This window comes from Acanthopleuribacter pedis, assembly GCF_017377855.1.
Lineage (GTDB): Bacteria > Acidobacteriota > Holophagae > Acanthopleuribacterales > Acanthopleuribacteraceae > Acanthopleuribacter > Acanthopleuribacter pedis.
On sequence record NZ_JAFREP010000053.1, the window covers coordinates 1 to 47,666 of the forward strand.

General features: G+C 56.9%; 20 protein-coding genes. 5 read left to right on the forward strand and 15 right to left on the reverse strand.

The features are described from left to right. Positions 1-631 precede the first annotated feature (631 nt). Both J3U88_RS32360 and J3U88_RS32365 read right to left on the reverse strand, forming a co-directional pair. Positions 632-4,738, reverse strand: coding sequence for a glycosyl hydrolase (locus tag J3U88_RS32360; protein WP_207863216.1), 4,107 nt, complete (start codon positions 4,736-4,738; stop codon positions 632-634). Positions 4,739-5,236: 498 nt separating this feature from the next. Next, on the reverse strand, positions 5,237-7,351 hold the full coding sequence (locus tag J3U88_RS32365) for a carbohydrate-binding protein (protein ID WP_207863218.1): 2,115 nt from the start codon (positions 7,349-7,351) through the stop codon (positions 5,237-5,239). A 510-nt stretch (positions 7,352-7,861) separates the two neighbouring features. On the opposite strand from J3U88_RS32365, the gene purM reads away from it, so the two are divergent. Together purM and J3U88_RS32375 are read left to right on the forward strand one after the other, a co-directional pair. Further along, positions 7,862-8,893: a phosphoribosylformylglycinamidine cyclo-ligase gene (gene purM, locus J3U88_RS32370; RefSeq protein WP_207863220.1), complete on the forward strand. Its 1,032-nt coding sequence runs from the start codon at positions 7,862-7,864 to the stop codon at positions 8,891-8,893. Between the two features lie 120 nt (positions 8,894-9,013). Continuing rightward, positions 9,014-10,546 (forward strand): anti-phage dCTP deaminase, encoded by a 1,533-nt coding sequence (locus J3U88_RS32375; RefSeq protein WP_207863222.1) that lies wholly within the window; start codon positions 9,014-9,016, stop codon positions 10,544-10,546. 268 nt (positions 10,547-10,814) lie between these two features. Here the strand turns inward: J3U88_RS32375 and J3U88_RS32380 are convergent, their stop codons facing one another. The 13 genes from J3U88_RS32380 to J3U88_RS32440 all read right to left on the reverse strand — a co-directional run bounded on the left by J3U88_RS32380 (position 10,815) and on the right by J3U88_RS32440 (position 42,195). Then, positions 10,815-13,421 carry a PEP/pyruvate-binding domain-containing protein gene (locus tag J3U88_RS32380; protein WP_207863224.1) on the reverse strand — a complete coding sequence of 869 codons (2,607 nt, stop codon included), beginning with the start codon at positions 13,419-13,421 and terminating at the stop codon, positions 10,815-10,817. Positions 13,422-13,567: 146 nt separating this feature from the next. Further along, positions 13,568-15,643 carry a hypothetical protein gene (locus tag J3U88_RS32385; protein ID WP_207863226.1) on the reverse strand — a complete coding sequence of 692 codons (2,076 nt, stop codon included), beginning with the start codon at positions 15,641-15,643 and terminating at the stop codon, positions 13,568-13,570. Positions 15,644-15,836: 193 nt separating this feature from the next. Continuing rightward, a complete protein-coding gene (locus J3U88_RS32390) occupies positions 15,837-20,123 on the reverse strand; it encodes a hypothetical protein (RefSeq protein ID WP_207863228.1) in 4,287 nt (1,428 codons plus the stop codon). Between the two features lie 81 nt (positions 20,124-20,204). Next, positions 20,205-22,448 carry a KAP family P-loop NTPase fold protein gene (locus tag J3U88_RS32395; RefSeq protein WP_207863230.1) on the reverse strand — a complete coding sequence of 748 codons (2,244 nt, stop codon included), beginning with the start codon at positions 22,446-22,448 and terminating at the stop codon, positions 20,205-20,207. Positions 22,449-22,610: 162 nt separating this feature from the next. Next, entirely contained in the window at positions 22,611-22,880 is a 270-nt protein-coding gene (locus tag J3U88_RS32400) for a hypothetical protein (protein ID WP_207863232.1), read from the reverse strand. A gap of 1,190 nt (positions 22,881-24,070) precedes the next feature. After that, a complete protein-coding gene (gene drmC, locus J3U88_RS32405; protein WP_207863233.1) occupies positions 24,071-24,877 on the reverse strand; it encodes a DISARM system phospholipase D-like protein DrmC in 807 nt (268 codons plus the stop codon). Then, entirely contained in the window at positions 24,874-26,763 is a 1,890-nt protein-coding gene (drmB, locus tag J3U88_RS32410; protein WP_207863235.1) for a DUF1998 domain-containing protein, read from the reverse strand. Before drmB ends, drmC begins: the two co-directional genes overlap by 4 nt. Beyond that, on the reverse strand, positions 26,760-30,182 hold the full coding sequence (gene drmA, locus J3U88_RS32415) for a DISARM system helicase DrmA (protein WP_207863237.1): 3,423 nt from the start codon (positions 30,180-30,182) through the stop codon (positions 26,760-26,762). Before drmA ends, drmB begins: the two co-directional genes overlap by 4 nt. A gap of 49 nt (positions 30,183-30,231) precedes the next feature. Next, positions 30,232-34,182 carry an Eco57I restriction-modification methylase domain-containing protein gene (locus J3U88_RS32420; RefSeq protein ID WP_207863239.1) on the reverse strand — a complete coding sequence of 1,317 codons (3,951 nt, stop codon included), beginning with the start codon at positions 34,180-34,182 and terminating at the stop codon, positions 30,232-30,234. Positions 34,183-34,190: 8 nt separating this feature from the next. Continuing rightward, entirely contained in the window at positions 34,191-37,412 is a 3,222-nt protein-coding gene (gene drmD, locus J3U88_RS32425; protein WP_207863241.1) for a DISARM system SNF2-like helicase DrmD, read from the reverse strand. Between the two features lie 174 nt (positions 37,413-37,586). Continuing rightward, a complete protein-coding gene (locus J3U88_RS32430) occupies positions 37,587-39,341 on the reverse strand; it encodes a DUF6119 family protein (protein ID WP_207863243.1) in 1,755 nt (584 codons plus the stop codon). Between the two features lie 504 nt (positions 39,342-39,845). Further along, positions 39,846-40,478 carry a phosphoribosylglycinamide formyltransferase gene (gene purN / locus J3U88_RS32435; RefSeq protein WP_207863246.1) on the reverse strand — a complete coding sequence of 211 codons (633 nt, stop codon included), beginning with the start codon at positions 40,476-40,478 and terminating at the stop codon, positions 39,846-39,848. Between the two features lie 7 nt (positions 40,479-40,485). After that, positions 40,486-42,195, reverse strand: coding sequence for a sigma 54-interacting transcriptional regulator (locus J3U88_RS32440; RefSeq protein ID WP_207863248.1), 1,710 nt, complete (start codon positions 42,193-42,195; stop codon positions 40,486-40,488). 721 nt (positions 42,196-42,916) lie between these two features. Between J3U88_RS32440 and J3U88_RS32445 the strand changes: the two genes are divergently transcribed. From J3U88_RS32445 to J3U88_RS32455, 3 genes are all read left to right on the forward strand, one after another. Then, entirely contained in the window at positions 42,917-43,483 is a 567-nt protein-coding gene (locus J3U88_RS32445; protein WP_207863251.1) for an RNA polymerase sigma factor, read from the forward strand. Positions 43,484-43,539: 56 nt separating this feature from the next. Then, a complete protein-coding gene (locus J3U88_RS32450; RefSeq protein ID WP_207863253.1) occupies positions 43,540-44,583 on the forward strand; it encodes a FecR family protein in 1,044 nt (347 codons plus the stop codon). Positions 44,584-44,662: 79 nt separating this feature from the next. Further along, complete coding sequence (locus J3U88_RS32455; protein ID WP_207863255.1) at positions 44,663-47,164, forward strand: TonB-dependent receptor; 2,502 nt, start codon at positions 44,663-44,665, stop codon at positions 47,162-47,164. The last annotated feature ends 502 nt before the right edge of the window (positions 47,165-47,666 follow it).

A 47,666-nucleotide genomic window follows, 5' to 3' on the forward strand; every position in this document is an offset into this window, starting at 1 on the left:
GAAAAAATGCCCCCGCTGAACACGGCCGCTTCATCGGCCGCTAGGCCGGGGTATGCCTGGCTCTAACAAAAACGGTGGAACCTGAGATTTCCCCTTGCACTCAAACCCACAACACACTATCTGGGCTGCAACGGCCTGTAAAAATGCTCACCGCACCCAACGGGTGCGCCTCCGCTTTTTCCAAACCATTTCGCTCCAGATCTTTAGCCAAAATCCCTGGCTCTTATCGCGCCTCTTAGGTGAAAAGCTGCAAGGCGACCACATTTGGGTTTTGCATAAGCCTGTCCCCACATCCTGTCCGTCCCCGTATCTTGTCCCCGCCTCGCCGTCCCCGCACCCCGCATCGCCGTGCCCGGGCCTATTCCGGCCTAACGGCCGCCGCGAGAATCCTGTTCCGCGGGGGCATTTTTTCTCCTCAAAAACCTTCTTTTTGTGAAAGGCTTTTGAGGAGAAAAAATGCTGTTAGGACGGCGGTCCATGGAGCGTGAGACCAACGTGCCGCGTACTGTTGCCCGAGGGTTTCGGGTAGCGGAATCAAGGGTTTTCCCGTGATCGAGACGTTTCTCACGGCCGATGGTTCCCCATTCTGGGCGCGATCCTCACGAGAACCGCGCCCGATTGCGTTTTGAGGTTAATCCAACGAGGTTAGGCTGAACCAGTTGAGGTTCCAGCCGCCTTGGGCCGCGTTGATGCCAAAGGCTTGTGCGCCGGCTTCCAGGTTGATGATGGTTTCCACCGTTTGCCAGGATTGCCAGCCGCCCGTACGGGGGATGGTGATGCGTTGGTAGACGATGCTGCCGCCCGCGCGCTCGAATTGGAGCAGGCCGCCGCCGTTGAAGCTCGCCACGCGGAATTGAACGCGGTAGCGGCCCGTCTTGGGAATCATGATCGCGGGGTAGGCCATCCAATCGCCCGCATCAATGTAGCCAACGTTTTCGCCGCCGCCCGTATCGGTGGTTGCTTCGGTTTGGACGCCGTTCATCACCGTGTAGGCCTCGGCTTGGATGGTGATGGGTTCACCACCGTCTGAACCGTCGGAACCGTCGCCGCCATCCGAGCCGTCGGAGCCGTCGCCGCCATCCGAGCCGTCGGAGCCGTCGGAACCGTCGGAACCGTCGCCGCCATCCGAGCCGTCGGAGCCGTCGGAACCGTCGGAACCGTCGCCGCCATCCGAGCCGTCGGAGCCGTCGGAACCGTCGGAACCGTCGCCGCCATCCGAGCCGTCGGAGCCGTCGGAGCCGTCGGAGCCGTCGCCGCTCCCGCTGAAGGTGGTGGTGAACCAATCACTTTCCGTTTGCGGATTGCTGAAGATGACGAACTTATACCGGATGCGGTCGCCGGTTTGCAGCGGGATCGCATCGGTGGGCGTGGTGAAGCTGTAGCCGTCCCCGTCGGCCGTGAGGAACCAACCGCCGCGGTCGATGTCGTTCACAAAAAGCAACACGATACCCGCGTGGCCGTTGCGCATGATGAATCTGGCCTGGTCGGCGGAAACCGCCTCAACACAAAACTCACCCTGGCAACCGGTGACTTCCGGCAGGGTTCGCGCCTCAGCGCTTTGCGACGGCGTCGAGCGGTTGCCCGCCGTGTCCCGTGCCGTCACCTGCACCACATAAACGCGATCCGCGGTTAAACCGGTAAGCGTGGTCTGGTTGGTGTCGACCGTTTCGCGTAAGCCGCCGTCGACCATCACCTCATAACGCACCCCACCGCGATCATCGCTGGATGGGTCCCAGGAAAGGGTAAGCGTGGTTTGGGTTGCGCCCTCCAAGGTCGGCGTGCCCGGTTGCGTTGGCGGGACGGTGTCGGGATCGCCCCCGTCGGAACCATCGGACCCGTCGCCGCCGTCGCTTCCGTCGGACCCGTCGCCGCCGTCGCTACCGCCGGAGCCGTCGGGTTCGCCGTTGACCACCAAGGTGCGTGCCGGTACCGACATCGCCGTGCCGTCGCTAAAGGTCACCAAGCGGGTTGTCTCCGTGGGGTTGTACGCAACATGGTTTCGACCCGTCGCGCCGTCAAACACCATGAAGTGCGGCCAATCGGCTGAAACCGCGCCGTTGGGACTGCCCAGCTCGGCTAAGTTAAACAACCAGTGAAACGTGTGGCTGGTGGTTTCGCCCGCTTCGCCGCGCACTTCCAATGCCGGCAAGGGCGGCGCCGGGCCGTCCCACTCGCGTCGGTACCCGGGATTGGCGTCAAAGGCCGCCGTCGCCGCGCCGGCGTCGAACATCACCTGCATCTGCCAAAAAAGGTCCGACCAAAACAAAGTGCGCTGTTTGAAATAATCCGGCGCGGGCACATGATCCAGCCAAATGCGGTTGTTTGTGGCCATGCGTGCAAAAACCTTGGCCAGCGCGTTCTTGTCGCCGTAGGTCATTTGCCCCAGGTGCAGCGACGCCGGTGTGACCGGCAGAAACTGAATGCCGTGGATGAACTGCGGAACCGCGCCGAACCAAGTCGCGTAATCCGCTTTGCTATGCCACACGATACCCACCGAACTCCGGTCGAAATCACGACGCTCCCACACGCCTTTGTCCGTGTTGAAGAATTCGACCTGCTTGGGGAACACCTGTTCTTCCGCGTCGAACCAATACTGGTGGATCGCTTCCTTCTCCGCCGCATAGAGTGCGAGGCCCAAATCGCGGATGGGTGTTTGGCCTGTTTCCGCCCCCCACATCGCCACCGAGGCCGCGAAGTGGACACTTTCCGACGAGGATTCTTGGTTGCCGCCCGCGTCCATGTTGAGGTGGCCGTTGGCCAAGGAATAACCGTTGTAAACATCGAAGAAACGCAGGTATTGGAAGCGCTGATCCGTGCGGTCCCAGTTGGCGCAGTTTTGGATCAACAGGTTGACCATCGGCGCCCAGCGCTGTGCCCAGGCACGGTCGTAACGGGCGATCATCGCCGCGCCGCCAATCAGGTAACCGTAGTGGAAATGGTGATCGTTGAGTTCCACATCGCTGCCGAAGCTTGCCGGGAAACCGGTCAGGCTGTTCCAGTCCGCGTTGTAGTAGAAGTACTTGCGGCGTTGGCTTGCATCGCCGCCTTGCGAATCCGTGTCGCCCTGCCAATCGCGCGCGTCCAGCCAGTCTTCCAACTGGGTTTTGAGCACGGTCAATAGCCGGTCCCGCGTGGTTGAATCGCCGAGCTGCGCGGCGATGGGCACCAGTTGCGCGATGCGGTTGATCAGTTTGCCGTTGCCGTAGGTATCCATACCGCGGCCCAAATCGGCACGCGTTGAAAGCAACTCCGCGACATCGGCCGCCAAAAACTGGCTAAGCCGTTCGCGGTCGAAGCCACTTAATCGCGTGGGGATGTTGGGGAGTAAACCGGGTTGCTGCAAGCGGTTCGTGAAGCCCGCGGCCGCCAAGGTTTTGATCGAACCGCGCGGCCCTCGGTAGTGGTAACGGCTGTTGAGGTCGGTCATGGTGCGGTACTGGTGGCGGAAGAGCAGCAACAAAGGGGCGTCGCTGAAGTCCACGCCGGTCACGCGGGGTTCGCCGTTGACCTGCCAGGATTGTTCGACCGTCGCGTTTGCTTCGTCGTAGCTGAAGCTGTAACGGGTGTCACAAGGCCAAACGAAGGCGTGACGGCGCAGGTCACGCACCAAAGCATCCAAGGCGGCCGTGTCGGCTGAGTTGTCAAAAAAGTCCTGGAACAAAGGCGCGACCGGCATCGCCGCCGCGCTGCCGATCACGTAACGGGGAATGTCCTTCAGCGCCGTGCCCGCGGCAATGGGACCCGCCGGGCTGTTGATTTCGCGGGTCAGGCGAATCAGGTCGTCGACCTCGTCGGGGAGTGGTGCGACGGAGAAAAAACGCTGATTCGCGGGCAGGCTCAGGCGCAAACCCGCCGGGCTGATGTAACGCAGCGCCGCGTTGTCGTAGGTGAAATCCCAGGTGGCACCCGGCGGCGCGAAAATCGCGTAGTGGGTGCGGCGATCTTCCCGGCTAAAGGCGACCGTGCCGTTTTCGTGGTACCAGAGCCGTGTGCCGGGGGCGACCCGAAAGACCACCTCGCCCAGCCCCTTCTGTTCGAAATAAACGAAGGGGAAGGCTTGGCCCGTGGTGATGCGCACCGCGTCCGTGTTTTCGGGCGTGTTGCGCTGGTTCAGCAGAATCGTGCCGTGGAAATCGCCGTAGTCGTCCAGCAGCGTTTCCGTCGCGTCGAGGCCTTCAAACACCACGTTGAGGTCGCTTTCTCCCTGCTCGTTGCGGGGGTAGTCGTGGCTGTAGGCGACCATGGCCGGGTTGTCGCTGCTAGGGGCCAGGCGACCGGCCGCGTTGCGGTAGGGCGTGAGGGAGGGGATCGGCGTGGTGGCCATGCGCACCCCGTCCTTGGCGAACTGCATCGTCCACGGTGGCAGGCTCATAACGTGTGAATAGGGCACGTGCGCCGTATTGGTGACGCCCGCCGGGGTTAGGTTGGCGACCGTAAATTCCCAGGCCGTCGAGGACCAGGGCTCGTGGGTCGGCGTGGCTTTACCGCTTGCCCGAAAGGCCTCGGACAGGGACGGTGTTTGTTCCCGACGCGGCACAAAAATGCCCCAGGCGTCGGGGTTGGTGACTTGGTCGTAACCCTCGGCCGTCGCCGGCGCCCAACGGTGGCTGGGTTTTTCCGTGGTGTAGCTGCCGGCGGGGCCGACCGGGACCACGCCGGGTTGGGCGTGGGTGAAGGGCGGGGCGAAGAACATCAGCAAGACGAGGGTGATCAAAATCCGGTGGGTGAGCAAAGGCATAATAACTCCTTGGCGTGACGCGGCGTTGTCGCAAAGCCGCGTGGTCGTTGGTCCTTCATCCGCATTCACGACCAGCCCGCATTTCTCACAAGGATTCGTCGCGAGAAGCAAAAAGCCTTGTGAGTACGAAGATGACGACCGAGAGACGGCACAGGGGGCCGACCATTCGGCGTAGCAGCGCTACGGCGAAGGCGGCTCGACCGAGTAAACGATTTAATCGCATGGGTTTCGGCTTCGTAGCAGAATTCCTGGTGAGAAATGTGGGCTAGCCGAGCCTCATCAGCCATGCTTGGAAGCCATGCGGGCTGGGACCAAGCGGTGCCCGTCGGCCGTCAGGGGCCGATGCGTCCGTTCGTTGCAGAGAGCGGGTGGGCGCGCTTGATGTGAGGGCGGGGGATTCCGCGAATTGAGAAGCCGACCGCGACGGGTTGGTCGCGTCGCGGTCGGTCTGAAAAGGTGACGGACGTTAGCTATTCGGCGCGTTCATTCTCGCGGAGGTTACTCCGCGCGTTCGAACACGCGCACATAATCAACTTCCATCCTTTGGGGAAACTGGGTCGACCCATCCGGCGATCCTGGCCACGTACCGCCGACGGCTACGTTGAGAATCATGTGGAAACGGCGGTCGAAGGGGGCGGGGTAGGGGGCCGCCGACGACCACCATTCTGTTTGCGTCGCATAATGTTCGCCGTCCAGGTACCAGCGGATTTCGCCTTCTTCCCATTCCACCGTGTACACGTGGAAGTGCTCCGAAACGTCCTTTGCCGGGGTGATGTTGTTGCCCGTGTGGACGTTTTGCGGCCAAGGCCCGCCGTAGTGCAGCGTGCCGTAGATGCGGTTGCCGCCGCGACCGCCCACGTTCACCGCTTCCATGATGTCGATCTCGCCGCTGGCCGCCCAGCCGCCGTAAACCCAATCCGTGGGCAGCATCCAGATCGCCGGCCACATGCCTTGCCCGCGTGGCAGACGTGCGCGGATCTCGAATTTGCCGTACCGCCAGTCGCCTTTGTTGAGCGTGCGCAGGCGGGCCGAGGTGTACTGACGCGTGCCGTCCGCGCCCGTGTAGGTTTCCGCCAAGGCTTGAATCACCAGCTTGCCGTCTTGGATGTGGGCGTTTTGCGGGCGGTCCGTGTAGTACTGCAGTTCGTTGTTACCGCCGCCGGCGCCGTTCACTTCAAAATCCCACTTGCTCGTGTCGATTTGGGGGCCGTCGAACTCGTCCTGCCACACCAAACGCCAGTCGCCGGAGGGTGGCGGCGGGGTGTCGTCGCCCAGTTCAAACCAGTTGAAGTTCAAGCCGCCGTCCGGCATGGCTACCTGGAGCGTACTTTGACCCGCCGGCAGGCTGACCGTGCCGGTGACCATCGTGTAACCCGTCCAGTCGCCGGTGTTGGGCAAGGTGAACGTGGCCGCGTCGTTGCCGTTGACGCGCAGGACCAGGGTGCGGTTGTCTAGCGCCGTGGCGATGCGCAGGCGGACCTGGTAATCGCGTGCTTCGCTGCTGTATACCTCGTAGGCCAGCCATTCGCCCGCGTCCGTCCAGCCGACGCTGTAGCCGTTGTCGCCGTCGAAGCTCAAGCCGATATCGGTATCGTCCTCGCGGTAATGACCGCCCTCGTTCCCCGGCGTTTGGTCGAAGGCGTCGTGGTAGTCTTCGGCTTCGATTTTGGCCGGCAGGCTGATCGCGTCACCCATCGGCTGGATGTCAAGGTAGTTCAGGTTAAACTCGGCGCCGTCGAACACCACATCCAAGGCTTGTTCGCCCGCCGGCAAGGTGACCTGGATTTCCACGTCTTGCCAGCTTTGCCAGCCGCCCGTGTTGGGGACTGGGGCCGTGTCCGTCAGGCGCCCGCTTTCATTGGCAAGGTGGAACGCGCCGCGCTCCGTGGCCGAGGCAACCCGCGCGATCACGCGGTAATCGCCGGAGCTGGGGACGTCAACATAATAACGCAGCCATTCGCCCGCTTCGATCCAGCCCACGTTGAGCCCGCCGCCCGCGTCGCCCGTAGCTTCCAGGTCGACGTCGTCGTTGCCCGGCGCTGTCCCGATGTTACCCGGGGAGCGGTCGAAGGCGTCGTCGTAGGATTCCGCCTCGATTTTGGCCGGTACCGCGCGGTACTCAATCAACTTAATCACCTTGAGGTAATTCAGGTTAAACGGCCCCTCCTCAAAGTTGATTTCCAATTCGTGGGTGCCCGCGGGGAGTTCCACTTCCTGGCTTAGATCGATCCAGGTCTGCCAGGTGCCGGTGTTGGGCACGTCCTGGCTGTCGCCTAGGGGGTTGCCGTTGAGCAGGTAGCGGAAGCGGCCGTTGGTCGAGGCCGAGGCCACGCGGGCGAGCAGCTGGTAACGGCCCTCACGGCTGATGGCGATTTGGTAGCGCAGGTATTCGCCACCGTCGATCCAGCCGACGTTGAGGCCACCGCCCGCGTCCGTGGTGCGTTCCAGGTCGACGTCGCCCGCGCCGGGCGCCGTGCCGATGTTGCCCGGTGTTTGGTCAAAAGCCGCGTCGTAGTGTTCCGCCTCGATCAGGCCGGGCACGGGGTGTGCCGCCTGGAGTGCGGTAATCGAAAAAAGTGCGGCACAAAAAAGCAAGAAGCATGTGTGAAGCAAAAATTTCCTCATTTCATGAAGCCCCTCATTGGTGAAATAAATCGATGACAGCGCTGTCCGGTTTGGTCAAACCAAACGCGGACGGCGGTTCGGAAGCACCCGTTTTTGCGGCGGTTGGGTCGGCGCATCGTGGAAGCAGACGAGCGCAATAAACAAAGGTGTCGCAGGACGTTTTGGACCGCGGCAGCTATCGAAAAACGGGGTAGGACGGTCCTACCCTAAACGAAGGCCGGGCGACTTGTACAGCCGGCGTCGGTGATTATCTTCTGTCGCGTGAGCAACATTACCGTCGCTAAAAAAACACCCGCGCTGATTGCATTCTGCCGCGTGATTTTACGTTCCCCTTCTAGGGCTTATTGTTGTTGAAGGTTCACCACGACGGCGGATCCTGCTGATCGGCACGTTCGGCGCTCGCTTTTTGACGGCGTTTTTGGGTAGAATGGGGCCGTTTGTGCGCCGCCTTGTTTGGGTGTGCGTTGTCCCAAACCGAATGCCTTCCAGGAGAGCCCCATGAAACCATCGCGTTACGAAGAAGCCGGTGTATCGATTGACGCCCAGGACCAAGCCATCGAGCAAATTCGCGGTCATGTTGGCGCGACCAATACCCCGCGGGTGCTTTCCGATTTGGGGAGTTTCGGCGGCCTGTTCGACATTCGTTTTCCCGAAATGGACCAGCCCGTGATGGTGGCCAGCGCGGACGGCGTCGGCACCAAACTGAAGATTGCTTTTGACGCTGAGGTTCACGACACCGTGGGCCAGTGTTTGGTGAACCACTGCATCGACGACATTTTGGTCCAAGGCGCGCGCCCCTTGTTTTTTATGGATTACGTCGCCACGGGCAAACTCAAGCCGCACGTCGTCGCCGACGTCGTCAAAGGCATGAGCATCGCCTGCAAGGCGTCCGATTGCGCCATCCTCGGCGGCGAAATGGCTGAAATGCCAGGGTTTTACAAAGCCGGCGAATATGATGTGGCGGGATTTATCGTGGGGGTGGTTGACCGCAAAAAGCTACTCGGCGAAGACCGCGTACGTGCCGGCCAAAAGCTGATCGGCTTGGCCGCCACCGGTCTGCACACCAACGGCTACTCCTTGGCCCGCAAAATCATTTTCGAAGAACAAGGCCTCAAGTTAGCCGACGAATTGCCCGGCACCGGTCGCAGCGTGCAGGACAACCTGCTGGCGATCCACCGTTCCTACTACAAACCTTTGGCCGACTTGCTCGACAAGGACCACATCCAGGCCATGGCCCACATCACCGGTGGTGGCTTTTTGGACAATGTCCCGCGTATCCTGCCCAAGGACCTGTCGGCCCATATCGCTGTCGACAGCTACAGCGTGCCGCCGCTGTTCCAGTACTTGGTCGACAAAGGCGGCGTCGACCGCGACGAGGCTTACCGGGTATTTAACATGGGCATCGGCATGATCTTGGTGGTTGAGGCCGAGCGCGCCGCGTCAGTCACGGAACACTGCGCCGCCCAAAACCTCGACCCCGTCGCCCTCGGCGAAATCAAAGCAGGCGACGGCACCGTGGTGTTGACCTAGGCTCGATTCGAAAAAAGCTTTTTTGGTACGCCTTCTTGGGGCGAAAGCTACCAAGCTAAACGATTTCATTATGCTACCGATAACCTATAGAGATTTTAGATAGGCTATTTGGTGGTTCAAATGCGGGTAGATGAAGAAAATGAGGCTGGTGTGTTCACGGATCCGAGAATGAGACGTGAGTTCCCAGCCGGCCCGAAAGAGCTGGTGTTTGGATTTGTAGGCGCTGTTGGGACGGATTTAGATTATGTTGCAAAGACGCTTCAAGAACTGTTGCGCTTGTATTCGTTCAAAAGCGTTGAGATAAAAGTTTCCAGAGATATTATAGCCGGCATGTTGAAAGAGGCTTTGCCTGAAGATGCGTTCTCCAGAACTGAGGCTCTTATGAATGAAGGCAATAACCTGCGGAAGAAAACCGGCGAGAATGCTGTGTTTGCTTTGGCGATTTCTTCTCTGGTTAATAATTTGCGTACAGCGGGAAATACTGGTGAGTTAAGCCCTCTTGACAGAACTGCCTTTGTGGTGCATTCGCTGAAGCATCCCGAAGAAATTGAAAAACTTAGGGAGACTTATTCTGTTGGACTTTATGTTGTCGGGGTATTTGCAGACAGAAAGTCCCGGTTAAAAGCATTGACCTTAAAGGGTATGACACCCGAACAGGCCGAAATTTTAATAGATCGGGATGAAGGGGAGAAGGTAGCCTATGGTCAAAAAACGAGAGATGCCTTCCAACGTTCAGATTTCTTCGTCAGCTTTGATTCTGATATAGCGGCACTACAAAATCAGTTGTTGCGAATCTTGGACGCTATTTTTGGGTATCCTTATCTTTCGCCGACCTTTGATGAGTTTGCAATGTTCATGGCTTTTTCCTCCGCGTTGCGTTCCGCGGACCTGTCGAGGCAGGTAGGGGCGGTTATTACCAAAGATCAAAGTATTATTGCAACAGGCGCTAATGATATCCCGCGTGCCGGCGGGGGACTGTATTGGCCGGAAGTCGACGGCTCTTTTGAAATTACAGATTCTCCCAATGGTCGGGATTACTGCCGTGGCAAAGATTCCAACAAAGAAGAGAAAATTAAAATTGTTGACGATATTGCACAACGTCTCATAGACGAGGGGCTTGTCGCGGCTTCTTGTGGTGAATCGGTTCGCAAGATCCTGGAGAAAAGCCGAATAAAAGACATAACCGAGTACGGTCGGGTTGTCCATGCTGAGATGGAAGCAATTCTTGCCGCTGGTCGTCAAGGGATTTCATTGAAGGGGACGACGCTCTTTTGCACTACCTTTCCCTGTCATAACTGTACCAAACACCTTATTGCCGCCGGTATTGCACGGGTTGTTTATGTTGAACCTTATCCTAAAAGCAAGGCGTTTGAATTTCATGATGATGCGATTTGCGAGGGGGGCAATTCGGTAAGTGAAAAAGTTGTTTTCGAGCCATTTATGGGGATTGGTGCCCGAAACTTTTTTAATCTGTTTTCAATGACAATGGGACGAGGCATTAAACTGGAGCGGAAAAATTCAGAAGGCAGGATTCGCGATTGGGCGCGAGAGGCTGCCGACATTCGTGTTCCCAACTTTTACATTTCTCTATTTGACCGAGAGCTTTCTGACGAGCAATATTTGAAAGACCTTCTGAAGCTAGTTGAAACCTAGAGGCGGTGTTCCATGACACAAATCAACCCAAAATTTCTAGAAAGCCTCGAACGTTCCACCGACGAGGTCGCCAAGTGGCCCGAGTGGAAGAGAAACATCATGTTTTACAGGGGCCGGGTTGTTCGGGATACTTCCCCGCAACAAACCTTGGGGAAAAAGTCGGAAACACCCACGAGCAGGGACCCTCACTAAGCCATTTTTTTTGGGTTTGTGAAAAAAAGGGGGCAACGGGTTTGGTGGTACGGCTTCGGAATTTTTTCCAGCGACCTCACAAAAGACGAAGAGTGCCCGTATCGCCGTTGACTTCCACTACTTGCCCGTCTTCCAGCTGGTTGACGATGCCGGCGATGCCACTTATGCAGGGTTTGCCTAATTCCCGGGCGACCACCGCGCCGTGTTGCAGGATGCCGCCCACTTCTAGCACCACCGCGCCCGCGTTGAAAAACAGCGGCGTCCAGCCGGGATCCGTCGTGTAGGCGACCAGGATATCGCCGGATTTGATTTTTTTCTCATCCGGTCGGTTAAGGACTTTGACCGGCCCCGTCACCGTTCCCGGCGAGACCGGACTCCCCTGCAGCACACCTGGCTCACGGGATCTGGGCTCGGGTCGCAGGATGCGGCCGCGCGAGTCGATGACCGGGGGGAAGTGGCGCACGTGGGCGCGCACTTTATCCGTAAAGGCCGTGTTGGTTTGAACCGCGCGGCGCGCGTCGAAATCGGGCTGGGTTAGGGCTTTGGTGATCTCTTCAAAGCGCAGGCCGAAAACGTCCTCGGCGCGGTCCAGACGTCCGGCTTCAACGAGTTCGGCACCGACGGCCAATGCTTTGCGCCGCATGCCGCCGTTGCACAGGGTGATCAGATATTTGGGGATGTCGCGCGTCGGCGTGAACAGGCACCAACGGCGGTAGAGCCAAACGAGCACGCGGCGTTGGAAGCCGCGCAATTCGCCCATCAGGGTTTGGTAGGTTGTTTCGCGCGCACGGACCTGCTCCTGGTGGAGCCTTTCGGGATTGGCGTGGTGCCGGTTTTCGATCATGGGCGTGATTTGGTTGAGGGCGATGCGGGGGTCGTCCTCATAGCCGGGCGTGGCTAGGTCCATTTCATTGGGACCGCGAAAGCCAAAACGCGTCACAAATGCCGACCAGGCTTGTTGAATGGGCACCGGCATGCTTCCCTCGCGCAGTCGGCGCGCCGTTTCGCCAGGGTTTTCGAGGTCGTCCGTGTCGAGCAGCAAGCCGAGGCGAAACAGCGCGAGCCCCATTTCCACCACGATGTGGTTGTCGAAGCCGCGCTGGAGTTGGTCCAGTTGGCGGCGTTGCCTACCATTGGGTTTGCGGACAGCCAGGGCGGCCGGTAGCATGCCAAGCACCAGCATCGGCATCAGTTGCCCAAATAACCGCGAAACCATCAGTCGGCTGATCGGATCCGTACATTCGGTGAGTGATCGGTCGCTTTCGAAAAGCGCCCGCAGATCGCGTTCTACCTCGGCGATTTTGTCCTTGGCGCGGCGGTGGGCACGTTTGGGAAAAAGCAGCATCCACAGTACGTGTGCGCTGAAGCCGCTCATTTGCGCCGCGAACCGGGGCAAGCGGGTGAGCATGTTGATCCCGACCCAAGCAGGCTTCTTGGCCGCGCGGTAGGTTTGTGTGTCGACCGATTTCAGAATGTCGGCCATCAGGGTATCGGTGGCCTCCGCGTTTTTGGCCAACTTCGTGGCATTCGAAAAAACCAGCAGGTTCGAGTAATTGATGTACATACGCCCGCCCGTGCAAAAGAAGAAGGCCGATGCGGGCTTGGGATAAAGCGGAATCGGCCCGACCCAGGACGCGAGAATGGCGTGAAATAGGTGGTTGATCCAGTCAAGACCCAAGGGCGACATCGCCTGATTGAGGGTGATGCCCTTGGATAATGCCGCGTCGGCATAAAGGCGGCGCCGTTCACCCGGCGCTGTAATCATCGACGGCGGCAGTGGAACGTACACCGAGATGGGTCGCGCTTGCAGCAGGTAAAGCTGTTCGCCGACGAAGGCCCACTCCACATCCACCGGATACCCGTGGTAGGCTTCCGTTCGCTTGATGAGCTCCAGCAGCCGCGCGATCTGGTGTTCGTTGAGGCAGGCTGAATCGCCGCGGTTTTCACGGCGTTCGAGCAAACCGCCGTCGGGATTCAACCAAAGCGACGGTGTTTTGGCGCCGAGTTGTTGCTCGATCAGCCGGCCCGAGTGTTTCTCCACGATGAAGGTGTCGGGTTCGGCAATACCCGACACCACCGATTCTCCCTGGCCCCAATTGGCGGTTAGCACCAGCTCTTCATAATCGTTGTTGTGCGGATTCAGCGAAAAACCCACCCCCGCCACATCACAGGCAAGATGCGGCTGAATCACCAACGCCAGTTGCGGCGCTGCCCCGGTGATATTTTTTTGCGCCCGGTACTGAAACACACGCGCGTCCAGGCTTGCCAGAAAACAAGCGCGCACCGCGTTGTCCAAATCCTCTGGTTTGACGCCGGGCAGCGTCTCGTAAATCCCGGCGAAGGAGGCGTTGACACCGTCCTCATCGGTGGCCGAGGAGCGAACAATCAACAAGGCGTCCGGGTGGTTGTCGGCAAAATAGCGCCGGACCCGGCCCAAAACCTGCTCTTGATCTTCCGACCAAGCCAAAGCAGCCGCGGCGCGTGCCACTTCTTCACAAAGCGCGGGTATTTCCTCGGGCGCGGCATTCTGAAGCGCGTGCCACGCTTCGCACCGACCTAATCGCGCGTACCAAGACGCAAAAAACGCGGTGGTCAGCACCGCCCCGTCCGGTACCGGCAGCCCCTCGGCTGCCATCCGAAACAATGATTGGGCTTTGCCGCCCACGTTTGCACGCTCGGGCATCGCGGATTGCCCCGGTAAAAAAATCAAGGCGTCGATGGGAAGCCTCCCTAGGTTGGGTGGGGGATGAAATAGGCGGCGCCGTTTGTGGCGAAAAGGGGCGGCCTTAGCCACGATGTTTCAGTTCAGTGATCGTGTTTCGGGGCCCGTTAACGTTTTTGGGTTTCGCACAAATCAATGTCTTCCTTGCCGCCCACTACCTCCACATCGGCATATTTAAGCAGTTCCTCTCCATTGGGTCCCCGTGCCGGGTCGACGATGTCATAACGACCGGGCGGGGTGTTGGCGAAAAGGAAACCGTGTTTGCGCGCGACCGTAAGGTCCTGGTACACCGAACCATTTTCCATCGTGCCGATGAGCTTGAGGTTGGTGTCGGCCGGCTCACAGCCGCGAATCGTGGTCCCCGCCGGCACGTCGATCACCAAATCGAGCAGGTCGCCGTCTTCCACCACCACCTCCTGTTTAAAGGGTGGCGCCACGCCCATGCTGAGGAACAGGTCGTCCTTGCGGTGGGTCGTGCCCAAGAAATAACGGCCGGGACTGACATGTTTGATGGTGAAGCGACCCTGTTCGTCGCAGGCAACCCGACGGGCGCGTTCATCTTTTTTGACCAGGTCGATCAGGTGATTGGCGACCTTGCCCTGAACCGAAAAAACGCCGGTGAGGGTGAATCGTTTGGGATTGCCAAAGGTCACCTCTTGTTCCGGCACCTTTTCGATATGAACCGTTTTGGTGACCACATCCTGATCTGAGCTGCTGAGCTTGAGATCGGTCGGCCCGGGCGGAAGCCCCTTAATGTGGAATACATACTTGGTGCGTTCCTGTGCTTCTTCCGCGACACCCTTGGCACTGACCACTTCCAAACCCGAGGCGCCGGGGAATTGATCTTGGTCGACGACCACCGTCAGTGAGGTGCCGCGTCGCAGGGTGATCACGGTGGGTTTGGCTTCCGCGTCAAATGGGGTTGGGACAACATCCTCGCGTTTTTCTGAGATATAACCTTCCGCGGAGACCTTAAACGCATAGCGGTGCGCCATGATCAGCGGATCGCTTTGGAAGAAGCCGTTTTGCAGGCGTCGGCTGCCGCGGTAATTGCCCGTGTGCAACTCGAACACCGCATCTTTGACGGGTTGGTGGCGTTCATCAACAACCTGCACCAAAATTTGGCCTCGGCTTCGGTTGATGACGATGTCTTGCGGGGTATCCGACATCTCCGCGCGGAAAAGGAAGGGTACTTCAATTGGGGCAGAGGCTTGCACGTCGAATTTGAGCAATACCTGTTCATCCAAGGGCATGCTGGGAATGTTGAACAAGCCGCCCGCGTGGCGCGTGTGCGACTCGGAATGGATGGGGAACTGCTGATCCGCGCGAAAAAGCCGGAAGCCAAACTGCTCAACCGGGCGCCCGTCGGTTTCGTCGACCAGGCGCCCGACAAATCGCGGCGCGCGGCGCAAAACCACATCCGTGTAGGCGGCCCCGTAGGGATTGATTTCGGCGGAGATGTAACCTTTTTTCGTGAAGCCGACCCGCGCACCCTCAAACACCTTCTCCAGGTCATAACGTCCGAACGCATCGGTTTGACCGTTAACCCGCGCTTTGCAGCCGCGGCAGTAATAAGCAACCTCGGCAAGGGGTCGGCCGTCTTCGTCTCGCACGGTGCCGACAATTTCCATGGCGCCGTCATCCGTCGTCACCCGTGGTTTGGGCGTCAAACGGGCGATGAGATCCGTTTCCGGCCAGTTCAGTGAAAAGTCACCGCGCGCATAACCGACCGCGGTAATGCGCACCTGGTGTTCCCTGTACTTAGGCACGAAAAAGGCGACCTCACCGCGCGCATCCGTGACCCGCTCATAGGCAACCGTGTTCTTTCGATGATGCCAAAGGCGAACGACCGCCTCGTGCAGCGGTCGGCTCTCCTCATCCAATACCGTCACCGTCAAGCGATAGCCGTGAAGTGTCTGCTGTTCCGGTCGCCGCAATGTTTGTTTGCGGCCGGGCGTCGCCTCGGGCAGCGCCGCATCCGCGACCTCTATCGCGGGTTCCTGAACAGCGGTGGGTGTAGGCACCTCCGCCGTGGATTCAGCTTCTCGGTAAGGCCCTGTTTCATTCCGGGCCGGTTGCTGTAGGAACAGCCAAAGGGCGAGAGCGGCAAAAACAAGATTCGATACGACCAGGGCAAAAACCAAGCGACGGTTCACGGCGGGCTCCGGGGTAGGTAATGTCACGCCACATTCTATCCGTTCCAGTGAGCACCGGATACCACAGGGTTTTATTTTTGGGTTGTCATGATCCGGGTTGGTGTGAGCCGCTAGTCCTTGTGGTTGCGGCGCGGATAGACCTTCAGCCGGCTTGAGTGGTGGGGTCTTCCTGGTTCTCTTTCCAAGCAATGGATCAATTGGGGGTCGTGGTGGGGGTTTTCTATGATTCGGTAAGGTCGTTCCAGAAACCGCGCCGCGTGAGGTCGCGGTTCACCGAGTGCAACGCGCCTTGGTGCAAGATCCCGTTGACAAGGCGACGCACCCGACCCAGTTGTTGCTGTTCCTGGTGATAGAGATAACCCGGATAATCCTTGGGGAACTTGCTTTCGAGGCATTGATGAGCGGGGGACGTTTCGGTTTCATTCGAGGCATCTTCTTGAAGGTCTTTCGGCTTTCTAAGGTTCTGACTAAAGCCAAGGTTGATAAGACCACAGAGTTGGAGCACCGTGGCGTAACAAACCTCGGGCTTGACCAGATTAAACGTCGACGATTTTCGATATAGAGGCCAAGAGAAAAGATCTTTGACCTCAAATTTCTTGGGTTTGTTTGGGTCATGTGGCGACGCTTCTAGCTCCTCAAGCCATGGGAATAGTTCTTTAATCTGATGCTCTTCGGGTTTGTTGAGATCAAGTGTCGACGGCTTAATCCCGTTGACCCAACAGAAAAGATCTTGAACTTTTTGAAGCGCGACAGGTTTAACATAAGCATGTTTGACATGGATTGCATTGTGGGGTTTAGCTAACGCTTTAAGGAAGAAGTATTCAAAAGATCCCTCTAGAGGTTTGGTTATAAGCTTATAAGCACTATTAATGATTCTGTTGTACCTGTCTGATCGACCTTGTGGCGAAGGAATCTTGCTTGGGTCAAGCATATTCTTGTTTTCCGCACCGTAGGTTTCACGGTGTCGTGATTTAAGTGGACTATCCTCGCAAGAAGAAAGCCGTTCGATTAAATAGGGGAGTTTGTTGTTTGTAAATGATTGCCATTGTTCTTTTAAGGAGAATTGGGTGAATTCAGATTTATGGATCTCGAAAGAATCTTTTGTTAATTCGGGCATGAGGTGAGTCGCTTTTTGATCAAGCCAGAATGCAGCCCATAAGGTGGAATATGCCTCTTTGGGCCCAGTATCGTCGAAGACCAAGTTAGACGAGTCAAAGTAGTGAAAGTATTTTAAAATAGTGTGTCCAAGGCACAAGCGATCCCATAACTCTTCTATGGCTGAGGTGCGAATTTTAGCGAGGAGGGTGAATTGGAAAGTCATGCTTAGAAAAAAGTCGTCAATGATATCATGTTCCAGTCCTAGAGGGAGGTGTTGAACTCTAGGGAATTCTGGGTGATAGATTTTGTTGACGGCGGGGCTGTCGATCACACCCGAAAGAGGGGAGAAGCAGGTACGAAATACCATGAGGTCACAGCGCGCTTCGGTGAAGATTCTATTGCTACCGTTGCTTTCAGGAAAGGGGGAGGCAGCGAACCGGGCTCCCAATAACTCCGTGAGGTGTTCGTTAAGTCGTCCCTGTGAAGAAGTCGTAGATCGTTTCAGAGTTAGAACTTTTTGGGGTCCTATTGTATCCTTAAGAAAGTTGTCAAAAACATGGCCCATTTCGTGAGTTACCAAGATGAGGCTTTCGAAGGATGAGAGGTGCCTGGCGTTGAGCGAGACGCCGTTTAGTTTACCATCAAGGGAGAGTTCCGGCGAGCTTGTGAAGTAAGGTAGAAAAGTTTGTTTGATTCGGTCTTTTGATTTCCATGAGAGTAAGGTTTTTATGAGATTTGATTTTGCTCTTCGGAGAGCTAGTGGTTGATTAGATGATTTGTTGAATTTTTTGTGTTTTTTTGTTCTCACTGGGCGCATTCGGATCTTCTTTTGAGGGCCACTGTCTTTGGTTTTTTCTTTTATATGCCAGAAGGTTAGGGTGATTTTGTAATGTCGAAGGTTTTTGTTTGATATTAGTTGGTTTTTTGCGTCCTTTAACATGTGGTCTATTTCTGCGAAGAGCCAGTTTTGGACTTCGGTGAAAAAGTTGTCGATCATCCAGGAGCAGCTTTTGAGTTTTTTGGAATGGGCCACTTTGAGGTCTATAAGCCGGGACATGCTGCGGTCGTGGTTTGGAAAATCACCGAACTGGCGTTGGCTAAAGGCACGTTGGGCGAAGTCACAAAAATCGGACAAGTAAGCTTCCATGCCAATAAGGGATTTACTGGATGGGGCAGGCTTTTTCTCGACTCGAAGCCCTTCGGGATCGAAGCGGTAAAAGCCGCCGGCGGTTTCGGTCGCCTCTGAATCTTTCACTTCGGTTTTTAAATCTTTCACTTCGGTTAACGAGAGAATCACTTTGAAAAAGTAGTTGAGGTATTTCAAAACATCAAGGTAAAAGGAAAAGGAGAGAGGGTCGACCAGAAAGCGATCAATGGAGCAGAAAACCGTATTGACCATTTCTAGGGTTTCGGATGAAACATAATCAGAGAGATGTTCTGTAAGAAAATCAGAAAAGTAGTACTGTAGTTTGTAGTTTTCAATATATTCTGATGTATGGTTAGTCCACCAATTAATGGCTGTGGTGATCCTGTCTTCTACCTCTGGGTACTCTTTAAGACTGCTTGATGCCTTGATGCTTGAATCCAGGTCCCTGAAAATCATGCCCAAATTGGCTTTGCTAAAGAAGGTGCAATCCGCATCTGGATTGAAGAACTTTTGTTCCGCCTCAAGACTGCTCGGTGATTGAGGGTGGGCCGTGGGAACGCCCAATTTTGATTTAAGGGTGAGTATGATCGAGGCCGCACGGGCATGAAAGGGTTTCATTTTTTCTTTGGGGTAGTTTAACTGAATTTTGAAGACCTGCAGGGCGGCGATGTAATGCTTTAAGGAAAGCTGACGGCATGCAGAAAACAACTCAAGATCGTAACGACCGTTGAGTAAGGTGCGTTTATTTTGGGTTTTTGTGAGAAGAGGACAGGTGTCGTTTTCATTTCTGACGAGCGCGTGGATTTCTTCGGCCACCTTCTGTGCTTCATGGAGTTGATCGACTTTTGCCGAAACCATGGTTGAAACACCAAAGTCCTCGTCGTCTTGATTGAGATATTTTTCCAGGCCCTTCAAATACTCTTTGTATTTTTTTTCCGTGGTCCAGTCTGGATTTTTGACGATATCCTGTTCCGCATTTTTGAGGAGGGTGCAAGGGACGCCGCTTGTTGTGTGGGTGAGCTTGAATAAGGAAACGTCGTCTGCTTCGGGGCCCCAGCATTTTAGCTCTTCCTTGACGAGGAGATCGAGTTTGTCCTTAAGAAGTTCGCTGAGTCCTTTGACGGTTAATTGTTTGAACTTGAGCATAAGGCGATCCGCGGTGGGAATGCAGGTGCCGCGTATAATCACGGAGAAATCAAAAAAGCCGTCTGAGATGAACGGGCGAACAAAGCTGATTGGTTGGTTTTTTTCTGGTTCGCAAAAATCCAGGAGGTAGTCATGAAAAAGTTTGACAACGGCCAGATAAGCCAACTTTTTGAGATGGGCATAGTTACGGATTTTTAAAAGCGGGTTGAACTTCATCTGGTAAAGCATGAGTAGTTCATTTTCCCCGGGAAGCCGACTGTGGCCCTTGGGTGACGGCTCAGCTTCCGCCGCTGCTGACTCAGCGTCCGCCGCCGCCGCCTCAGCGTCCGCCGCTGCCGGCTCTGCGTCCGCCGCCGCCGCCTCTGCGTCCGCCGCAGCCGGGTCTGCGTCCGTCGCTGCCGGCTCTGTCGGCTTCGTAAGAAGACCGTAAATGCTGTCCTTACCGCTGTAAATGTGTTCTAGGGTAAGCGGTTGCAGGTGGGCGTGGAACGTGAAGTTGTGTTTTTGCCGTCCGACGGTACGGGTGTAGATATCGGTTTTTTCGGCAGGGTTCAGGTCCAGCTTGTGCCGCCAGGCGTCACCGTCGCTGTCTGGGTTGCCGTCGTTTTTGTTACTGATTCCCAAGAGGTGGGTCAGTCCGGTTGTGCGCATCATGGCAACAAAGGTGTTGACTTGGGTGAAATAAGCCTCCTCACCGGGGTCTTGTTCGCGTAGATCCAAGGCCAGTGAGTAGTCGTGGGCGAAGGTGTAACTTTGACCGCGGGAGTGCCCGAGAAAAGCCAATTCGGTGGCCAACCCTTTTTCTGAAACCAAGGTTAGCGATAAAAAATTCCATGGCCCGATGCCCACAAAACCGCAGGCGTTGTTGAAATCAGCGACATTGCTTTTGGTGTTGATGCAGCGGTCGCTTTTGATGTTGATGCAGCGGTCGCTTTTGATGGTGTCCGTTTCGCGGTGTTTTCGCTGGGCCAGCTTGCCCCAGCGCTTCATGGCGGCCGTTAGGTAATTGGTATAAACATCGACTTCGCTTGGTGGGAGATCGATCAACCCCACCATCACAGAGGTGCCCGTAGGACGTAGAATGAGCAATGGAACCTGCCCCGATAAGAATTGCATGTGATTGCGAAATCCTAAACGAGGCGGATTCTGAATTCAATAGGGAAAATGTTTTCTCGCTAAAGGTGAGAGAGAGTTGGTTTATCTTTTCCTCTTGTAAATGTTGTTTATTGAGCGAGGTAGGTGTTTTCTGTAGTTCTTGGTTTTTGGTGTTGTTTTTTTCTTTTGTTCCGGTGGATCTATGCCCAGTGTTATGTTGTGCTTTGGCATCACGTATTCCGGCTTGTGTTTCTCTATGCGCAGGATATGGCTGTTAATTTGAGAGATGAGATCTTGGGTGCGGGTGGAGAGTCTGGACTTCGAGGCATGGGTTTGTCGCTCCAGAGTGAGCCGGAAACCGAGGATTGGTTTCTCATCCTGTGTCGACGCTTTTTGGACTGGGGCGGTTTTTAATCGCTTTCTTGTTTCGTAGGCACCTGTTTTTAAAACGTTTAAGTAGGCGTAGAAGTGGATTGAATCATGCCACTCGCTCACGCTGTAAAACGACACGTAGTTGTTAAGATGGTAGGTCACTAAATCAATCAAGCCTTCTTTTGAATCGTGCTTCGATTCTTCCTGTACCCATGAGAAGTTAAATTTTACCTGGAGGTATTGGAGTGCAGCCGGACCGGGTGGCAGTAAATCGGCCATGCCGTCACAAATGGTGGCGCCTATTTTGACAACCTCTTTCCAGATGCCGTCCTGTACGGTAAAAAAGGGGCCGTCGCTTGATTTGGCCTGGTGGCTTCGGGAAGAAGCGCCGGTTGCGTAAAGGCGGATATCGCGCAGGATGATCAGGACTTCGCCGGGTGCGTCGGTTATTTGCGGGACGTTGAGGGTTTTATCAACAAACTCTTTCAGGTGTGTGGTGACCGTGGTACCGTCAGCGGCATCAAGGTTTTCTAAGGTTTCGAGGTATCCTTCAACGGTGCTTGCATAAAATAAACGAATATCATTGGTGTGCAATTTATCAAAGTTAAACATTATGCCGGCGTCCACTGAAACGGGGTACCAGTTGAGCCGAAATCGCGTTTCAAAAGATCGGTCAAAAATGGCGTCAACTTCTTCTAGGCGGGAGCTGCTGTTTATCTTTTGGGTTTCGAAAAAAAAGGAAATAAACTTTATGTAATCTTCTTGTTTTCCGTGAATAGTGAAATAGTGCAGGAGTCGCGAAAGGTGTGCCTTCTTTTTATGGCAAAAGAATACATAATGGCGGGTCGAAGGGAACTGAACTAATTCCGTGAAAAATGCCGGGGAAAAGCGGTAGAGGCCGTCGAGCAGGAGGATGCGTTTCATTTTTGCGACATCGATTTCTTTGTTTGGATCACCCTGGAGCACTTTGTCTAAATGAATCGCGGTGTTGATGGAGGCGAGTGCCGTGCGGGGGTTGCCTGCCGCGGTTTTCCCGATGATCTCTTTGATTTGCTGATAGGCTACTTTGTCAATGGACAGTTTGTTTTCAGCCGGTGTTTCTTCCCCTTCGCTGGTGTCGCCCCTAAGATGTGCCTCAATAAATTTACCAAGCGCGTGTTTCGGTTTTGGGACGTAGATCCCGTACTGGATGAGTTTGGCGATATAGCGGTCGACGGAAAAGTTTTCTACCCCGAAATCGTCGTGATAGTGCTTTACGAGGTATTCTTCAAAGATGCGCCGGTTTAAAGCAAAAATAAATAAGGTGTTGGGTAAGTTGAGGAGGAGTTTGATTTCCTCCAACGTCGCAATCGCTGTTTTAGGATCACAACGATCCAGATCATCCACAAAAATCATAATTTGGATGGGGCTCTTTTTCATGAGCTCTTTCAGTTCGCTAAACTTTCGGGTGAACTGAGTTTTTTTCATGTACTCCTGGTGAAGTGCCGCCTCGCGTTCAATGGCGCGGCTCAGGTCCATGTCGGCTTTGACCTTGCCGAAAAAAGGGACGCCCGCTTCCAAGTTGAACTTGAGCCCATAGATTAGCGAGCGGAATGCTGTTGCTAGATTTTTGCCTGTGTCGTGCTCGCTCAATTCTTCGGCGATGATGTCCAATAACAGCAAAACGGGTTTTTCGCCTTTGTCACACTGCCATGCGTTAAACTCAATAGTGATCGGTTTTTTGCCGGCTTTACCTTTGCGTTCTTCAATGCTTTTGAGAAGGGTCTGACAAAAGGTTGTTTTGCCGCTGCCCCAGCGTCCGTAAACGCCTAAAGTGAAGGGGCCTTTATTGTCGCGCAGGCCTTCTGCCAGTTGATCCGCGTAAACTTTGAAACCAAATTCTTCCGAAGCCCATGAAAGGTTTGGTTCGCCCTCATAGTAGCCTTCGTTTACGAAGGCCGTGCTCGGTCCTAGGGGCTTGTTGGGAGCCATCATGCACCTCCTGTTTTATAGGAACTGAAGGGAAGAGGTTGAGGACGTTTTTGGTTTGATTTGCTCGGATGGTAACAAGAGTTTCAACGAATGGCGCTCCTTATGGGCAAAGACGACGGGGACCGGCTTCGCCCATAGGGGAACGCCATTCGATGAACTGTGGCGTCAGTAATACAAAAGTGCGGCTTTATCGGGCCGAAGATCTTCGTCGTCAATGTCAAAGCTGACACGGAGACGAATGGCTTTGTTGGGGTATTGCTTTCGCAGTTGTTCCGCCTCGTCGAGGATTAGGGTTTGGGTTCGAAGCGCATCGGTGACAAACTGGGTTAATGTGTACCCCTGTTCTTTACAGATCCGGTCCACCGCCTCGCGAACATTAGCGGGAATGTTCACCATGAGTTGGCGCTTGTTATCGTTTGATTTGGAGGTTGCCATGGAATTTATGTACTCCTTTATAGCCAAGATGGTTGGTTTTTGAAAAAAATGGTCCTTGAATTTCTGCGGTAATCCTAAGTGCGTCGCCGCGGGTTTCTGTTTTGCTATGGGTACCTTGCCTGGGTCGCTATGGGCCGACCGGTTAGGCGGATGTTGTGGGTTTGACGGATCGTGGGCCGATTTGGGGATGAATCCCAAATCGGCGCCGGAGAAAAGGGGCGATTTTCGCGATCACGCAAAGGAACCTTCCGACCGGGTAACCGATGGGAAGGTTCGTGGGAAGCGGTGCGCTCTTGACACGGGTTGTTCCGCGGGTTGGGGTCGAAGCCGCGTAGGAGGAGCGATGGCTCATTGGTCCTATTTCTTTCGGGTGAAAATTCTTGAAAGTGTCTATGAATCGTCTTGACCAAGAGGGTGCTTTTGTTGAGATATGATAATAGGTGTCTCATTTTTGTTATTGTGGAGAGGTGGCTTAAGATTGGTAGGTGTGTGTAACTTGCTGGGAAAAAAAGGGTTCGTTTGGGTTTAGGCCCCTTGAGGGTTTGCTTTATCCAGACGGCTGCACGTATTGGTGTTTGTCGCAAAGTGTGTCGCGCCCCGGTTGCGTGTGACTGGTGGTGGGTGCGCTTTTCTTGCCGATCCGTATCCTTTGGTTGGGAGGCACCTTTTAGGTTGGCGCGCTCTCCGTGTTCCAAGGGTTTTTGTCCGCGAGGGGGTGTCTGAAGCAGGTTCTCTTTATATATATAGGTCGAATGCTTCAGGGTCAGGCTGGTGGCCGCTCTGTTCATCGATTGCTCCCTCGGTAATGTCCACGGAATTCCAGATTCTACCGGGCTTTCATCTTCTTATCAAGTGAAAAGATCTATAGAATGTCAATAAAATGCATTGATTATGGTTTGGGTGAGGGTTCTGGCTTTTGCTGTTGGGTCGTCAGTGCATTCCCTTGTTTGTGGTGTGGTTCGTAGGTGCTGTGGTTGCTTGAGAATTTTTGTTGGTTGGTGGTTTTGGGGGATTGTGCTAGGGGAGGTATCTTTCTGGAGGTATTATGTTTATCTTCTCTGGTTTGCGTTGATAAATTCGCGCCTGGCGCCGAAGTTTCTTGCGATTGGCATCGTCGGCGCTTGGGCCGGCTTTTTGTCATTTTAGATATTATTGATTAAATATTGATCGTGGTTGTTTTTAAAGGCGCCTTACGCCGGTTCGAAGGGCAACCGGGTGACCCATTTTTTGTCGACCAGGCGTTGGAAGTTGCGGCAGTAGGCTTGGGTCAGTAGGGCGTCTTCGATGAGGACGCCCGCCTCGACGTTGCGGATTTGGGCCGCCTCGCTGAAATTGGCGCTGGTAATTAACACCTTGCGCTCGTCGACCATCACCGCCTTGGCGTGTAGGCAGCTCATGGTGGTGCCGTCGTCCACCAAGGCGCGAGGGTCGTAAAACACCTCGGGTAGCACTTCACTTTTCCATACGTTTTTGCGGAAATATCTTGAATAATTCGCGACGATTTCCTCTTCCGTGTAACCGCCCTGGTTTTGACGCCGCCTGATGTTGAGGAAAAAACGGACCGCGATGGCGCCGCGCTCGTGACGGTCGATCAGCTCGTCGAAGAAGGCGTGGGACTTGCGGTATGGGTCGATGTTGTAGCTGCTAATCCACACCCGCTCGCGCGCCTCGCTGAACAAATCGCGGAGCACCGCGAGCGCCCGTTGCGAATGACCCTCCACGTCCAAACCCGACCAAACCGAGCTCACCTTGGCGCCACGCGCCCGCAACGCGGCGCGGTCCCGCTGCACCATGGTCAAGCTCCAGGCAAGCGCGGCCGCATTCGTGCCGTGCGCGTGGGCTTCCGCCAGCAGCTCCGCCAAACCGCGGCGGTGCTTGCCGGTGACATAACGGCTCAGGTCGGCCGGGCGCGGTGGGAACGGCAGGCGACCGTCGCGCAGATCCTCGGCCAACCGGCGCAGCGTGACGTCGTCCAGGTGCGAGAAATCCGCGCTCATCGGTCGTCCAAATCAAAAAAAGCGGCGTCGCGACATTCCACCGTGGGCACCACCAGCGCGCGGTCCAACATGTTGTTGTACTGCTCACAACAGGTTTCCGAGATCAACAGGCACCCGTGGCAGGCGGCCCCGCTCAAGTAACGCTCTTCCTCGCGGCTCTGGGGGTCGTGCATCGCGCATACCGGATCGTTGCTGCACAACTCGCCCAGCGTGCGCGCGTAACGCAGGCTGTCCTCGAAACGACGCGCCACCTCGATCAAACCCCCCAAGGTCCCCTCCGAGGCCGAACTCCAGGTGTAAATCAAAATGCCGTAACCGCGCTTTTCCGGTAAGGCGTAAATCCTTTCCTTCAACGCAGTTGCGCTGTAACCGCAGCTCACCGAGACGGCCGTAATCAACAGGTGCGCCAGCGAGTGCAACATGTAAAAGGCCGCACCGGGAAACTGGCGTTCTCCCGCATCGTTGCGGTCCTTCCACAGCGCAAAACCGCGCTTGAGCGATTCCGTTCGTTTCTGGGTTCCTTCCTGTTGAAGCCAGGCCTCGATGGCGTCGGGGCAGAATTCCAAGAAGACGCCTTCGCCTTGGTTTTCAATTGCCGGTAACCATGTGATTGGTTCTGGATCGGTTAAGGTAGGCGTGTTTTTGGGCCGACGCTTGTATTGGCCGTTAATTTCCGGCATGTCCGGTTTAAAGCGCGTGAAACCGATTTGTGCCACCACCTCGGTTAGGCGGTGGACCAAGGTGATGTTTTTCACCCGGCTGGTTAACCAGTCGGGCAGGTTGTCCAATCGGCGCTTGCGCGCGTGGAAGCGGTGGTCGTCGGTGGGTTTGGTTTCGGTCGGGTACAAACCGCCGATTTCCATGGGGCCGTCGGCGAATGCCGCGAATTCTTCATCTTTGAGGCTTGGCCGTTCCGGTGACGGGGCGGCATTGGTAAGACTTTGGTATTCTGCCCAAGCTTGAGCGCCGCTCCAGGTCTTGCGAACCTCTTCCCAAATATCGCCTTGTTGGTAAACCATCAGGAACAGCGCTTCATTAAACCCACTCATTTGCGCCTGGTTTTCGCGAAGCAGGTCGCGCAGGGGGTTCTTTTGCTCGGGTAACCAAATCGAGGTGACTTTTTGGCTGAAATAAGCGTTGCTGGCGCTGCGAATCAACAGCTTGGATTGTTGATCGTTGCATTCTTCCTGGACATAGTAGCCGATCCAAGGAACGGCGCCGTTGCATTTGCCTAGGATGGCGGTGTCGGGCCGCGTCGCTTTGGTTAAACGTTCGTAGCGGGTGCCGTCGTCGTTGCGGATGAACACCTCGGACAAATCGTTGCCCGAGCCGCCTTCGTCCAGCCACAACTGTTCGCCCCGATGCGGCTTGGCCTCCGCCCCGTAAAGGAAGTAGTACCAGTCGATGTCGTCGAGGTGGCCGTTTTCGCAAGCACGCACAAAACGCAGCGGGGTCACGCTCATTTTTCCGTAAGGCGGAAGATGCGCTTTGCCGCTTTGTAAATAGTCGTGTTTGAACAAGGGCCGGGTGCGGTAGGTCTTGCCGTCGCGTTCCAGGGTTTCGTCGATTAGTCCCACAAACCACAGCGGAAACAACAGGGTGTTAATACCGGGCCCCGTTTGGGTGTCGCCCTCGTCGTCAAGCGGCGGTTCGTGCAAGCTCAGTTTCTTGAGACCCAGATGGTTCTGTAGGTAGCGAATCAAACGGGGTTCGGTAATTTTGCGGCCCCGCTGCCAGTGGTTCAAACCGGGAATTAACACCGATTCATCCGGCAAATCCAACATGGCGCCGGGCCCATAGGTGGTGATCAACTGGCTGCGGTTGAGCTGGCCTTTCGCGCGGGGTTTTTGTTTGTTTTTGCGGCCGGACCGCTGTTGCGCCGTCATGTCATATTCTCCTTGCCGTAACCGGTCGGATAATGAATAAACAAGTTCGTTTTGGGTTCCACCTCGCGCATGCTCCACTGGGCGGTGAAGTGTTCTTCCCCTGCTTTGAATTGGTTGGGCACAATTCGGCCCGCATCGTGGAGCAGCGGGTAACCGTCGCGTTTGTCATAGGCGAAGCGGTTCCCGCGCGGTTTGGCCAAATCGCCCCAGGTTTGCAGCAGGAAGGCGACGCGGTCTTGGAAAAACCGTTGCCATTTTTCGCCTTCTTCCGCATCCATCGGCTGGTGGTTGCGCACGCGTTCGGTGAGGATGGCGGCAATCCGTTCGGTGAGTTCGCCGCGGTACGTTTCGATATAGGCGGCGCCGTTGGGGGGCGTCAACTCGGGAATCAAGTGACGGGCCAAGGCGACGACCACGGCAGCCAAACCCCGGTCGAGCGCGCGGGCGCTGAACGGGGTGACGCTGTTGATTTCTACCGAGCGGTAGAAGCAGGCGTGCCAAAACCCAAAATTCTCGTAGTGGGAGCGGTCGCGTGGGCGGTGGATGTTGAGCAGGTTGACGACCAGGCCGGGTCGGTTGGGATCGCGACCGACCCGACTGGTGGCTTGGATGTATTCGGAGGTACTTTTGGGTTGACCCAAAACCACCATCAAACCGAGGCGCACGATGTCCAAACCGACCTGAATCATGTTGGTGGCGAGGGCGACGTCGACGCTGTCACCGGCGTGGTGGGGTTCGGCCAGGCGGGCTTTGCCCTTGGCCACCTTGTGGGTTGCCACCCGCGAGGTGAGTTCCACCACCTCGCGAAGTTTGGGACGGTTCGCGAAGGAGCCGGTCGTTTCATCCATGCGTTTGCGCACGCTGTAATTGGTCAAACGCGAGGCGATTTCATCTTCAACAATACGCCGTGTGCCGCCCAGTTCGCGCAAGGTATTGAAATAACCAAGCACGGTCATGTACGGGTCGGCCGGGTTGTTGGGGTTGTCGGCACCGCCGTGTTCCAGGTAACGCTTGTTGGCCGCCGCCAGCAACGCCAAGTAACTACGCAGCAGCGAAACCTTTAAGCTGCGACCCTGGGCGGCCACGCCCAGGTAGAGACGGGCGCGATCCTTGTGGGCGGTGTCGGTTTTGGCAAAAAAGATGTCGTCGCGGTTGAGGCCCGGCGGCGGAAAAATGCTGACCCGTTCGCGGCCGAACAAGGCCTGAATCTGCGATTCGGCGCGGCGCACGGTGGCGGTCGAGGCCACGATTTTGGGGCCGTAACCGGTATCCGCGCGCATCAACGCGTCCAGCGCGGTTTCGTAGAGGCCGGCCATGGTGCCCAGCGGGCCCGAGATCAGGTGTAGCTCGTCCTGAATCACCAGGTCCGGCGGCGGCAACGGCTGTTTGAGTTTTTTGCCCGGTCGCTTTTTGGCGAGGCCGGGATCGTGGGGGCCGTAATAACGTTCCTCGTCGTAACGGGTGACTTTGCCGAACAACACGCCGGGTTCGCCGCGCCAGGGGAGGGCCGCGAACTTGTCAGCGGTGGCGATCATAAAACAAGGGATGCGCTTGTAGAGCGGTTCGTCCACGGCCACGATCGGCAAGCCGAGCGGGTTGCGGTTCACCGTGAAATCGCAATCGGTGTTCAGGCACTGGATGCGCAAATCTTCGGGTTGGCGCGCGTCGGGTTCCAGCTTAAAACTGGGCGGTGTGAATTTGAGGCCGCACCAGGGACAGCGCTGCAGCGGGATCGGCGATTCCTTGCCGGCTTCCCGTTGGAAGCGCTGCAGCTTGGTGCGCGCGGCGTAGGGGTTGTTGTCGCCGCTTTTACCCAGCACGTTGGGGGTGGCGGCCTGGCCGACCCAGAGGCCGATTTCAAAGGGGCGTTCGCCCAGTTGGGCCGCGTTGGGGCCCTCGCGGCGTTCCATCTCCATGGCGCAGATCAGGCCGGCGGCGCGGTCCATTTGGTCCAAGGTCAACAGGCGCAGGGTGTAGCGCATCAGCACGGTCAGACCGCCGCCCTCCGGGCCGGGCAGGCGCAGGCGGCGCAAGGCCAGCGTGAACGCGGCCAGGCCCAGGTAGGCCTCCGTTTTACCGCCGCCCGTCGGGAAAAAGAGCAGGTCGACCAGTTCGCGGTCCGCGTGGCCGGGGTCGATCAGGCCGCACAGGTTGGTGAGCAGGAAACCGATCTGGAACGGACGCCAGGCCGCCGGCTTGGCCGGGTCTTGCTTCAGGGCGGCGCGGATCGCTTGGGGTTGGATGCCGCGTTCGACCGCGTCGCGTCGGTAAAAGGCCGCCGCCACGGTGCGGTTGGCGATTTGGAACGCGGTCAGCACGGTGGGGTCCTGCAAGGCGTCGAGGCCGGCCTGCATGCGCGCCGCTACCCGTGCGGCGTGGTTCGTCATCTGCTCGGCGCCGGGTCGACGGTCGTCGTTGAGGTCGGCCAAGGTGGCTTGTTCCCGTTCCAGGTGCGCCGCGAAGCCGTCCAGCAGCGGTTGCAGCATGGCGCGGGTTTGCGCGGCGTCGGCCCGGCCGAGCGCGGTCATCTCGGCCTGAAGCTCGGGGATCTTGGGATGGTCCACCTTGTAAACCGGCGCGGTCGGCATCCATTCGGTGGCCACGCTGGTGCAGTGTCCGTCGCTGACCCGCGCGGTGACCGCCACGTTGTGGCCGACGGCGTATTGGCGCACGTCGCGGTACTGAATGTCGGCGATGTTTTCGTCGTGGTCGTCGTCGCGCCCGCCGCGCGGGTTGGTGCGCGCCACCAGCGGGTGGTCGGCGCGCAGCGTGATTTTGGCTTGGAAGGCGCAAGCGCGGTCTCGCAAACGGCCGGGCTCGGGATCGCGGTTGTTGACGAGGTAGAGCGAGAAGGCGCGGGTGTCGGCGGGTAACTTGGTGGCGCCTTGCACGGGACGCATCGCGGTGCGCAGTTCCATGCCGCCGCTGTCGGCGATGGGCAGGGTCTGCTTGTCCGCGACCGGGACGGCCAGGTGATGGGCGCGCGGGAACCGGCGCCAGGCCCCGAACACGTCGTGCCCGGCCGGGCCCTTGTCGGCGCCGCCGGCTTGGACCACCGCGCTCGGGTCTTCCGGTTGGTAATCACCCCAGCTCAGATCCACCTGGAGCACGGTGGTTTGCGGTGGGACCAGGACGGTGAGGCCCATCGAGGAGGGGAAAAAGCTGCGCCGAATGACGATGCGGTCGTCCTGTTCCTTTTGGTCCTCGCTATCGGTTTCCAGGTCGTCGTCGTCCTCGCCGTCGTCGCGCCGGTCCTCCGCTTTGCTGCGGTAGGGAATCAAAAAGCCGGTCAGGTAAAAGCGGCTGGGTGCGTTGTCGAGCAGTTCGGTCTGGTGGTTGGGGTCCTGTTCGTCGGGACCGACCAGGTCGAGGCGCAAGGTGTTGACGAGTTGATCGCGCACTTGGGCAGAGGTGGTCATGGTGGCTCCAGGGTGGCTTTGCGATGGGTGTGCAAGCGGTGTTTCAGCCTTACCCCATGCCTGGCAGCATGGGTTCGTCGGGTTTGGTTTTGCGCTTGCGGGTTTTGGGTTTGGCCTTGGGTTCGTCGCTTGGTTGGCCGCCGCGAGGGGCGGGGTTGGGGTTGGCGCGTTCGGCCTCGGCGCGTTCCTGGTTCAGTTCGAGCAACAAGCCGAGCACCTGGTCGCGGACCTCGTCGGGCCAGCGGTAGCGCCAGGGTTTCTTGCGTTTGCTGCCGGTATCTTCTTCCTCGTAGTCGAGCAGGTAGTCGTAACTCAGGGTGACCTGGTCCTGCCAACCGTAGGCGCGCAGGACGGCGGCGTCCATGGCGCGATGCAGCGCGCGCAGCTCTTCGATTTCGGCGTTGTCCTCTTCTTCCGGATCGTGGAAAAGGTTGTAGGTGGCGGTCATGCCGAGGTTGTTGTCGACCATCCACTTGGCGCGGTATTCGAAGTAGGTTTTGCCGGCGGCTTCGAGTTCGGCGTTCTCACGCCAGTTCTCGGGAAAAGGAAAGGTCTCGAAGCATTTTGAAGGGGTGTAACGGAAATCGTCTTTAAGCGATGAACCAAAGTTTCTTGCCCAAACCTCATGTACTGTTGATTGAATTGTGGTGAAAGAAGCCCAGTCTTCCAAGATTATGATTGCAAGTGCTTCAGAAAAAGAGTAAGAGCTATTCATAAATGTAGTTGAAAAATGTGGTTGATGTCTGGGGATCACTAGGACTTTTTGGACGCGTTTTTGTGCTTTGATTAATGAAGTATTTAAGCTTCCCCATTGCCACCAGAATTCCCGCCTCTGATCTGCGATCGGGTTTCCTTTTAGTTTGTCTCTCTGTGGTTTTACTTTTGACCTTACTATTTCAAGAAGGTTCGGGTACAAGGACGCCTGATCTAGACTCATTGTTCCGAAATTTATTGCACGACGGTGCGGTGTATGAGTTGGTGACGTATTAACTTCGGCTCCGCCTATATAAGGCTTAATTAAGTCCTTTGCGGAGGGGTTTCTGTCTGTTATTTGGATAATCTGAGATGTAGGGGTGCTTGCGTCACGTTTGTCATTGTCGTCAAATAAAAATCCCTTGCCAAGAATAATAGAGCCCTGAAAGCTTAGTTTGTGGTTTTGTTTTAGCTTGAGAGGTTTTTTGGTGGCTTGTGATTCGTTCAAGAAAGGGGATATGACTTTTGCAGGCTTGTTGTTGAGTGTGATTTTTTCGTTTAGTAGAGGACCTTTCTTGACATGAACTATACAAGCTATTACCGCTGCTGAACCAGGCCAACAGATCCTTTTGGTTGCGTTATAAATAAAGCTGCCGCTTTTGACTATTAATTCGAGACCCTTTTCTCGGTTTTCGCCTTGGCAAATGCTGTTAGTGGTAATAAATCCAATGGTGCCATTGTTTTTTAGCAGATGGTGGAAACGGTGCAGAAAATGGATGCAAAGGTCAAGTGACTTTGAAGTTTCTTTTGCTCTTGTTACCAGCCAGCTATGGTAGTTTTGGCCTAGAGTGCCTGAAATTCGCTGCCCACCAAGATATGGAGGATTACCGACAATAGCATCAAATCCAGGCGTAGCTTTTCGGAATACTTCTGGAAACTCAATTTCGATATGCAAAGGCTTGATTTGAGTATTGATTAGATCTATTACGTCATTAATATGTCTCTTATGTGAGAGGGCGTCTGAAAGTAAACTCTGATAAAATGTTCGTGTCTCCAGCCTGTTCTTTTTCTTTTGGTGGTTGAAAAAAGAAGCAAGAATTAAATCACCAGTCAGCCGCGGCAGGAATAACTCGTTCTCCACCTCTTGGTATCTTTGTTTCTTTTCCTGGTGGTCGCCGTCGCCCAAATCGTGGATCGCGCGGCGCGCGTTGGAGACCACCTCCACCATGCCGGTTAAATCGGCGAGCGGGCCCGGCTCCTTGTAGGGTAACCAGTGGAAACCGGTGATTTGGTCCGGGGTTAATCCCAGCAAGCTGTCGCCGCATTTGAGCGCGTGGTCCAAAAAGGTGAAGGGTTGGTTTTTGGCCAGGGTGACCAGCCACAAACTCAACTTGGCCAGACTTACCGCGAAGGGGTTTTTGTCGATGCCGTACAAACAGCGGCCCGCCACCAACCGGCGCGCGTGGATGATGGGGTCCTCGTCCGGCGGGATCTCGGGGAAATCTTTGTGATGGTCCCAGGCCGCCACCAACTGATCAGCTAGGAAACGGCAGCTCTCCACCAAAAAGGCGCCGGAACCCATGGCCGGATCGCAGACCTTGAGGTCGAGGATCTGGTCCGGGGTGGGATGCTCGCCGCGCTGGGCCAGCACCGGCTCCAAGGTATGGCGCACAATGGGTTCGGTCAGCGAACGCGGGGTGTAGTGGGAGCCGGTTTTGCGGCGCTCCTGGCCGGGCTGGAGGAACAAACCGGCGGGCGGGATCACATGGGGCCGGTGTTTGTTGACCCAGGGTTCCAAGGCGGCTTCGAGCGTTGCCACATCAACGGCGGCCTTCAGCGCCTTTTCCACTTTTTTCGGCGGCTCCAGGTCGTAGCGGTTTTTGAGGTGTTTCTTGCGATCAGCCGGTTTGCAGGCGGCCAAGGCGCCCAGGTCGACGACCACGGCGTAACGGCCCAAGGCCAGCGAGGGCGCGGCGGCGGCCTGGACCTCAAAACCCATCATCGCCTCGTACACGGAACCGATGGTTTCCACGTCCAAGCCGCGGTAACTCAGCCGTTCGCCGTTTAACAGCAGCAGGTTGCGCAACACCTTGAGCAGGGTGCCGTCCGGCACGGCGGGCGGGTAAAGCCGTTTGTGCGGCGACCAGGCGCCGGTGGTGGCGCGGCCCTCCAGGAAGGGGTAGGCGTCGGGGTCAAACAAACGCCCGTAACGCGCGGCCATGTGGAACCCGCCGTGGTCGGCGCCGGTGTAAATCATGCGGAACAAGGCCAAACACTGGGCCCAGGCGCCGAAACGCTGGTCCATGGTGTCGGGGTACTGGGTTTCCTGGGCGCGCAGGCGCTGGAACAGGCCGGCCAGCGAATAGGCACCGGCGTAGACTTCGTCGTCGGGCATTAAACCCTGATCCTCGGCGTACAAAATGAACACGAGCCGCATCATCACGGTTAACAGGCCGCCGTAGAGGTGTTCGGTGGTGCGGCCTTCGCCGATATGCAACAGGTTGGGGTCGGCTTTTTGGAAGCCGCGCAGCAGTTCGTCCAAGGCGGCTTGAACCTGGCCGGCGAGTTGGGTGGAGACTTCGTTCTGGTAGCGGCGGCTTTCTTCCATCAAGGCGGCCAGCCGCCTCTCCTGGCGCGCCACCACGACCAGGCTGTCGTCGAGCAGCATGTTCATGGCGGCGAACAAGGTGCGTCCGCTCGGGGTGGCCATGTCGGCGACGGGGAAGTCGAGGTGGCCCGGTGACTCGCCGCGCGGCGCGTAAATCAAACGCAGGGTGTCGCCGTTGCAAAGCAGGCCGGCGGGGCTGTTCAGCTCGCGCAGCAAGCGCAGGAAGCGGTTCATCGGGCTCACCCGCCAGGAACCTTGGTCGTCGTGGTCGCGGTTGCGGTCCAGGTTGACCCCCGCCGGTTCCACCTGGATCACCAGCGGGGCCGGGCCTTCTCGCGCGCTGTCGAAGGGATCACACACCACATAAGTTGGCGCCAGGTGCAGTTGCAGGTCTTCCAAATAGGCGTGGAACCGCTCGGGGATCGGCGGCCCGTCCGGTGCGCCCGCCAGCTGCTTGGGCTCCCAGTTCCAGAGATCGAAGGCGAGCGCGGGCAGGTCGCTGATGCGGTAGCTGTCGGCGTCGTCGGCGTAGGTTTTGGGTTGCAGGGTGTGGGCCTGGTAACGCTGGTGTTCGGCCATGACTTGGCGCGGCAGGACCAGGCCGAAGCGGTCGAGCGCGGGTGGGGTGACCACCAGGCCGACGGGTTGAATTTCGCTGAGCCACTGTCGGTGGGTCCAAATGTTGACATCTTCGCGCATGAGGTCTCCTAAGCGTTGGCGGGCCACAGCCAGACGACGGCGGTGGGTTCGACGCGCGATGCTTTGACGGCGTAGGTGCCGCTGATGCGGCGTGGTTCGTTGACCAGTTCCTCGTCGATTTCACGCAGCCGGGTTTCCCAGTGCTTTTGTTCACGCCGGTATTGGTTTTGTTCTTCCACGCCGGGCAGCCCCAATTGTTCCGGGTTGTCCGGGTTCACCTTTGCCTGGAGCAGTTCCTTCTGGCGGCGCAGCAGGTCGCGCATCTGCCGGGCTTCGACGTCACCGCGCGAACGCAGGTTGGTGCGGATCTTTTTCTCGCGCTCGGCGAGGCGCTGCTGCATGGTGGGTTCGAGCGCGGCCAAGTCGCGGGCGTAGAGCGCGGCGAATTGGCCGCGGCGCAGGTCGTCGACCTCGGTGTCGCCGGGGTCGGCCAGCGCTTCCAGCAAGTGGTGCCAGAGGTGTTCGGTGCGGTCCGGGTCGAGCGCGGTGAGGGTTGCGTCGGGGTCGGGTGACCAGGGCGCGGCCACGCACAGCAGGTCGTCGTAGAGGCGGCCCGCGTTGGGGCCGTAAAGCGAGAGGCGGCTGATGAGCAACACGTGGGGCACGCTTTCGGCGCGGGTGGTGAGCGCGCAGGCGCGGTAGATGGTACCCCGTTGGAAACCCTGGGTTTTGAAGCCGCCCAGCAGCCGTTGCACCACGCGGTGTTCCAGGTGGAGGTGGACCTCTTTCTGGTCGAGGTTGCCGGGGTCGCGGAAGACGACGGGGCGGATCGGCGCGTCTTGGCGCCAGGCCCAGAGTTTGGCGTCGCGCGGGCGCGGGGTGCGCAGGCTGTCGAGCGTGCCCGCCCAACCGGGGCCGGCGTCCTGGAGGTGTTCCAGGGCGGGGAAGCGGTAGGGTTGGGGTTGCTTGTCGTCGGGTTCGGGTTGCAGCGGCGGGGCGCCCAGTTGTTGGAGCGCGGTGGAGAGCGCGGCGCGGAAGTGGGTTTCGCTGAGGTTGAGCCATTTTTTGGAATGGTCGAGGTTTTCGGCGAGTTCGTCCAGTTCCTTTTTGAGCGCGGCGGTTTCGCGGGTGAACTCCAGCTCGCGGTTGACCACGGCCTGACCGGGGCCGGCGGGGTCGCCGCCGAGGTTTTCGCGCAGGGCGTCGGCCTGCTCGTGGTTAATGCCTTCTTTGACCATTTCCTCCAGGCGGCGCACCACCACGGGCGACATGCTGCCCAGCTCGTTGAGGATGCGGTCGGTTTTCTGCATTAAGGTGTCGAGCACGCTGTCTTCCGGGCGTTGGGGTAACACGAAGTAGCGGCAGTAAACGCGCGGGCTCTTTTGCAGCTTGCGGTCGATGCGGCCGTTGCGCTGTTCCATGCGGGCCGGGTTCCAGGGCACGTCGAAGTGGATCAAGTCGTAGCAGTGGTTTTGGAGGTTGACGCCCTCGCGGGCGGCGTCGGTGGCGATCAGGATCCGCAGCGGGTGTTCGTCGGGGTGTTGGTTAAAGGCTTGTTTGATCCACTCGCGGCGCTCCTCGTCGAGCCCGCCCTGGAAGGTGGCGACCCGTTCGTTGGCGCGATGGGCGCCATGCAGGGCGCGGGCGAGGCAGCGTTCCAGGTAGGTTTTGGTGGCGGTGTATTCGGTGAAAATCAGCAGCCGACGCGGCAGCCAGGGCGCGCCGTTTCGGCCCAGCTCGGGGCATTGGTTGGCTTGGATCCACGCAATCAGGTGTTGCACGCGGCTGTCGGGTTGGGTCGCGGCGGCGCGGGCGATGGTGCGCATGCGTTTGAGCAGGGCGCGTGCCTCGGGTGTGGTCAGCCCGCCGCCGGCTTGTTCCACGGCGCTGTCTTCCAGTTCCGAAACTTCTTCCTCGTTGAGGTCGCTCAGGGGATCGTCGCCGTCGAGGCCTTGGGTGAGTAGGCGGCGTTGGCTTTGGTCGGGCGCGGCCGCTTGTTTGCCGGCTTGCTTGGCGGTGGGTTCGTCGTTTTTGGGGAGCGAACGCAGGTGGACTTCCAAGGTGTGGAGGAAGGCCGGGATCGAGGAGAGCAGGCGTTTTTGCAGGTAGTTGACCACGAGCATGCGGCTGCCGCGGCCTTTTTTGCCGGTGGCCTGCTCGCAATAAGCGCGGTATTGCTGGAGCAGGTGGGAGAGCTGTAATTCGGGGCTGTCCTCGGGGAGGCCGTCGACGATGATGGGTTCGAGGATGCGTTCGGGGAAACCGGGCGTGAGTTGGCGCAGGTCTTTTTTGAGGCGGCGCACCATGACGGGGCCGAGCCGTTTGGGCATGTCGGGGTATTGGATGCCGCGGCAAAAGCGCTGTGGATCGAGGAGTTCGAGCAGGGCGGTGAAGCTGTTGGAATGGCCGTTGTGGGGGGTGGCGGAGAGGAACAGCTTGTGTTCGAAGCGGTGGGCGAGGCCGCGGATGATGCGGGTGAAGTGGGAGTCGACGGCGTATTTGGCGCCGGCGGCGGGGGCGGCGTTGTGGGCCTCGTCGAGGATGAGCAGGGTGCCGGGACTGAAATCGCCGAGCCACTGGCGCAGTGAGGCCGCGTAGGTTTCGTTGCGGACCAGGGCGTGGGACATAATAAAACGGTTGTGGGTGTGCCAGGGGTTGACCGCGTGACCGCGTTCGCGGCGGGTGCGGATCAAAAAGTCGCGGTCGTAGATTTGGAAATGGAGCCCAAAACGCTGGGCCATTTCGTCGTGCCACTGCACCACTACCGAGGGCGGGGCTAGGATGACGACGCGCTGAACCCGTTGGCGCAGAATGAGTTCGCGCAGGATGAGACCGGCCTCGATGGTTTTGCCCAGGCCGACATCGTCGGCGATGAACAGGTTGACGCGGGGCAGGCGCAGCGCTTTTTGCAGCGGGGCGAGCTGGTAGGTTTTGACCTCGATGCCCGCGCGGAACGGCGCTTGGAACACGTTTTTATCGGCTGCCGTGACGCGGTTCCAATAAAGCGTGTGCAGCCAGGCGCTGAAGCGGTCGGGCGGGTCGAAACCGCGCCGCGGTTCGCCGTAGGCGTCGCTGGTTTGAATCAGTTCCGCGTCCCATTCCCGTTGCCAGAGCACCGATAGCGGTTCGCCGTGGGCGTCGTCGTCAATGCAGACCAGGTGGACCAGCGTGTCTTGATCGCCGTGTTTCGGTTTGACGATGTCGCGAATCAGCCAGCGGCGGGCGCGGACGCGCACCATGGCGCCGGTTTTGAGTTGATCGGGTTCGGTGAGGTGGGGGGTTGGGGTCATGAACCTTCGGCCTCCGCGTGGCTGACCAAAAAGGGTTCGTTGGAAAAGGGATAGGGTTTTCGGTCAAGGCGGTGATTTAGAAAAGATCATCGTCCAAAAAGCAAAAGCTTTTGTCAACGAGAAAAAGGACGCGCGCCGAAAACCGGTGATGCGGCACGCATTGTTTCGCGTTGGTTAGCGGCGAGCGTGCCGGCGGTAGCTGGTGCCGGGGTTGATGCCGCGGGGCCTGCTGTGTTTGGCAGTGGTGGTGCTTCGGTTCAGGGGTTCGCGTACGTCGAGGCGTTTGAGGCTGACCTTGTAGCCCAGGCCGGTGAGATGGCGGTAGGCGGAGAGGAGCACGATTTTGCTGAAGAAGGGCAGGTCCGGTTCGTTGCGGAAGAAGGCGTAAACGATTTCGTAGTTCTTAGCGTTGGGGAGCGGTTCGCTCAGGTTCAGTTTGAAGCGGGCCGGGAGTTTGTCGTTGAGTTTTTCGACGAAATTGGCGTCGGCGTGGAAGGCTTTGCCGCTGACCAAACCTTGCGAGACCATGTGGTTAAACGACTTGCTGCCGGTGAAGCGTTTGACGTGGATGAACTGGTTTTGGCGGGTGAAGAGGTCGCAGGCTTCGACGCCGGTGGCGCCGGTGCGGTAGATCAGCTTGCGGTCCATGTTGGTCATGTAACTGGGCGCAGCGTTGGCGGTGATGCGGTTGTAGCCTTTTTCGTCCACGTGCAGTTTTTTGTCGAAGGCGGTTAAGGGTACGTTCGCCTCGGGGATCTGTTGGACGGCGCGGTTAATTTGGGTCATGTAGTCGCGGCAGACTTTGTACCATTGGCCGCCAATCAGCATGTGGACATCGTCTTGGAGTTCGCCTTCTTTGCTGAGGTTGATTTCGAACACCAAACACTTCCACAAACTGGGTTTCTTGAGGTCGACACCGTCGTTGTCTTTGATTTTTACGTGGATGCTTTTGAGGCGATCAATGCTGATGCTGTGGGTGTCGATATGGTTTTTGACCCAGTCCCAGTGGAGTTCTGGATGACATACGGCGGTTTTGCCCGAGCCAATTTGGTAACCCTGCACCAGTTCGTAATCGAGGGCCTCGGGGGGCGAAAGAACCAAGGTGGGTTCGTTTTCGAAGGTTCCGGTGCCGCGAATGTAGTCACATAAATAGTCGTTTAAGAGATCTTTGGTTTCACGATCATTTTCATATTGTATGTTGTAGGCCCATTCAAAACGTTCTTTGTGACGGTCTGAGTTGTACAGATTTAATGCTTCAGCACATTTTTTTGCTAAGTTTCTTGGGGATAAACGGGAGGTAATGCGCAGCCCTTTGCGCCCGCCGACTTGTGTTGCGAATTCCGAATTCTCGGCGCGGCCGGCAAGCGATTTCAGCAGATCTAAATCCGTTTCGATGCCGAAATGTTCAACCCCCGCTGCCAGGGCTGATTGATCCCTGACATTGCGTTGGTTGACGTCGAAGCTACAGTGGTCGATGCATTTGATTTTTTCGGGATCCAGGCTGTTGAGTGCGACCTTAAATCCAAAATCCTGAACCAGATAAGTGTCGTTGAGCATGTGGTGCCCGGCCTGGCCGAAGGTAATCGCAAACCAACGATTTTCAACTTCAAATAAATAGGCTGCCCCGGTGACTTGAGTTCTTAAGTTTAAGCCGGAGAGGTCAAATCCAGAGAGGAATTCCACCAAGGGTGAGGTTTTGATCTCTGATCTGATGAAAAGGGTGCCGGGAAGAATCTCGTTGGGAAAGGACCTTGTTTGATACAAATCATAATTGCGTAGCATTTCACGGTGTGCTTTTACCGATTTTTGAAATAAATAGATGCTTAGAGTGCGGGTCGGTGCCGCTTCTTTTACGTGTTTTGGTTGATCCTTATCGGTTAAACAATCATGAAAATCAAAAACTTCAGTATCGGTGACACGGTCGCGCATTTTTCTCTCCTAAATAAGCATCTCAATGAAATGAAGGACATGAATAGAACACCGAGTCGTATTCAAACAAGCGTGGGGTTTGGTATCGCGATACCAAAACACCGTGTCGCCCATGACGGAACAAGGACGCTGCTTCGCTGCGAGAACGAGCCGGTTTCAGCCTAGAACATGGAAAATGGAACAGTACGTTGTCAGAGCAATGGAAATGCCGGAATAAGCCAAGGAGCGAAAAAGTCACCCAAAAAGGGACGAAAAAACGATAAAAAAAATAATGAAAAAAACAATAGTGGATGTTTGTGGTTTGTTAAATACCTGGATAAAATAGCTTTATAATGTGCTTTCGGGGTGTGGCGTCGGCGGTGCCATGGGGCGCTCCCGCCGGGGTTCGCCCGGTTTACGCACGGAAGGACGCGCCCTCGAAGAGGATGTCCTGTTCACTTTGGGTGACAGTTGTCCTGCGTTTGGATTTTCCTTGTCTCGCTTCCACCTTGATGTGGTTCCGGCTTAAACCTGTTTCACCGAAACGCGGCCGTTTTCCACCTGGATGCGGCCTTCCGCGAACCATTGCACCACGCGCGGCAGCGTCTCGCACTCCGCCGCGAAGACTTTGCGCTGGATTTCGGCCGCGTCGTCGCCGTCCGCCAAAGCGACGCTTTGTTGCGCGATGATCGGCCCCTCGTCGTAGTGGTCGTTGACCATATGCACCGTGCATCCGCTCACCCGACAGCCCCTCCGGTACACGGCCTCGTGGACCTTGGCGCCGTAAAAACCCTGGCCGCAAAATGCCGGAATCAGCGAAGGGTGAATGTTAATACACCGATTTGCGTAGGTCTCGCCTGGCAGGAACACGCGCAGGAATCCGGCCAACACCACCAAATCGACCCGGTGCTCCGCCAGGATCTCCTGGATTGCCGCGCTTGCCGCCTGGTCGTCGCCTAGCTTGCGGTAGTTGACCGAATAATCCGGGTAACCCAGTTTGCGGGCGCGCTCCAGACCGAACGCTTTTTTGCGTGAACTGATCACACAGGCGATTTCCGCGTCCAGTGTGCCCGCGTTAATGCGTTCATGCACGTTGAGAAACGTCGTGCCGCCGCCCGAAATCAAAATGCCCAGGCGCAGCTTCTTTTGGTTGGCCATCGTATCCTCATCCCAAAATTGAGATATCGATCCCCGCCCGTTTCAGTAACTTATAAAACAACGTGCGGTTGATGCCCGCCGCCTCGGCCGCCTTGCGCGCCGATCCGCCGTGCTCTCGCAGCAATGCTAACAGGAAACGGCGGTCTAAGTCCCGTTGGTAACTCATCGCCACGTCTTCTACTTCTTTTTTGAAACGCCGCAAATCGTCGCGGCCCGTGGGAATCAAGCCGTCGAAATGCTCGAATGGATGGTGGCGGAAGGGTTTTTCCTGCTCCTGGTCGCTGCTGTTCTCCACCACCTCAGGCGGCAAATCACTTACCTCGATCAGTGGCTTTTGCGTCATCACCACCGTGCGTTGGATGATGTTGTCCAACTCGCGCACGTTGCCGGGGAAGGGGTAGCGGCTCAAAACGTCAAAAACCGTTTCGTCCACCTCGCGGCGGCTGGCGCGACTTTTTTGGATGTACTTGGCGAAAAAAGTTTCGCTCAGGGTGCGAATGTCGCTACCGCGGTGGCGCAAGGCCGGAATCTTCAGGGGGATGACGTTGACGCGGTAGTACAAATCCTCGCGGAAGGTGCCTTCTACAACCATTTTTTTGATGTCGCGGTGGGTGGCGACCACGATGCGCGCGTCTGAGCTGACCGGTTGGTTGCCGCCCACGCGGGTGAACTGTTTCTCCTGGAGGAAACGCAGCAGCTTGGCTTGAAACGACAGCGGCATCTCTCCGATTTCATCCAAAAACAAGGTGCCGCCGTTGGCCTGTTCGGCTTTGCCGATTTTGCGATAGTAGGCCCCGGTGAATGCGCCTTTTTCGTGGCCGAACATTTCCGATTCAATTAACTCGCTGGGGATTGCCGAGCAGTTAATTGGAATGAAGGGGCCTTTGTTACGGCGGCTGCGGGTGTGCAGGTAATGGGCGAACAATTCTTTGCCCGTGCCGGATTCACCGGAAATGGAGACGGTCGCCTCGGAGAGGGCGGCCTGTTTGGCTTGGGCCACCGCGGCGAGGAAGTCGGGGTGGTCGCCCAGGAGCGGGGAGCCTTCCGTGTCTTTGACCGGGCGTGCTTTGACCGCGGTGACCCTGGGTTCTTTTAAATGAGGTAACTTGTCGCGAACCACGGTGCGCAGCAGTGGGCCCGCCTCGGCGATACACATCAGGCGCGCTTGATTGATGCGCGGCATGGGTTTGACACGGCTGAAACGCAACAAAAACACGGCTTTGCCGGCTTCGCGGCCGGGAATACGGAGCCACCAGCATTGCGCTTGGCCGTCTTGGTGGCCCTGGGCCGCCGGCGCTTGAAATGCCGGGAGTGGGTAGGTCAATAAATCTTCCTCGGCCTCCAGTGGGTGTACCTTGGATAGGGTGCCCGCGTGTTCCTGAAAGACCGCCACTTTGTCCGCGTTACAAAATTCGGCCATTTGGGTGGCGAACGCGTCCCAGAAAAACCAGTGTCGATCACCGGCTTGATCGGCGACCGCGCAGACGGCGGCGAACACGGCTTGCCAAGCGAGTTGGTCTTGGAGTTGCTTAAACTGATCGCGTTGGGCTTGCAGCGGTTGGACCAAATCTTGGGTGAAACTGGGGGGCAACAAGCCCGGATCCACCATGGCCAGGCTGTCGAGCAGGGTTTGTACCTTGTCGATTAAAAGTTGCTGGGTCGGCGCGGGGACCGCGTGGTTTCGCCGCTCAAGTGTCGGGGAGTGATGTCGGGTCACGACCATACCTCATGTCTCAAAATATTGGGTGAAGCCGGTGTTCGTTTCTCAAGGAACGAAAAAATAAAAATCGGCTCACAATTTTTGGAGCGCGAGGGAGCGGCGGTTTCGCCCAACCGGCGTGGGTGGGGAAGGTGCCGTTAAAACGGAAGAGGCGACAGAAGAAGCATGTAACGGATCTCACGGGGCAAACCCGGGCGCGAGCCGGATGCGCCATTGTAGCTTGTCTCTGGGCGATGGGACAGGTTTTTTTTCGTAAGGATGTCGTAAACCAATGCCTTTCACGCGGATTTTTGTGGGTTGAAAGCCCGAGTTGTCCAAAGCGACTTGTTTTTTAAACTATTGAAAAAAATAAATATGGCAATCTCAGATGGACGGTAATGGTGAAAAAGGCGCTTGCTGCGAAAAAGTGAGCGCGTTCACGGTTTGGATGCTCGGTGTGTTCAAGTAGGGAGAGTTTCGCTCTCTAGCGAAAAGCATACCGAAAGTGTGGTTGGTCGTGGTGTTCGGTGTTTTGGTTGTACGCCAAACATACAGAGAGGGTGTCGGCTTTGCTGTCTTACGGGATTTTTTGGGGGCATTGATTCGAAAAAAACACCGTGCGCCGCTAGAATGGCCGGCTTTGGTCCCGCTTTGCTGGTCTTTGGTATGTTGCTCGCGTTACAATGCGCCAACAGTTGCAACCCTGTTGTCTGAATGAATGATATGAGTGGCAGGACCATTGAGCTTTTCTCAGGAGGAACGCGAGGCCGAAAGCGCGCTTTTGACCCGCGTAAAAGAATCAGATCGCGATGCTTTTGAACTGCTGTTTCAGAAGTACTACGCCATGCTTTATCGTGTTGTCTTTTATAAGCTTAGGGACCAAGGCTTAGCTGAAGATATCGCCCAGGACGCCTTTCTCAAATTTTGGGTTCACCGGGATCGCATTAAACCCGAGTTGTCGTTTTTCCCCTATGTTGAGAAGATGGCGCGCAACCTTGTGCTTGATCATTTCAAGCGCGAGAACGTGCGCACCAAACACCGCGACCACGTGCAGCGTTTGGTGGATGTACCGCCGGGGAAGCCGGATGAGGCCGTCCAGTTGGGTCAGCTTGAAGGCCGCATTCGGCAGGTTGTGGTTCACGATTTGCCGGACAAGTGCCGCACCATTTTTTTGTTGAGCCGGGTGGAGGGATTGTCCAACCCCGAAATTGCCGAGGCCTTGTCGATTTCGCGCAAGACCGTAGAAAACCAACTCTACAATGCGTTAAAGGTGCTTCGAAAAAAATGTGCCGTCCATCTTAGGTGACTTGGCGGCCCTGTTCGTTTTGGTAGCTTGTGAGGGTATCGTATTGGAGGATCCCAATGCCGTCTTTTTTTGATTGGTTAGAGGATTCATCGCGTGCGGATGTCGAGAAGGGTCACTCGGAACACCGCGATCACGTGATGAACCCGGCAACAGAGGGTGTTGTCGCCAAAGAACAGATTCAATCTGCTTACGCGGGAGACGATGAAGAAGTTTCCGTCATTCCCGAGGGCCCCTTTGAAAGTGACGATTTATTCGCCATGCGCGATGTGTGGCAAGCCGCGCGTTCGGTTGAACCGCCACCACCGGTCGATACCGACCGCGCCCTCATGGCGATGCGCGCCAAAATCCGCCGCACCGAGGAAGGTTCGCGCCGCCTGCCGGCGGTGCCCCGTTTGTTTTGGGCCTTTTTGCTTGGCGGCGCCTTGTTGGTGACGCTCGGTTTGTTGGTGACCAATGTGCCGCGCGGCGGTGCCGGCGGCCTGCCCGTGATCGCCACCGAAATTGCCGCGACGCAGAGCGCCACCTTGCCAGACGGCTCCGTGGTGACTCTGAACGCCGATTCGCGTTTGGAACCGCTGCCTGGCTTCGGCCACGACCACCGTCGGGTTGTCTTACACGGTGAGGCCTCATTTGATGTCGTCAAAGGGGAATTCCCTTTTGAGGTCGTCGCTGATCAGGTTAAGATAGCCGTCGTTGGTACTGTTTTTAATGTTTATGCGCGCTCCGGCCTCGCCGAGGTCGTTGTTCAGGAAGGGGTCGTCGATGTTACGGCCGACGGTTCAAAAGTCCAGTTGACCGCCGGTACCATGACCACCTCGGTAAACGGCGCGGCGCCCATGCCCCCGAAATCCGTCCGCTTCCCCAACTATCCCGGCTGGCAAAGCGAACAGCTCATTGTCGACGGTGCCAAGTTGGGTCGTGTCGTGGCGGAAATCGAACGGCGGCATGGGATTCCCATCAAACTGGAAGCCGAATCCCTTGCTGAATTAGAAGTAACCGGTCTCTTTGTCGACAAAAACCCAACGGAACTGATTCACGCGATTTGTACACTGCTCGAACGAGAGTGTCGTCGTGAAGAAGGTGGGTTTGTTATCTACTAGGCGCCGGCCTATTTCCTTTGTCCCTTTTCTTTTATTTTTGCTGCTCCCGGTCCCGGCGTTTGCTGTCGGGCGGGATGCCATGTCGGCTGTCCGCCTCGATTTTCAGTTTGATGATATACCCCTTGATAAAGCCTTATTCGAGCTGATTAGCCAATACCAGCTCCCTCTCGGGTTTCGGCCCGAGCAAGTTGCCGCCTACCGCGTTCATGCCGCCTGTACCCATTGCGAACTGGATGAAGCCATGGCGGTCCTGTTGCACGGCACACCCCTGAACCTGCGTGCGCGCGGCCGGCAGTACCTTGTCGTGTATGACGCGGAAAAAGTCGGCCTCATTCGCGGTCGTGTTTCATTAGAAGAGGAAGCGGTTCCCTTTGCTCGGATCATCGCGCGCGCGGCCGGCCGCTTTGGCGGCGGTACCCCGCCGAGTTGGCAGACGCGCGGCGATGAGCAGGGACGGTTCGCCTTCCCCGGTATGAATCCGGGCGTTTACGAGTTGTTTATCGACATGCCGGATTACGCCTCGCTGTACCTCGGCCGCGTGCGACTCAAGCCGGGCGAAGATCGTTGGGTGGAATCCACCGTCGTCTTACCGATTAGTTTTGAGCTTGAGGTCAAACCCCATACGCGCATTCATCTGTCACGGGAACGGTTGACCAACGGTGCGGTGGTTTTGCCGGAGGATTTTTACCATCGACCCTACCTGGCCGGCGATGTGTTCCGCGCGGTGGAAACATTGCCCGGTGTCGCGGGCGGCGATTTGAGCGCGAACCTGCACATTCGCGGGGGGCGTCATAACGAAGCTTTGATTTTGTTGGACGGTGCCGAAATCGAGGAACCCTTTCATCTGCGCACCATGTCGCGCGGCCCGGTCTCCTTGTTTGATAGTGAAGTGGTGGCCGAATTGGAGTTGATGACCGGTGGTTTTCCAATCCAGTTTGGCGACCATCTCAGCGGTGTGGTGAACAGCAAAACCCACGATGCGGAATATACACGGCACGGGTTCCATGTTGGTTTATTTAACAGCCGCGTTACCAGCCAGGGGCGCGTTGGGGAAGGACACTATTTGGTGAATGTGCGTCGCGGCTATTTTGATTACAGCGATGGTTTTACCCGTTTGGACCCCAGTGTGGATTCCGACGCCGACTACTTCGACTTCTACGCTAAGTTTGTGCAAGACGTCGGGCCGATCTGGCGCTTGTCCCTGCATACCTTGGTGGGCGAAAGCGAGGGCGGTTTGGCGCGATCCGCCTTGCCCGACAGCCCCTTTCAGTTTGAGTCCGTCGCGAGCCGTGAGAAAAACCGTTATCTGTGGGCCAATTTCCGCGGGCAATGGGACTCCGGGCTCGTGTTTGAGCAACATATCAACTGGGGCGGCTGGAGTGATGAGACGGCCGGCGAAGATCAGGTGGGAATCCGTCGCTATCAGGTAAAGGATTTTCGCGATTTTGAGCGCGTTCACCTGCGTCAGGACTGGCGTTATGGGTTGCGTGGCGGTTCGCCGTTGTGGAAATGGGGCATGTACCTGAAACGAACACGCGGCAGCGTCGATTACGCCAACAGCCGCACCGACAACGGCTCCATTTTCCCCTTGAACGTGGGGACCACCCAAACCAAACGCGATCTTGAAGGCTCCCAGTGGGGCGGGTATTTTGCGGCAAACATGTTGCTCGCGCCTAAATGGACCGCCGAGGTGGGTTTGCGCTACGACCGCCAGAATTATTTGGACGAGGCGCAGGTCAGTCCCCGTTGCCACCTGCTCTATGAAATGAACCCGCGCCATGTTTTCAAATTGGGTTGGGGCCGGTTTTACCAATCCCAAGGGGTTCATGAACTGGAAGTCCAACGCGGGGTGGAGGAATACCAGGCGCCGGAACAGGCCGGTCACCTCGTTTTAAGTTACGAACTGCATATGGGTTTAATCGGCATGGTGCGCCTGGAAGCCTATGAGAAACGGTTTAGCGAACTCAACCCGCGACCGGTCAATTATTTGGAGCCGCTGGTTCGTTTTCCCGAGGTGCGCGCGGATTACACCGTGCTCCCCGTGGACAGTGGCCGGGCGCGAGGTTTGGAGATGTGGTACGCCAACCGAAGCGCGGGCGTGTTGCATTGGGTATTAAGCTACGCGTGGTCCAAGGCCTACGACAAGGTAGCGGGTGCTTCCATCGACCGGCAATGGGACCAGCGCCACAGCCTGAACCTGGCCCTCAACTACCACGCCCCCTCCGGCTGGTATGCCTACGCCAATTGGCAGTACCACAGCGGTTGGCCCACCACCGAGGTGATCGTTAACGAACGCGCGCTTCCCGACGGCAGCATTGAAATCGAACCCGCGCTTGGTCCTTGGTTCGCGTCGCGGGTGCCCGAATACCACCGGCTGGATCTACGCCTGGGCCGCGACTTCGTGTTTGAGGGGCGCCAGTTGAATGTGTACATCGAATGCATCAACCTCTATGACCGCCAAAATGTGCGCAGCTTCGACGAACATGCGCTTGTGTTTAGCGGGGACCAGACCGCGATTCAGTTTCTGAGTCGCGATTGGCTGTCCTTTACCCCGTCCATTGGGTTGAGCTATTCCTTCTGAGGCGGTTCCCTTACATATATATGGGAAGGATGAACCGCTCCGAAGGCAACCAATGCTTGCCTTTTGCGCTTTGCTCGCTGCAACCGCGAGGATCGAGCTGAAGGGCGGTGTGTGGCATGTGAGCACCGTATGAGGTAATGCCGCGGTCAGATTTGCCGACGAAACCCGGGATGGGGCGGTGTGCGCGAGGCCTGTTGCAAGTGTCCAAAAAGGAAAAAGGTGGACAAGCGGTTGCAAAGAAATGAGTTAAATGTTTAAGTGCTTTCCTGGCAACGACTTAAGAAATAATTTAAAAAAAGCAGAAAAAGGGTTTGACAGTTTGAAGGGGAGTCCCTAGAATCTGCATCTTGTCGGCGGCACACAACGCCGAGTTGGTTGAAAGTTGAAAATGGAAGAGAAACACGTCATTACCGACACGAGGTTGGTAATGAACCTAGTCAGTTTCGTTTGTTCTTGAAACAAACAACAGGCATCAACATGAGAGTTTGATCCTGGCTCAGAA

Coding starts and splice junctions, on each gene's coding strand:
- drmD (WP_207863241.1), bottom strand. CDS start 37,412: ATGACCCCAACCCCCCACCTCACCGAACCCGATCAACTCAAAACCGGC.
- purM (WP_207863220.1), top strand. CDS start 7,862: ATGAAACCATCGCGTTACGAAGAAGCCGGTGTATCGATTGACGCCCAG.
- J3U88_RS32420 (WP_207863239.1), bottom strand. CDS start 34,182: ATGCGCGAAGATGTCAACATTTGGACCCACCGACAGTGGCTCAGCGAA.
- drmA (WP_207863237.1), bottom strand. CDS start 30,182: ATGACCACCTCTGCCCAAGTGCGCGATCAACTCGTCAACACCTTGCGC.
- J3U88_RS32430 (WP_207863243.1), bottom strand. CDS start 39,341: ATGCGCGACCGTGTCACCGATACTGAAGTTTTTGATTTTCATGATTGT.
- J3U88_RS32390 (WP_207863228.1), bottom strand. CDS start 20,123: ATGCAATTCTTATCGGGGCAGGTTCCATTGCTCATTCTACGTCCTACG.
- J3U88_RS32380 (WP_207863224.1), bottom strand. CDS start 13,421: ATGCCCGAGCGTGCAAACGTGGGCGGCAAAGCCCAATCATTGTTTCGG.
- J3U88_RS32375 (WP_207863222.1), top strand. CDS start 9,014: ATGCGGGTAGATGAAGAAAATGAGGCTGGTGTGTTCACGGATCCGAGA.
- J3U88_RS32450 (WP_207863253.1), top strand. CDS start 43,540: ATGCCGTCTTTTTTTGATTGGTTAGAGGATTCATCGCGTGCGGATGTC.
- J3U88_RS32360 (WP_207863216.1), bottom strand. CDS start 4,738: ATGCCTTTGCTCACCCACCGGATTTTGATCACCCTCGTCTTGCTGATG.
- drmC (WP_207863233.1), bottom strand. CDS start 24,877: ATGAGCGCGGATTTCTCGCACCTGGACGACGTCACGCTGCGCCGGTTG.
- J3U88_RS32455 (WP_207863255.1), top strand. CDS start 44,663: ATGTCGGCTGTCCGCCTCGATTTTCAGTTTGATGATATACCCCTTGAT.
- purN (WP_207863246.1), bottom strand. CDS start 40,478: ATGGCCAACCAAAAGAAGCTGCGCCTGGGCATTTTGATTTCGGGCGGC.
- J3U88_RS32400 (WP_207863232.1), bottom strand. CDS start 22,880: ATGGCAACCTCCAAATCAAACGATAACAAGCGCCAACTCATGGTGAAC.
- drmB (WP_207863235.1), bottom strand. CDS start 26,763: ATGACGGCGCAACAGCGGTCCGGCCGCAAAAACAAACAAAAACCCCGC.
- J3U88_RS32395 (WP_207863230.1), bottom strand. CDS start 22,448: ATGATGGCTCCCAACAAGCCCCTAGGACCGAGCACGGCCTTCGTAAAC.